The 55,633-nt window shown below is 44.7% G+C and carries 66 protein-coding genes (2 of these 66 only partly in view); 21 read left to right on the top strand and 45 right to left on the bottom strand.

The annotated features are described in order from the left end of the window. From ASG89_RS21060 to ASG89_RS21040, 5 genes are all read right to left on the bottom strand, one after another. A protein-coding gene (locus ASG89_RS21060) for an IMP dehydrogenase (protein WP_057313040.1) crosses the window boundary here: on the bottom strand, positions 1-762 show its 5' portion. It extends 741 nt beyond the left edge of the window; only the first 762 of its 1,503 coding nucleotides appear in the window; it begins with the start codon at positions 760-762; the stop codon falls past the left edge of the window. A 153-nt stretch (positions 763-915) separates the two neighbouring features. After that, positions 916-1,341: a pyridoxamine 5'-phosphate oxidase family protein gene (locus tag ASG89_RS21055; protein WP_057313039.1), complete on the bottom strand. Its 426-nt coding sequence runs from the start codon at positions 1,339-1,341 to the stop codon at positions 916-918. A gap of 120 nt (positions 1,342-1,461) precedes the next feature. Beyond that, complete coding sequence (locus tag ASG89_RS21050) at positions 1,462-3,225, bottom strand: B12-binding domain-containing radical SAM protein (RefSeq protein ID WP_057313038.1); 1,764 nt, start codon at positions 3,223-3,225, stop codon at positions 1,462-1,464. 127 nt (positions 3,226-3,352) lie between these two features. After that, positions 3,353-3,577 (bottom strand): hypothetical protein, encoded by a 225-nt coding sequence (locus ASG89_RS21045; protein WP_057313037.1) that lies wholly within the window; start codon positions 3,575-3,577, stop codon positions 3,353-3,355. Positions 3,578-3,863: 286 nt separating this feature from the next. Then, positions 3,864-5,207, bottom strand: a complete 1,344-nt coding sequence (locus ASG89_RS21040; protein ID WP_057313036.1) for an FAD-dependent oxidoreductase — start codon at positions 5,205-5,207, stop codon at positions 3,864-3,866. A 158-nt stretch (positions 5,208-5,365) separates the two neighbouring features. On the opposite strand from ASG89_RS21040, the gene ASG89_RS21035 reads away from it, so the two are divergent. The 3 genes from ASG89_RS21035 to ASG89_RS21025 all read left to right on the top strand — a co-directional run bounded on the left by ASG89_RS21035 (position 5,366) and on the right by ASG89_RS21025 (position 8,567). Continuing rightward, positions 5,366-6,397, top strand: a complete 1,032-nt coding sequence (locus ASG89_RS21035; protein WP_057313035.1) for a LacI family DNA-binding transcriptional regulator — start codon at positions 5,366-5,368, stop codon at positions 6,395-6,397. Between the two features lie 109 nt (positions 6,398-6,506). Next, positions 6,507-7,517: an RluA family pseudouridine synthase gene (locus ASG89_RS21030; protein ID WP_057313034.1), complete on the top strand. Its 1,011-nt coding sequence runs from the start codon at positions 6,507-6,509 to the stop codon at positions 7,515-7,517. Between the two features lie 93 nt (positions 7,518-7,610). Then, complete coding sequence (locus tag ASG89_RS21025; protein ID WP_057313033.1) at positions 7,611-8,567, top strand: D-2-hydroxyacid dehydrogenase; 957 nt, start codon at positions 7,611-7,613, stop codon at positions 8,565-8,567. A 180-nt stretch (positions 8,568-8,747) separates the two neighbouring features. Here ASG89_RS21025 and ASG89_RS21020 read toward each other — a convergent pair whose 3' ends face one another. Together ASG89_RS21020 and ASG89_RS21015 are read right to left on the bottom strand one after the other, a co-directional pair. Continuing rightward, the gene (locus ASG89_RS21020) at positions 8,748-9,587 is read right to left on the bottom strand and encodes a 1,4-dihydroxy-6-naphthoate synthase (protein ID WP_057313032.1); all 840 of its coding nucleotides are present in this window, start codon (positions 9,585-9,587) and stop codon (positions 8,748-8,750) included. A 3-nt stretch (positions 9,588-9,590) separates the two neighbouring features. Further along, entirely contained in the window at positions 9,591-10,229 is a 639-nt protein-coding gene (locus ASG89_RS21015) for a futalosine hydrolase (protein ID WP_057313031.1), read from the bottom strand. Between the two features lie 148 nt (positions 10,230-10,377). On the opposite strand from ASG89_RS21015, the gene ASG89_RS21010 reads away from it, so the two are divergent. Next, on the top strand, positions 10,378-10,983 hold the full coding sequence (locus tag ASG89_RS21010) for a metalloregulator ArsR/SmtB family transcription factor (RefSeq protein ID WP_057313030.1): 606 nt from the start codon (positions 10,378-10,380) through the stop codon (positions 10,981-10,983). On the opposite strand, the gene ASG89_RS21005 is transcribed toward ASG89_RS21010, so the two are convergent. Further along, the gene (locus tag ASG89_RS21005) at positions 10,975-11,769 is read right to left on the bottom strand and encodes a helix-turn-helix domain-containing protein (RefSeq protein ID WP_057313029.1); all 795 of its coding nucleotides are present in this window, start codon (positions 11,767-11,769) and stop codon (positions 10,975-10,977) included. The genes ASG89_RS21010 and ASG89_RS21005 overlap by 9 nt on opposite strands. A 429-nt stretch (positions 11,770-12,198) precedes the next feature. Here ASG89_RS21005 and ASG89_RS21000 point away from each other — a divergent pair, with 429 nt between their 5' ends. From ASG89_RS21000 to ASG89_RS20970, 7 genes are all read left to right on the top strand, one after another. Continuing rightward, positions 12,199-13,209 carry a glycosyltransferase family 2 protein gene (locus tag ASG89_RS21000; protein WP_082593482.1) on the top strand — a complete coding sequence of 337 codons (1,011 nt, stop codon included), beginning with the start codon at positions 12,199-12,201 and terminating at the stop codon, positions 13,207-13,209. Positions 13,210-13,213: 4 nt separating this feature from the next. Next, on the top strand, positions 13,214-13,666 hold the full coding sequence (locus ASG89_RS20995) for a GtrA family protein (RefSeq protein WP_057313027.1): 453 nt from the start codon (positions 13,214-13,216) through the stop codon (positions 13,664-13,666). Between the two features lie 20 nt (positions 13,667-13,686). Then, entirely contained in the window at positions 13,687-13,980 is a 294-nt protein-coding gene (locus ASG89_RS20990; RefSeq protein WP_057313026.1) for an alpha/beta-type small acid-soluble spore protein, read from the top strand. A 109-nt stretch (positions 13,981-14,089) separates the two neighbouring features. Next, positions 14,090-14,533 carry an Hsp20/alpha crystallin family protein gene (locus tag ASG89_RS20985; RefSeq protein WP_057313025.1) on the top strand — a complete coding sequence of 148 codons (444 nt, stop codon included), beginning with the start codon at positions 14,090-14,092 and terminating at the stop codon, positions 14,531-14,533. A 141-nt stretch (positions 14,534-14,674) separates the two neighbouring features. Further along, positions 14,675-14,899, top strand: coding sequence for a hypothetical protein (locus tag ASG89_RS20980; protein ID WP_235549858.1), 225 nt, complete (start codon positions 14,675-14,677; stop codon positions 14,897-14,899). 92 nt (positions 14,900-14,991) lie between these two features. Further along, positions 14,992-15,393, top strand: a complete 402-nt coding sequence (locus ASG89_RS20975) for a hypothetical protein (RefSeq protein ID WP_057313023.1) — start codon at positions 14,992-14,994, stop codon at positions 15,391-15,393. A gap of 36 nt (positions 15,394-15,429) precedes the next feature. Then, positions 15,430-15,777: a hypothetical protein gene (locus tag ASG89_RS20970; RefSeq protein ID WP_157276746.1), complete on the top strand. Its 348-nt coding sequence runs from the start codon at positions 15,430-15,432 to the stop codon at positions 15,775-15,777. A 24-nt stretch (positions 15,778-15,801) separates the two neighbouring features. Here ASG89_RS20970 and ASG89_RS20965 read toward each other — a convergent pair whose 3' ends face one another. The 4 genes from ASG89_RS20965 to ASG89_RS20950 all read right to left on the bottom strand — a co-directional run bounded on the left by ASG89_RS20965 (position 15,802) and on the right by ASG89_RS20950 (position 18,509). Further along, on the bottom strand, positions 15,802-16,062 hold the full coding sequence (locus tag ASG89_RS20965) for a hypothetical protein (RefSeq protein WP_057313022.1): 261 nt from the start codon (positions 16,060-16,062) through the stop codon (positions 15,802-15,804). A 20-nt stretch (positions 16,063-16,082) separates the two neighbouring features. Beyond that, positions 16,083-16,325, bottom strand: coding sequence for a spore germination protein (locus ASG89_RS20960; RefSeq protein ID WP_057313021.1), 243 nt, complete (start codon positions 16,323-16,325; stop codon positions 16,083-16,085). Between the two features lie 181 nt (positions 16,326-16,506). Continuing rightward, positions 16,507-16,854 carry a hypothetical protein gene (locus tag ASG89_RS20955; protein ID WP_057313020.1) on the bottom strand — a complete coding sequence of 116 codons (348 nt, stop codon included), beginning with the start codon at positions 16,852-16,854 and terminating at the stop codon, positions 16,507-16,509. A gap of 104 nt (positions 16,855-16,958) precedes the next feature. Then, positions 16,959-18,509: an FAD-dependent oxidoreductase gene (locus ASG89_RS20950; RefSeq protein WP_057313019.1), complete on the bottom strand. Its 1,551-nt coding sequence runs from the start codon at positions 18,507-18,509 to the stop codon at positions 16,959-16,961. A gap of 163 nt (positions 18,510-18,672) precedes the next feature. On the opposite strand from ASG89_RS20950, the gene ASG89_RS20945 reads away from it, so the two are divergent. Both ASG89_RS20945 and ASG89_RS20940 read left to right on the top strand, forming a co-directional pair. Continuing rightward, complete coding sequence (locus tag ASG89_RS20945; RefSeq protein WP_057313018.1) at positions 18,673-19,200, top strand: GNAT family N-acetyltransferase; 528 nt, start codon at positions 18,673-18,675, stop codon at positions 19,198-19,200. Between the two features lie 13 nt (positions 19,201-19,213). Continuing rightward, positions 19,214-19,537 carry a hypothetical protein gene (locus tag ASG89_RS20940; RefSeq protein ID WP_057313017.1) on the top strand — a complete coding sequence of 108 codons (324 nt, stop codon included), beginning with the start codon at positions 19,214-19,216 and terminating at the stop codon, positions 19,535-19,537. A 210-nt stretch (positions 19,538-19,747) separates the two neighbouring features. Here ASG89_RS20940 and ASG89_RS20935 read toward each other — a convergent pair whose 3' ends face one another. The 4 genes from ASG89_RS20935 to ASG89_RS20920 all read right to left on the bottom strand — a co-directional run bounded on the left by ASG89_RS20935 (position 19,748) and on the right by ASG89_RS20920 (position 22,974). Beyond that, positions 19,748-19,972, bottom strand: a complete 225-nt coding sequence (locus ASG89_RS20935) for a DUF1128 domain-containing protein (protein WP_057313052.1) — start codon at positions 19,970-19,972, stop codon at positions 19,748-19,750. 124 nt (positions 19,973-20,096) lie between these two features. Next, positions 20,097-20,753 carry a TetR/AcrR family transcriptional regulator gene (locus ASG89_RS20930; protein ID WP_057313016.1) on the bottom strand — a complete coding sequence of 219 codons (657 nt, stop codon included), beginning with the start codon at positions 20,751-20,753 and terminating at the stop codon, positions 20,097-20,099. A 58-nt stretch (positions 20,754-20,811) separates the two neighbouring features. After that, positions 20,812-21,453, bottom strand: coding sequence for a YigZ family protein (locus tag ASG89_RS20925; RefSeq protein WP_057313015.1), 642 nt, complete (start codon positions 21,451-21,453; stop codon positions 20,812-20,814). Between the two features lie 165 nt (positions 21,454-21,618). Further along, positions 21,619-22,974: a glucose-6-phosphate isomerase gene (locus tag ASG89_RS20920; protein ID WP_057313014.1), complete on the bottom strand. Its 1,356-nt coding sequence runs from the start codon at positions 22,972-22,974 to the stop codon at positions 21,619-21,621. Positions 22,975-23,098: 124 nt separating this feature from the next. On the opposite strand from ASG89_RS20920, the gene ASG89_RS20915 reads away from it, so the two are divergent. After that, entirely contained in the window at positions 23,099-24,382 is a 1,284-nt protein-coding gene (locus tag ASG89_RS20915) for an NAD(P)-binding domain-containing protein (RefSeq protein WP_057313013.1), read from the top strand. Between the two features lie 78 nt (positions 24,383-24,460). Here the strand turns inward: ASG89_RS20915 and ASG89_RS20910 are convergent, their stop codons facing one another. The 3 genes from ASG89_RS20910 to ASG89_RS20900 form a co-directional block, all read right to left on the bottom strand. Then, positions 24,461-24,592 (bottom strand): hypothetical protein, encoded by a 132-nt coding sequence (locus ASG89_RS20910; RefSeq protein ID WP_057313012.1) that lies wholly within the window; start codon positions 24,590-24,592, stop codon positions 24,461-24,463. Next, the gene (locus ASG89_RS20905) at positions 24,589-24,987 is read right to left on the bottom strand and encodes a holin family protein (protein ID WP_057313011.1); all 399 of its coding nucleotides are present in this window, start codon (positions 24,985-24,987) and stop codon (positions 24,589-24,591) included. The genes ASG89_RS20910 and ASG89_RS20905 overlap by 4 nt, the downstream gene beginning before the upstream one ends. A gap of 198 nt (positions 24,988-25,185) precedes the next feature. Then, entirely contained in the window at positions 25,186-25,611 is a 426-nt protein-coding gene (locus ASG89_RS20900) for an ArpU family phage packaging/lysis transcriptional regulator (RefSeq protein ID WP_057313010.1), read from the bottom strand. Between the two features lie 166 nt (positions 25,612-25,777). On the opposite strand from ASG89_RS20900, the gene ASG89_RS20895 reads away from it, so the two are divergent. From ASG89_RS20895 to ASG89_RS20885, 3 genes are all read left to right on the top strand, one after another. Next, positions 25,778-26,182: a helix-turn-helix domain-containing protein gene (locus tag ASG89_RS20895; RefSeq protein ID WP_057313009.1), complete on the top strand. Its 405-nt coding sequence runs from the start codon at positions 25,778-25,780 to the stop codon at positions 26,180-26,182. A gap of 186 nt (positions 26,183-26,368) precedes the next feature. Next, positions 26,369-26,911: an ImmA/IrrE family metallo-endopeptidase gene (locus ASG89_RS20890; protein WP_157276743.1), complete on the top strand. Its 543-nt coding sequence runs from the start codon at positions 26,369-26,371 to the stop codon at positions 26,909-26,911. 31 nt (positions 26,912-26,942) lie between these two features. Continuing rightward, on the top strand, positions 26,943-27,260 hold the full coding sequence (locus ASG89_RS20885; RefSeq protein ID WP_057313007.1) for a hypothetical protein: 318 nt from the start codon (positions 26,943-26,945) through the stop codon (positions 27,258-27,260). A 666-nt stretch (positions 27,261-27,926) separates the two neighbouring features. Here the strand turns inward: ASG89_RS20885 and ASG89_RS20880 are convergent. The 4 genes from ASG89_RS20880 to ASG89_RS20865 form a co-directional block, all read right to left on the bottom strand. Continuing rightward, positions 27,927-28,244, bottom strand: coding sequence for a pyrimidine/purine nucleoside phosphorylase (locus ASG89_RS20880; protein WP_056609015.1), 318 nt, complete (start codon positions 28,242-28,244; stop codon positions 27,927-27,929). Between the two features lie 78 nt (positions 28,245-28,322). After that, positions 28,323-30,344 (bottom strand): transketolase, encoded by a 2,022-nt coding sequence (tkt, locus tag ASG89_RS20875; RefSeq protein WP_057313006.1) that lies wholly within the window; start codon positions 30,342-30,344, stop codon positions 28,323-28,325. Between the two features lie 187 nt (positions 30,345-30,531). Then, on the bottom strand, positions 30,532-31,431 hold the full coding sequence (gene purU / locus ASG89_RS20870; RefSeq protein ID WP_057313005.1) for a formyltetrahydrofolate deformylase: 900 nt from the start codon (positions 31,429-31,431) through the stop codon (positions 30,532-30,534). Positions 31,432-31,466: 35 nt separating this feature from the next. Continuing rightward, the gene (locus ASG89_RS20865; RefSeq protein WP_057313004.1) at positions 31,467-32,594 is read right to left on the bottom strand and encodes a deoxyribonuclease IV; all 1,128 of its coding nucleotides are present in this window, start codon (positions 32,592-32,594) and stop codon (positions 31,467-31,469) included. Between the two features lie 123 nt (positions 32,595-32,717). On the opposite strand from ASG89_RS20865, the gene ASG89_RS20860 reads away from it, so the two are divergent. Then, a complete protein-coding gene (locus tag ASG89_RS20860) occupies positions 32,718-33,146 on the top strand; it encodes a DUF2621 domain-containing protein (RefSeq protein WP_057313003.1) in 429 nt (142 codons plus the stop codon). 107 nt (positions 33,147-33,253) lie between these two features. Here the strand turns inward: ASG89_RS20860 and ASG89_RS20855 are convergent, their stop codons facing one another. The 15 genes from ASG89_RS20855 to ASG89_RS20790 form a co-directional block, all read right to left on the bottom strand. Beyond that, the gene (locus ASG89_RS20855; protein ID WP_057313002.1) at positions 33,254-34,660 is read right to left on the bottom strand and encodes a UDP-glucose dehydrogenase family protein; all 1,407 of its coding nucleotides are present in this window, start codon (positions 34,658-34,660) and stop codon (positions 33,254-33,256) included. A gap of 36 nt (positions 34,661-34,696) precedes the next feature. After that, the gene (locus ASG89_RS20850; protein WP_057313001.1) at positions 34,697-35,656 is read right to left on the bottom strand and encodes a UDP-glucuronic acid decarboxylase family protein; all 960 of its coding nucleotides are present in this window, start codon (positions 35,654-35,656) and stop codon (positions 34,697-34,699) included. 52 nt (positions 35,657-35,708) lie between these two features. Further along, a complete protein-coding gene (locus tag ASG89_RS20845) occupies positions 35,709-36,479 on the bottom strand; it encodes a WecB/TagA/CpsF family glycosyltransferase (protein WP_057313000.1) in 771 nt (256 codons plus the stop codon). A 40-nt stretch (positions 36,480-36,519) separates the two neighbouring features. Further along, positions 36,520-37,173 (bottom strand): sugar transferase, encoded by a 654-nt coding sequence (locus ASG89_RS20840; RefSeq protein WP_057312999.1) that lies wholly within the window; start codon positions 37,171-37,173, stop codon positions 36,520-36,522. Positions 37,174-37,213: 40 nt separating this feature from the next. After that, positions 37,214-38,305 (bottom strand): glycosyltransferase family 4 protein, encoded by a 1,092-nt coding sequence (locus ASG89_RS20835; protein ID WP_057312998.1) that lies wholly within the window; start codon positions 38,303-38,305, stop codon positions 37,214-37,216. A gap of 7 nt (positions 38,306-38,312) precedes the next feature. Further along, on the bottom strand, positions 38,313-39,245 hold the full coding sequence (locus ASG89_RS20830; protein WP_162259721.1) for a glycosyltransferase family 2 protein: 933 nt from the start codon (positions 39,243-39,245) through the stop codon (positions 38,313-38,315). Next, positions 39,235-40,530, bottom strand: coding sequence for an O-antigen ligase family protein (locus ASG89_RS20825; protein ID WP_057312997.1), 1,296 nt, complete (start codon positions 40,528-40,530; stop codon positions 39,235-39,237). The genes ASG89_RS20830 and ASG89_RS20825 overlap by 11 nt, the downstream gene beginning before the upstream one ends. Further along, on the bottom strand, positions 40,512-41,816 hold the full coding sequence (locus ASG89_RS20820) for a flippase (protein ID WP_057312996.1): 1,305 nt from the start codon (positions 41,814-41,816) through the stop codon (positions 40,512-40,514). Before ASG89_RS20820 ends, ASG89_RS20825 begins: the two co-directional genes overlap by 19 nt. A 38-nt stretch (positions 41,817-41,854) precedes the next feature. Next, positions 41,855-42,745: a UTP--glucose-1-phosphate uridylyltransferase GalU gene (galU, locus tag ASG89_RS20815; RefSeq protein ID WP_057312995.1), complete on the bottom strand. Its 891-nt coding sequence runs from the start codon at positions 42,743-42,745 to the stop codon at positions 41,855-41,857. A gap of 216 nt (positions 42,746-42,961) precedes the next feature. Further along, positions 42,962-43,651: a CpsD/CapB family tyrosine-protein kinase gene (locus ASG89_RS20810; RefSeq protein ID WP_057312994.1), complete on the bottom strand. Its 690-nt coding sequence runs from the start codon at positions 43,649-43,651 to the stop codon at positions 42,962-42,964. Continuing rightward, the gene (locus tag ASG89_RS20805; protein ID WP_057312993.1) at positions 43,632-44,387 is read right to left on the bottom strand and encodes a YveK family protein; all 756 of its coding nucleotides are present in this window, start codon (positions 44,385-44,387) and stop codon (positions 43,632-43,634) included. Before ASG89_RS20805 ends, ASG89_RS20810 begins: the two co-directional genes overlap by 20 nt. A 15-nt stretch (positions 44,388-44,402) precedes the next feature. Then, entirely contained in the window at positions 44,403-45,170 is a 768-nt protein-coding gene (locus tag ASG89_RS20800; protein ID WP_057312992.1) for a tyrosine-protein phosphatase, read from the bottom strand. Continuing rightward, entirely contained in the window at positions 45,164-45,604 is a 441-nt protein-coding gene (locus ASG89_RS20795) for a hypothetical protein (protein ID WP_057312991.1), read from the bottom strand. The genes ASG89_RS20800 and ASG89_RS20795 overlap by 7 nt, the downstream gene beginning before the upstream one ends. A gap of 132 nt (positions 45,605-45,736) precedes the next feature. Next, complete coding sequence (locus ASG89_RS36535) at positions 45,737-45,889, bottom strand: hypothetical protein (RefSeq protein WP_157276742.1); 153 nt, start codon at positions 45,887-45,889, stop codon at positions 45,737-45,739. A 362-nt stretch (positions 45,890-46,251) separates the two neighbouring features. Further along, entirely contained in the window at positions 46,252-47,250 is a 999-nt protein-coding gene (locus tag ASG89_RS20790; RefSeq protein ID WP_057312990.1) for an LCP family protein, read from the bottom strand. 712 nt (positions 47,251-47,962) lie between these two features. Between ASG89_RS20790 and ASG89_RS35755 the strand changes: the two genes are divergently transcribed. Then, positions 47,963-48,331: a helix-turn-helix domain-containing protein gene (locus ASG89_RS35755; protein ID WP_082593479.1), complete on the top strand. Its 369-nt coding sequence runs from the start codon at positions 47,963-47,965 to the stop codon at positions 48,329-48,331. Between the two features lie 31 nt (positions 48,332-48,362). Here ASG89_RS35755 and ASG89_RS20780 read toward each other — a convergent pair whose 3' ends face one another. Next, complete coding sequence (locus ASG89_RS20780) at positions 48,363-48,869, bottom strand: tyrosine-type recombinase/integrase (RefSeq protein ID WP_057312988.1); 507 nt, start codon at positions 48,867-48,869, stop codon at positions 48,363-48,365. Positions 48,870-49,119: 250 nt separating this feature from the next. Between ASG89_RS20780 and ASG89_RS20775 the strand changes: the two genes are divergently transcribed. After that, positions 49,120-49,551 carry a hypothetical protein gene (locus tag ASG89_RS20775; RefSeq protein WP_057312987.1) on the top strand — a complete coding sequence of 144 codons (432 nt, stop codon included), beginning with the start codon at positions 49,120-49,122 and terminating at the stop codon, positions 49,549-49,551. Between the two features lie 45 nt (positions 49,552-49,596). Here the strand turns inward: ASG89_RS20775 and ASG89_RS20770 are convergent, their stop codons facing one another. Beyond that, complete coding sequence (locus ASG89_RS20770) at positions 49,597-50,463, bottom strand: metallophosphoesterase (RefSeq protein ID WP_057312986.1); 867 nt, start codon at positions 50,461-50,463, stop codon at positions 49,597-49,599. A gap of 195 nt (positions 50,464-50,658) precedes the next feature. Between ASG89_RS20770 and ASG89_RS20765 the strand changes: the two genes are divergently transcribed. Further along, complete coding sequence (locus ASG89_RS20765) at positions 50,659-50,832, top strand: anti-repressor SinI family protein (protein ID WP_235549857.1); 174 nt, start codon at positions 50,659-50,661, stop codon at positions 50,830-50,832. 20 nt (positions 50,833-50,852) lie between these two features. Here the strand turns inward: ASG89_RS20765 and ASG89_RS20760 are convergent, their stop codons facing one another. The 5 genes from ASG89_RS20760 to ASG89_RS20740 form a co-directional block, all read right to left on the bottom strand. Beyond that, positions 50,853-51,194: a helix-turn-helix domain-containing protein gene (locus tag ASG89_RS20760; RefSeq protein WP_057312984.1), complete on the bottom strand. Its 342-nt coding sequence runs from the start codon at positions 51,192-51,194 to the stop codon at positions 50,853-50,855. A gap of 153 nt (positions 51,195-51,347) precedes the next feature. Next, the gene (locus ASG89_RS20755; RefSeq protein ID WP_057312983.1) at positions 51,348-51,695 is read right to left on the bottom strand and encodes a helix-turn-helix domain-containing protein; all 348 of its coding nucleotides are present in this window, start codon (positions 51,693-51,695) and stop codon (positions 51,348-51,350) included. Positions 51,696-51,703: 8 nt separating this feature from the next. Further along, on the bottom strand, positions 51,704-53,509 hold the full coding sequence (gene glmS / locus ASG89_RS20750) for a glutamine--fructose-6-phosphate transaminase (isomerizing) (RefSeq protein WP_057312982.1): 1,806 nt from the start codon (positions 53,507-53,509) through the stop codon (positions 51,704-51,706). Between the two features lie 283 nt (positions 53,510-53,792). Further along, positions 53,793-54,962: a DegT/DnrJ/EryC1/StrS family aminotransferase gene (locus ASG89_RS20745; RefSeq protein ID WP_082593478.1), complete on the bottom strand. Its 1,170-nt coding sequence runs from the start codon at positions 54,960-54,962 to the stop codon at positions 53,793-53,795. A gap of 57 nt (positions 54,963-55,019) precedes the next feature. Further along, a protein-coding gene (locus ASG89_RS20740; protein ID WP_057313049.1) for an acetyltransferase crosses the window boundary here: on the bottom strand, positions 55,020-55,633 show its 3' portion. 25 nt of this gene lie beyond the right edge of the window; 614 of the gene's 639 nt are visible here — the last part of the coding sequence; its start codon lies off the right edge, out of view; the stop codon is at positions 55,020-55,022.

Genomic DNA, 55,633 nt, shown 5'->3' with positions numbered 1-55,633 from the left:
GCCAGCTTCAACAAGCGCAGGTACTCTCTCCGTATAATCCTTCGTGTTGATACCAGCGCCAACAATATAGCTCTTATTCTTATCTAGAAGCTCCATCGGGTTCTCTTTGTGCTCATCATAATCCTTGCGGAAAACAAGCGTGTCCAGTTTCCCGTTATCATCTACAACTGGCAAGCAGTTCAACTTATGATCCCAGATAAGATTGTTCGCTTCAGACAAAGTGATCCCTGATTTACCGTAAATTAATTTCTCAAAGGGTGTCATGAACTCCGAAATCTTACGATCTTGCGAATCACGACTCTTGCGGTAATCACGACCTGTTACGATTCCCAGCAATTTTCCGTTCGCTGTGCCATCATCGGTGATTGCAACGGTTGAGTGCCCTGTCTCTTCTTTCAAAGCTAGCACATCACTAAGCGACTGATCAGGTTTCAAGTTGGAGCGGCTCACGACGAAACCAGCCTTGTACCCTTTTACCTTACGCACCATCTGTGCTTGCTCTTCAATCGACTGGGAGCCGAAAATAAACGAAATCCCGCCACTACGCGCCAATGCAATAGCCATTCCATCATCGGATACGGCTTGCATGACAGCAGAAGAAAACGGGATATTCAGTGAGATTGCAGGCTCCTCACCTTTATTAAACTTGACTAGCGGAGTCTTCAGCTTTACATTCGCCGGTGTACATGCCTTCGTCGTCAGGTTAGGAATCAACAAAAACTCACTAAACGTACGCGATGGTTCCATATAATACGTAGCCACTTTACAACTTCCTCCTAATATAGGGATCTTTGAGTGTAGCTCAAAGTCTCTCCTTTGATTGATCCATAGGTAAATTTTTATAATCTTATCACTGAACCTTGCCTGTGGTCAATGGATTTTTTAGGGAAATGTTCAGTAGGCCACGAATCGGCGTTATTTCGTCCAAATTTGGGGTTCAGAACCCTTACTCGAATATTCTATATACGACGGAGAAATGTCCATCACGACATAGTTAGGATCATGCGGTCCGTCAAACCATTGCTTCATATCATCGCTCCACAGCTTCTCGCGAAGGGCATTGTCCGAAGAGATCGTGGCTGTGGCTTGGATTTGCAAAATGTTCGGCGTAGACTTACCGTCATATCCCACAAGAATGTGTACATGGGGATTTTCTTGGAGTTCCTCTACTTTATCTGTTTTCTTACTCGTCGTTAAATAAATCTCCAAGCCATCGTGAAACAAAGCCATATAACGCACCTTCGGCTTATTGCCGTCAATCGTCGCAAAGGAGCACACCTGATTGGCGTTCAGTACCTGGATGATTTGTTCTTCAAGCTGTGAGTTTGTCGTTTCGATCATAGCTAGCTCTCCTCTCTCGTTTCAATCTGCTTTAACTACCCTAGATTACCCAGATTAGCGCGTGTTCAATCGTTCGAATGAAAAAATCCCCCTCACAGGTGGTGTGAGAGGGATTCAAGGTTAGATCGTTGCCAGCTGCTGCAGCGGCATCGTGTAGTAGGACGCCGGCTTCTGTGCGTCCGGCGGGAAGTGGACGACAAGCAGCTCCTTGCTGCTTTCGTCGAGGTGTCCGCTTTGCAGATATGTCTGCAAAGCGAACGGTAAGACCTCAAGCATGGCATGCTTGTGGAGGTCTTTTTCGCCTATGCGGAGACTCTGGAAGTCTCCGCTGACGAGCTCAGGCTGCTCAGCCAGCAGCTTGAGGTACGCATTCTGTTCGGACTTCTCCAAGGTGAAGTCCCACCAGATTTTGCGCGGCTTATATTTATGGCCGAGGAAGTAGTCGAGCTTCATCAAGCCTTCGATGATGTGCATGTTGAACGTTCCGCGATGCAGCAGGAACTCGCGCAAGCGAGTGAACAAATCCTCGAGCTGGTGCCCGATCTTCTGCCAACCGCGTTCTTCCCAGAAGTCGCCGAACTCTTGGAAGAAATCGAACGCCGACGCGAACTCGTTCGCGATTAGGTGCTTCACCGTGTGATCCATGCGATGAGCGTTCCAATATTTTTCGAGCACATCCTCTACGCGCTTAATGCGAATTAAATCCGTGAACGGCAGGATGTCGTTGCCGAGAATTTCATAAGGGGCGTGGTCCATATAAATATAGCCAAATTTATGAGCATCCTTACGCATCCCTGTGCCGCGCAGCATTTTGAGGAAGCCGAGTTGAAGTTCTTCCGGTCCTAACTCGAATACGTCGTTAAACGTCTTACGGAACGAGTTGTAATCCTCTTCTGGCAATCCAGCGATGAGATCCAGATGTTGATCGATTTTGAGACTATTTTTCACCTTAGACACGGTGCGGCTCAGCTTGAAGAAATTCTGTCTGCGCTGCACGAGGTCATTCGTCGTGTCGTTCGTCGATTGCACACCGATTTCGAAACGGAACGTGCCCGGAGGGGCATTTTCAGCTAGATAGTCTAGAACCTCTGGCCGCATAATATCCGCCGTAATCTCGAATTGGAACACGGTACCGCGGTGATTTCGGATGAGGAATTCGAAGATTTCCATCGCATAGTCACGCTTAATATTAAACGTACGATCCACGAATTTGATCAGCTTCGCACCAGAGTCAATGAGGTACAGCAGATCCGCCTTCGTTCGCTCCATGTCAAAATACCGCACACCTACCTCAATACTCGACAGGCAGAATTGACAAGAAAACGGACAGCCGCGGCTCGTCTCAAAGTAGACTACACGATTCGCAAGGCTTGGAAGATCTTCCTGGAAGCGATGCGGCGATGGGATATCATCCAGCTTGAGCTTCGGTCTGCCCGGCATAAGCACGACTTCCTGCTCTTTGCGGTAGGCAAGACCATATACGAAGTGGTATTTACGCGTTGTTGAAATCTCCGTCAGCAGCTGGTGAAACGTTTCTTCCCCTTCGCCCATGACGATGAAATCAACCTCAGGAATACGCTCCATCCAGTAGTCCGTATCATAAGAAACCTCGGGTCCACCAAGGACGATGAGAATTTCGGGTCTGATTTTTTTGATCATTTTGATAATGTGAATCGTCTCTTCGATGTTCCATATGTAACAGGAGAAGCCTAGCACGTCCGGCGCCTTCTGATAAATATCAGAGACAACATTCATGACAGGGTCTTTGATCGTATATTCGGATATTTCAACATCAAAATCCTTCTCGCAGAACGCTTTCAAATAGCGCAAAGCCAAGGAGGTATGAATGAATTTGGCATTCAGTGTGGATACAAGTACTTTCATATGAAAAAAACCTCGTTCTATTCTTGGGTTATCGTGCCTTCTAATTCTACACGAAAACGGAAGAAATACAAAGGTAAGCCATCCCAAACGGGACGACTTTAGCAGCGTTTATGCAAATAACAAACCGTTAAAGAACCATGTCATCGTCCAAATGGGGAACTTCATAGGGAAATTGCAGGTAGGAGGCTTCTTCAATCGCATTTTTCCAGCGTTCGGCGTGGGCATGGAGCTGCTGCTCAACTTCTTGGATTCTCTGACTGATTTCACCAGCCGATTCTGCCGGTTCACGTTGCAGCGCTTGCTGTAGGGTGGTGCGTTCTTCAAACCATTGCGTTAATTGGTATAAAAGCATAGGGAACCGCCTCTCACACGTAGGATATGTATCTGCTAGTGTTCCCTGATTTGCGGGGGTGTATTCCGGAGGCTCGTTCGCAAAGATAGCGTTATGAAACCATCTTATTTGCTCGTCTGGTAGCGAAATCGGAAGAATAGCGTTATGACAGACCCTTATTTGGAATTGGATGTGACCGCATTTTGGTAGGAGGAGACAACCGACAGTCTCGAACTGGGAGGCTAGGCTGCTACGGAAGTTGGAAAAACCCCAGCGTCACCTAAGACGCTGGGGTTCTCGGACATATCTACTTCAACAAAGCCCCGTCCTTCTCAAGGACGGCTTGCAGCTCGGCGACATTAATCTCCGCTGGAAGCACGCTGTGTTTGACAGCGAGACCTGCTGCGGAGCCTGCGGCTTGGCCCGTAGCCATGCAGCTTGGCGTGAGGCGCGTGGTCGCCAAAGCTTCATGCGTGGTTGAGATGCAGCGGCCTGCGGTGAGCAGGTTTTCAATTTTTTGCGGCAGCAGGCAGCGATAAGGGATATCATAGGCGCCATCACCTTTCACCCATGCTGCGGTTACGCCTTTACCGGACGGATCGTGAATGTCGATCGGATACCCACTGCGTGCGATAACGTCATCAAAATGACGACCCTGCACGACATCCTCCACTTGCAGCGCATACTGACCATCGATCCGGCGTGTTTCACGGATACCAATTTGTGCGCCGACGTTGGAGATAGAGGCTTTTTCGAAGCCTGGCAGGTTATTTCGCATAAACTCAGCTACCATCAGCACTTGCTTGCGGCCAAGCTCCTCGGCCTCTGTCAAATCCTCCACATCGGTGCCATCCAGTCCTTGTACACGCGTAGTATTGACCAGCACTTCGTCGTCTTCCGGACCTGTGAAGAACAGAACTTGATCTCGATTGATTGGAAGATTGGCTTCCTTCCAGTGTTTGAAATAGCCTAGCACTCCAGACAGAGGGAGATCAGCGAGCTCGGAGAAAGGCGTCTTTTTATAAAACTCATCTGGATGGTCAATCATGTATTGTTTCACGGCAGGAAGATTCACACCGCGCATTCTGAATTTCATCGTCATTGGCTGTGTTGCTTTATCCCCATCACGCCCTTTTAAGCACGGCGCACCAGACAGATACGCAAGATCAGCGTCACCAGTTGTATCAATAAACACTTTGCCACTTACATCAATTCTGCCGGATTTGGACGTCAACTGTACAGATTGAATGCGATTGTCCACTGTCTCCACATGATCGACAAAGCTATGGAAAAGCAGCTTAACGCCGGCTTCTTTGAGCATATCGACGGCAAGAACTTTATATATTTCAGGGTGGTAAGGTGTGATCGTATTCACGAAACCAACCGTATCCCGAAGATGTCCCGGGGATGCATTCATCGCCTTGAGGCGGTCAATAATTTCTTGCGCGAGCCCAGCAATGACTTGTTTGCCATCCGTTGTATGAAACGTCATCCAAGGATACACCAACGCAGCCGTCGACATGCCGCCAATAAAGCCGTATTTCTCTATCAAAACGGTTTTGGCCCCGCTTCTCCCTGCTGCAATCGCCGCATTGACACCAGCGGGTCCTCCCCCTACTACAACCACATCTGCTTCTATTTGTTTGATCATCTGACTTCGCTCCCTTAGGTTCATTGTTGTTATGTCACTTACATCAGTTCCGTGCTGCTCTCTTCCTTAGTGTAGTTTAAAAATAACCTTCTTTTTAGTTTAAATTTAGTTTAAAATTAGAGATACAGAAGGTAGCAGAAAAGGAGCATCTCAGACGTATGCGCAAACGAATTACGCTCCACGATTTGGCCGCACAACTCGGCCTAACGATTCAAACGGTATCCAAAGCGCTGCGCGGACTGCCTGGTATGTCAGAGCAGACACGAAGTGAAGTTTTCAAGCTCGCGCGCGAGCTTGGCTATATGACCAAAGATCAAAAGCAAAACCTACAGCAGGATCTCATTTCGCCATATCCGGTAGTGCAGCGAAGGTTCATGCTTGTTCAGAACAAGCAGTCTTTAAATTTCAATCGATTGCTGCTGCAAGGTTTGCATGAACGCTTCATGGAGTTTGGTCATACGGTTCAGCCAGTAATGATCCCATCGAAACTGAAGCCGTCACAATTTGACGACTGGGCGGAGAATCAAGGGCTGTTGTATGCCGAGGGTGTGTTTATTGCGCCACGGATGAATTTCGATTTATTAGAACAAAAATTATTGGAGCTGCAGCTCCCGCGCATTCTGCTGAATTTTCCGCCGCCGGAGTCCAAGGTCGATAGTGTCATTTGGGATGTGTACGAAGCAGTTTATCAAGCGGTTCGGAGACTCGTGCGCCTCGGACATCGGAACATCCTGTATGTGGGCGATACCAAAGATCAGCGTGGTTTCGTTATCCGATGGCAGGCTTTTGCAGAAGCGATGAAGGAGGCTGGCGTGGCGGTCGATCCTAGTGAGCACGCGATCGAGCGAGATGGCTCGGAGGGGTGGCTGCAGGATTTTGAGAGAAAGTATCAGCTGCGACAACCGACGGCTGTGATCTGCGGCATTGATGAGGAGGCTCCGCCTGTGTATCACACACTCCGCCGATTAGGGGTGAATGTGCCGCAGCAATGCTCGCTGGTGGCGCTGCTCAATGAGCAAATCGACACACTGCCGCTCTGTTCTCGGCCGCAGCTGCCGATTCGAGAGGCCGGTTATCGCGCAGCAGATCGCATGCTATGGCGGATTGCGAATCCGCATTTACCTTATGAGCATGTGCGGCTGCAAGGGGATTTTTTTACAGGGAGTACGATTCAGAAGTTGCAGGTATAAATGTTAACGGTCTATCATTTCATTTGCTTTTATGAACGTGGTATATTGGAGTTCGAATGTTCTGACCGGAAGGTAAGCCATCGTAATCGTTATAGGAGGTATTCCATGTATGCAAAAAAAACAAGGTTCACGTCCAAAATCCAATTCTAGCCATAGACCCAAAATGGGTACGCATAAAGCACACACCCAGTCACTACAAGCAGGTGCAGTTAAAAGTGGTCAAGAGTCGAGCACTCGCCAGTATACAGTGAAGGAATCTGTAGAGCTTCTGCCTTTTTTGTTAGAAAAGCTATCAAGCCTAGGCCGGAATGCAGTCAAAGCTATCCTCGCTCGTGGGCAAGTCGCAGTGAATGGCAAAGCGGTAACGGCTTATAACTACCCCTTGCAACCTGAAATGACGGTTACGATCAACAAGGATAAAGTCGTGGAGGATATCCCCCTAGCAGGCATGACGATTATGCACGAAGATAACGATGTTATTGTCATTCAAAAGGATGCTGGCCTTCTATCCATTGCAACGGATACGCAGGAAAATCAAATTACGGCCTATCGCCAGCTTACGGCGCATGTGCGGAATCATGATCCGAAGGCGCGGATTTTTGTCGTTCATCGCTTGGATCGAGACACATCCGGTGTGATGATGTTTGCTAAGAACGAGCAAGCCCAGCAGCACCTGCAAAACACATGGCAGGAAAGCGTCAAAGAGCGGACGTACGTAGCGCTAGTGGAAGGCATGGTACGCAAGCCGGAGGGAACGATTACTTCCTGGCTCAAGGAACACGCGAAATCGCTCAAAATGTTCTCCACACCGTACCCGAACGACGGACAGCATGCGGTCACGCATTACAAAACGCTGCAAGCGAACAAGAGTTTTTCCCTGCTTGAGGTGAATTTGGAGACCGGACGTAAAAACCAGATTCGTGTTCATATGCAGGATATCGGACACCCCGTTGCTGGGGATAAAAAGTATGGCTCCAAATCGAAGGAGATCAATCGATTGGGTCTGCATGCACGTGTGCTTGCCTTTGTGCACCCGACGACAGGTAAGTTAATGCGCTTCGAGACGCATATTCCGAAGGTGTTTTTGAACCCTTTTAAAGAGCCTGGTGTGAAGAAGTAAACGTGTGAAAGATTGGAAGTAACGAGATAGAGCGAGTAAACGGTAGGGGTTCGTATGCCCTGCTGGGAGTAAAGTGACAGAAGGAGTAAACAAATGAAAATTGTTGTGCTTGATGGATACACGCTAAATCCCGGTGATTTGGATTGGAGCGGCTTCGAGGCTTTGGGTGAGCTCATTGTCCATGAACGGACGACTGAGCGTGAAATCGCCCAACGTGCAGCAGATGCTGACATGGTGTTGACGAACAAAACGCCGCTCTCCGCACAAACGCTGGAGCAGTTGCCTAAGCTGAGATATATAGGTGTTTTGGCGACTGGCTACAATATTGTGGATATCCAAGCGGCGAAGGCTAAGGGAATTATTGTTACGAATGTGCCGGCGTATAGCACGTTTTCGGTGGCTCAGTTGGTTTTTGCATTGGTATTGGAATTCTGCCATAGCGTGCAACGCCATAGTGACAGTGTGCTTCAAGGTGATTGGGCTGGGTCGGTCGATTTCAGCTATAGCAGATCCCCCCTTGTGGAGTTAAGCGGCCAAACCATGGGCCTGATCGGGCTTGGCCAGATCGGCAAACAAACGGCGCTCATTGCACTAGCGATGGGAATGAAGGTCATTGCCACTAACAGCGGACGAAGCGTGCCACAGCCCGTGGATGGCATTGAATGGGTATCTCTTGAGGAACTGCTGCAACGAGCAGATGTGGTTAGTCTGCACTGTCCGCTGACCCCAGCTACGAATGAGCTGATCAATGCCGAGCGGATCGCTATGATGAAACCCTCAGCTATTCTAATTAATTCAGCTCGAGGCGGATTGCTTAACGAAGCGGATGTGGCTCAGGCACTGAATGAAGGCCGCCTCGCTGGTGCGGGGCTTGATGTACTGACGGTTGAACCGCCAAAGCCAGATAATCCCTTGTTGCATGCAAAGAATGTGATTATTACACCGCATATCGCTTGGGCAACGAAGGAAGCAAGAGCTAGGTTGATGGGTATTGCGAGCACTAATGCGCGGAGTTTTGTAGAAGGTCATCCGGTGAATGTGATCGGGTAGAGCCAACTCGAGAATTGGTGAATTCTATAGCGTTCAAATCTCTTTCCCAAGCCGCTGTAGTGATGGTTATCATCACAATGGCAGGGAAGCTTGGGTATGATAAATAAAAAGATCACAAAAAAAGGCTGTCTTTCCAAGTAGGTTTCACTACGGGAAAGACAGCCTTTGTGTATTTCAATGCTATTTCAATAAAGCCGCATAATCCATCTGCGGCACAAGACCTGTCTCGGCTGCGCGTTGGAGCAAGGTCAACACAGCGCCATATCCGCTCTCACCAAGATCAGCGGTGAACTCGTTGACGTACAGGTCGATGTGCTGCTGCGCTACCTGCGGGTCCATCTCCTGCGCATGCTCCATGACGTAGTCACGCGAAGCTTCCGGATGCGCCCACGCGTATTCCACGGAGGCCCGAGCCCAGCCCGCGAGCGCCTCCACATCCATGGTGCGCCGAGCAATGATGGCGCCCAGTGGGATTGGCAGCCCGGTGTCAGACTCCCACCAGCTGCCCAAATCTGTTAGAAGCGCTAACCCGTACGACTGGTAGGTGAACCGCGCTTCATGAATGACAAGGCCGGCATCGATGAGGCCGTCCCGCACGGCGGGCATGATCTCGTGAAACGGCATGACCACGATTTCGCCAACGCCGCCAGGCACGTTCTGTTCTGCCCATAGGCGGAACAGTAAGTACGCCGTCGAGCGCTCGCTTGGCACGGCTACTCGGCGGCCGCTGAGGGCAGCCGGGTCAGCCGCTCCTTCGCTTGGCTGCATCAGCACAAGCGGGCCGCAGCCCCTGCCCAAGGCGCCGCCGCAGGGCAGCAGGGCGTAATCCTGCAGCACCCACGGGAGTGCTGCGTAGGAGATCTTGAGCACGTCGGGGCCAGTGCCTTCGGCGGCCAGACGGTTCGTTATATCGATGTCCGCGTAGAGGACATCGAGCTCTGGTGCGCCTGGGATTAAGCCATGCGCCCAGGCATGGAAAACAAAGGTATCGTTTGGACATGGTGAGAACGCTATTTTCATTGTTTAAAGCACCTCCGCTAAGACTGAACCTGCTGCTTCTAAAGCCTTCAAGGCATCACCGATCCGCCAAGCGTCTCGGTTTCGCGGCCCGACCGCGTTGGAGATCGCGCGGATCTCCAACACAGGCACCCCGCGCTGCTGCGCAGCTGTCGCAATGCCGAAGCCTTCCATGGCTTCGGCGGCAGCGCCAGGCACACGCGCTGCCAGCGCAGCGGCGGTTGCCGCTGTTCCGGTGGCTGTCGCCACCGTCAGCACCGGCGCCGCTTGCGCCTGCAGGCCGGCGGCTAGCAGCGCCGCCGTCACGCGCTGGGCCAGTTCGGCATTTGCGCTGATGCGCGTTGAGCCGAAGCCCAGCTCATCCAAGCTGCTGAAGCCATCCAGCAGCTCAACCCCAAGATCAGCGGCGATGATTTCGCTCGCAACAACAAGCGAGCCAATGTCCGCTTGACCCACGAAGCCGCCTGCAATACCGGCGATAATCAGAAGGTCGTAATCAGTCTTGGCAAGCTCAAGGGCACCGTTCACTGCCGCTGCAGCAAGCCCCACACCAGCTAACGCATATTCAAATCTGCTATCCTGACCAAGACCGCGCGCAATGGCATCTCGTTCAGGAGCGACTGCTGACATAACAAGTATTCGCATCGTTTTTCCCCTTTAAGCTTTGACTTCTATACTTGTATTTTACATGACCCCTGTCCAGAAGGAAACTTTCACACTTGACACCTTAATCTAATTTAATTATCATCTAATTAGATTGATATCTAATTAGATTCTTAGGAGTTGTTCTTGTATGCAATTGGATAAAATCCTCACCTATCACAAAGCAATGTCGGATGCTACGCGTATTCGTATGCTTATTTTGTTAGCGGACGGCGAATCTAATGGGCAAACTCTCGCTGAGAAACTGAGCCTAGCTCCCGCGACCGTTACCCACCATGCTTCAAAACTTCGCGAAGCCAACTTGATTCATGAGCGTCGTGACAAAAATACGATTTATTTCACCTTAAACGACGCCTTCATTCGCAGCTACGGTCAGGCGACGGCTGACCTGATTTTCAAAAATAAAAAGGAGGCTCCCTCATCCATGGAAACGGACGACAAAAATTCAAATCTACAGAAGTCTGTTTTACGGAACTTCTTCACGCTCGATGGTAAGCTCAAACATATTCCAGCCCAGCTCAAGAAAAAACTGATTGTCCTCGAGCATCTAGTTACTGAACTTGAAAAAGGCCGCTCCTACACCGAAAAAGAGCTTAACCTCTACCTCAAAAACTATCATCCTGATTTCGCTACCTTACGCCGAGAGTTGATTATGCATCAGTTTATGTTTCGGGAAAGTGACGTTTACGAGATGAACCCAAGGGAAATGTGGGCGAAGTGGGAAACTTTATCGTAATTCGTGGCACCTAGCAAGCCCCAACAACCATTTCTTATACTCCGTTGGTGTAACTCCGAGACATCTCTTAAATTCCTTGGAAAAGTGCGCATAATCATGAAAGCCGAACTGGCTCATACAGCTCGGGATATCCATCGTCGGATTGAAGAATATCTGGAGCCGAGCTAGGTTGAAACGGGACACGGCATTTAATCGCTTGGGAGTCATCCCTGCGAGCTCTGAACAAATCCGTTCAAAATGCCTTTGCGAGTATCCACTCTCGGCAACGCTGATGGGAACATCCTGCTCCATCGGTGTTCGATATAGTTTGGACAAGATATTAATCATCGCGTCATGCTTGGTCTCTGGTTGAAAGTGGCGATAGAGATAAGCCGTCAGCAAAGCGATACCCTCGTCCAAATCTGCCTCTTCCAGCTGCGGAACTAGTTCAGCAAGTTCATGTTCGGGGAATACTTCCCCGAGCGGAAGAAATTTATCGATCAAGTCACGATGATCCATCTCTTTGAAGGCGCGCAATCCCCATGGCAGCAATCGCACACCGAATAATCGAATGGGACCCTCTGCGGTAAGTGGCTGGTAGCGTGAAAGCGCACCGATAAAAAACGCCCTAGGCATCACTTGCCTGCCAGCTGTAAAATCAGCTCCATAATGAAAGACCAGCTCCTGGCAGCCATCTGGCCACAGGGTTTCCCACTCTTCCGCCGCGCTATAATCCCGCTCCAAATACCAGTAACATTTAATATATCGCTGCAACGTTTCATCCGGCTGACGTTCCTCGTAACGCATGCGTCTCTTTGCCTCCTTTCTCCAACATCACTTTCATATTTGCCAAACCCCTCTGCGCTCTGCAACTTTGGGTACTCTCCCCCTACCAGTCCCACAAAATGGACACGTTGCCCAATTATTTATTCCGCATTCGGGTCATTCATCCATACACCCTCTAGTCAGATGACATATAGTAATTTTGTGAAGGGAGGGATTGACATGAGTTGTGGTTGCGGTACAGGATCTAGCACTGCTGTAGTCCTCGTTCTATACGTCCTCTTGGTTATCGTTCTTAGTACTTTCGGGTTTGGCTGGTAATATATAGCATCATCAGCGGCTGGGACGGTGGTTTCCGTTCCGGCCGCTTACTTTTTCTGAACCTTTTAGCTATAATTAAAATGAAAAGCTATGAATTACATCTATTCCTTTTCAGGACGGAGACGAGGTATTGTGTCTAAACCGATTTTGACCATTGTGGTCCCTTGTTATAACGAAGAAGCAGTCCTCCCCGAAACTGTTTTTCAGCTCAGTGAGGTGTTAGATTCTCTCATTACAGATCAATTGGTTGCCCAGGGTAGTACGGTATTGTTTGTAGATGATGGCAGTAAAGATGCGACCTGGTCGCTCATTGAGCGTTTCCACCTCTCCAATCCATTCATTACGGGGCTTAAACTGGCCAAAAACGCCGGGCATCAAAGCGCCTTACTCGCAGGGCTTCTGAAAGCGAAAGCGTATTCCGACTGTGTCGTTTCTATCGATGCGGATCTTCAGGACGATACATCTGTTATTCGTGAATTTCTCGTTAAATTCCATGAAGGCTACGATATTGTCTATGGCATTCGTCAAGATCGCTCCGCTGACACTTTGTTCAAGCGAGCTACAGCGCAAGGTTTTTATAAACTTATGACATCGTTAGGTGTGAAAATTCATTACAATCATGCGGATTTCCGCTTAATGAGCAAGCGTACGCTCGATAATTTGGAGAAATTTCAAGAGGTTAACTTATTCCTCCGCGGCTTAGTCCCTCTGCTAGGATTTCCCTCTACACAGGTGTATTATGACCGGAAAGAACGATTTGCCGGTGAATCCAAGTATCCCCTGCGCAAAATGCTCGCTTTTGCCTTCGATGGCATTACCTCATTCAGCGTAACCCCCATTCGTTTCGTCACCGTGATGGGCTTTCTGCTCTTCGCGCTTAGTGTAGTTGCTGCTATTTATGCGATTGCAGGCAAATTTCTAGGCGCGAATGTAACGGGATGGACCTCTCTTATTCTCTCCGTGTGGTTCATTGGCGGTGTGCAGCTCCTTGCGATTGGTTTGATCGGGGAATACATAGGTAAAATTTATAAAGAAGTGAAGCAGCGCCCGCTTTTTGTTATTGAAAAGGAATTAACGGTGCATGCTCAGGATCAGAAAACCATCACTTCGCAGGTGAACCAACCTGCCTCTGCAAGGCGGTAATGGAATGACCACCACTTCACTCAAAACCTTGTTAACAGGCAGCTTTGCGCGTTTCTTACTCGTTGGTGTGTTAAATACACTGGTGGGCTTATCCGCTAGTTTTGCTCTTTATAACCTATTCGATCTGAATTATTGGATATCGACCTTTGGCGGAAATACGATCGGCGCGGTGGTCAGTTATCTGCTTAACCGTACGTTTACTTTTCGCTCGAATGCCAGTATCGGCAGCAGTTGGTGGAAATTCGGTCTAGTCATTCTAGTCTGCTACGGTTTATCCTATGGAATCAGCTGGCTGCTTGCCGAAGCGATTAGTTCCTATCTGCCAAATGCCCGTACAAGCTGGCTGCATAACGGTGCCATACTGGTAGGGAATGGCTTGTACACGATTGGCAATTATGTCGGGCATAAATATTTCACCTTCCGTACTCATGATTCGAAAAGAGGCAGGGCATCCTAACACCTAAGAGGTGATAGACGATGTCACGAAGAAGAAGAAACCGGGCTATGGTGCCCGGATCCGAACATGGCTTAGGGCTTCTCAAAGCCCAAGTTATGCAAAATCAAGGGTATGCTGTTAATCCACAGCGTCCTGATCTTGTCAAATACGAGGTTGCTCGTACACTCGGTGTCCCCTTGCAGCAAGGTTATAATGGGCACCTCAGCTCTGAAGATGCCGGCAGAGTCGGCGGTCCAATCGGCGGCGCAATGGTGCGAGAGCTCGTACGCATGGCACAGCAGCAGATGGCGAATCAGCAGCCTCCAGGGAAGTAAGCATATCCTGCATTTAGATGTCAGCCATAATCCGGCGAAACTGCACATAAACTAGTAGCAAGCTGCTTGCAGCTCTACTTTTAATGGTGAAGTCAGGTGATGATGGCAGATGAATCCTCCAGGCAATCGTTCGTCAAAACCCGATTGGAAGGGACTGTCGGCGCAAGCTGGCGATGTGCTAGGCCCTGAATTCTGGCAGGACATTGCCAGTATTATTCCACTAACCGGACCCCGAGTTGATATGTATGAAACGCCGCAGGAGCTCGTCGTGGTCGCTGAAGTGCCAGGGCTTGCGTCCCCTGAGAACATCCAGCTCTCCTTCCGCGACCAATCTCTCTTAATCCGAGGGATGCTCGTTCGTCCTTATCAGGTCAGTGATGAGCAAATGCGGCTGTCTGAGCGCTATTTCGGCACGTTTGAGCGAGCCATCCGCTTGCCTGGCAGGGCTTTGACCGATGGGATGCGTGCGCAGTATCATAATGGTTTGCTTATCATTCGGATTCCGCTAGCTCCACCCGATGGCGAGAAGGTTATCCCCATACAGTTTACTTGAGACAACGGTTGCAGAAAGATTGCCGACTTCCTGACAGGAAGGAGCCACGGTGATCTTTTTTGTTTTGCAAAAAAAGAAATGATTCTGCGTTTGTCCCCATATACATGGGAAGGAGACGCTAAAATTGAAGATTTGGAGGGAATGACGATGGTTCGGATCCAATTTCAGTCCATTCATATCGATGACATAACTGAAAATTCCAGCGTGAACAAAGGCAGTAATCGGATCAGCGGCAGAAGAAATTCTATCAAGACGAATCAAGGGCTCGGGGCAATTACTGGTGAGCGTAATGCGGTGTTGGGCGGAAAACATACGGTCTTGGATAATGATACGTTTGATGTTAAACCGAATACACGAAAGAGTTGACCTAACCTATGTGGTTTCATAAAAAAAAAGCGCCGCAGCCTCCAACTAGGCCCTCTACCGCCACTCCCAAACCTTCGATGAGAAACGAGGCTATGCCGTCATCCGTACACGCGCAAACCGTCCATTTATTGGAACAGCGGCTGCGAAGACTAGAGGAACAGTTAGCCGACCTCTCTGCCAAGCATCCGCGCATTCATATCGATAACCTTCACGTTCATCAGCCTGTTCTCGAAAACTTAACATTTCGACTCGATCAGCTCGATATTAAGGAGCTTAGCGGTTCGTTGAATTTGGGCAACAATTTCGGCGCTAAGCCGAATGGTAAAACGCAGGATGAGGTCGTGGATAAGGCTTTCCAGCGCTCACAGGTAACCAAAGAACCGCGACAGGAGCAAGCATCAGACGGTCTCTCAAATTCGTCGCCAAAGCAAGATGGTTCCCATCCTGAGCGAACCTCAACCGGCTACCGCTATACGCCGCCACAATCGTCATAAGCATAAAAGATGAGGTGATTAACTGTGTCATCGTTCATGTCTCCAACCTTTATCATCGGTTCGATCCGGATTGGATCCGTGGAAAGTGCATCCTGCATCAATATGGGAAATAATTGGCCAACTGATTTTCAAAGCAATCAAAAAACGGTTCAAGGCTTTGGCGCCGTTGAAGGCGATCATAACCAATTGGTCGGTACCCGTTCGATGCTGAACGATTCCGATTTCCTCGACATGCTCAATGTCGGCGATAACGATACGCCAGAGTGGCTGCAAGAGATGATAACCGTGCAAGCGCAAGCGTCTGGCTTGTCTGGTTTCACCACCACAACTGCCTCTCCGCCCCCAACAGATACAACGACGAAAGCTCCGCAAACGGCCGAGTAAGGCTGCCCACGGAGCTTTATTATTTCAAACACGGCCAATGATCAAATCTCCCTTGGTATACGGCGCATCAATGATATCATTATCGTACACGGTGTTTATATTGTTCCACACCACATTATGTTCACCACTCACTTCACCAAGGCCACTATTGCTTTTACCGCTCGTTGACCAATTCACCTGTGCATTCGTACCAATGAATATGCCAGAAGCATCGGCAATCGAATTGACATGAATCGCATCAAATTGTATCAATGGTGGGTCTAACGGTCCGGGTAGATTCAGCATTGCTTACAACCACCCTTCATTTAAACTTGATTCGTTAAGGCTGGTTTAAAGTCCTGATCATTAATTGGGGCATCAATAAAGTCATTATCAAAGATGGTATTGACGAAGTTGCAGGCGATCGAATTCCCGATGAATTCACCGGTACCATAATTGTTTTTGCTATGGGAATCCCAGCTGGATTGTGCATTCTCACCAATCCCGATCGTTGCATTCGTATTCTGGTTATTAATATTGATCATGTTAAACACGATGGAACTCGGCATGCTGCTCACTCCCTGTCCGCGATTGGTTCTAGGGCTACTCCCTCCTATAAGGGAACCTTCCTGCCGTAAACCTGTATCTTAGCCTATTCAGTGAGCAGTGAAATGGTGCGATCTTTCGTTATATGGTTTTCCAAATGAGAAAAGACTCCCCCCTTAAGGAAAGAGTCTTCGAGCACGATGATCAGAACCAGAGTCCTGGACCACCGAAGCCACCACCAAAGCCACCGCCAAAGCCACCGCCAAAGCCACCACCGAAGCCACCGCCAAAGCCAGGGCCAAAGCCAGGACCAAAGCCACCGCCATAACCACCAAATGCATAAGGTGCTGTGCCAATCGCTAAAAGGTCAAATAAAACCAATGGAATAATCGCTTTTATTTGCACTTTTTTTCCATTTTGTGGAGCAACCATCAACGTGTTACCGCTGATTCTCACCAATTTGCCAGTTACATGTGTACCATCTTTCTTAACAGCCACAATTTCTTTCCCGATCAGTTTACGCACTTCTTCTTTACGAATTCTGGATGCCACGAACGTCCACCTCCTTCACGTGAGCAGAGATACATTGCTCTACAGTGTATGGCTTATGGGGTAACATCGCATGGATAACTGTCCACTTTTGAACAAAAATACGCTCATGTCTCTACACTAAGCTTGGTCAATGCCTTTTTCGCAGGCCCTTCAATGACATCACCTCGAAAAGAATATCTGGAACCGTGACATGGACAGTCCCATGTACGCTCCGCATCATTCCAATCAACTTCACACCCCAAATGGGTACAAGTCGTATCAACGATATGCAGTTCTCCATTCGGTTCTCTATACGCACCAGCTCGCTTCCCCTTCACGCTAACGACAGAACCTTCATCCGGCGATAGCTCATCGGGTTGCTTATGCAGCAACTCAAACTTGCCCGCAACAAACTCTTTCGCGACATTGGCATTCTGCATGATAAATGTTTTGATGCTAGGATCGGCATGGAAACGATGCGGTGTGAATACTTCTTCGTAGGGGCTCTTCTCCCCTAGAATGATCTTCGTATTCAGCAGCGCTGCTACCATGCTGGTCGTCATTCCCCATTTGCGAAAGCCAGTCGCCATGAGGAGGTGAGGAGCATCGGCAAATTGCTGTCCGATATAGGGCATTTTATCTAGTGTGAATATATCTTGAGCCGACCAACGATACAAAATCTCCTGAAGTCCGAATATGTCCTCGCCGAACTTCTGAAGATTTTCATAATACTGATGCGTACATAAGCCTTGCCCAGTCTTATGACCCTCGCCGCCGATAAGAACCGCAGGTTCCCCATTGATGGTGACAGCACGTAGAGAGCGACTTGGTTGCTCCACGTTGATGTACATCCCTCCTGGATAAGCTTTCTCCGTGCGCGCTGCAATGACATACGACTTCTCCGCATGTAGACGAGTGAAATAAGCGCCTTTGATATCGTTGAACGGGTAGTGAGAAGCTGTGACCACATGATTACAAGTGATGAGATGCCCTTGCTTTGTTGTAACAATCGATGGCTGCTCATGGGTCGCACCGACGACGGTTGTTCCTTCATAAATTTGACCTCCTAGCTGGATGATCTCCTGGAGGAGTCTGACCAGATAAGGCACAGGATTGAACCTAGCTTGCCCTTTTAGTCGGATGGCTCCTTTCGTCGCGAAAGGCAGAGGCGTTGATTCCAGATAATCGCCACCAATTTGCATCTGCCCATAGGCCATGTATTCGTCCTGTAGTTGGTTTAAATAAGCATCATCACTCGTGTATAGATATGCGTCTTCTTCCGTAAGCTGACATTCGATGCCTAGCTCAGTAATCGTCTGCTTGATGAGCAACAGCGCTTCTTGATTGGCTTCATAATAAAGCCGGGTCTTCTCCTCTCCAAAATGGGAAAGAAACTCATGATAAATAAGTCCATGCTGTGTTGTAATTTTGGCTGTCGTGTGTCCTGTCGTTCCTTCTAGGATTGGACCCGCATTCAGAACAATAACCTTAACCCCTTGCTTAGCCAGTAAATACGCTGTCGTGATCCCAGTAATACCTGCGCCAATGACGACCACATCGGTCTTCAAGTCGGCAGTCAGCGGGGGAAACTGTGGGCGCTTGTCTACAGAATCGAGCCAGAATGACCGGGGGAATTGCGGTAAAGCGGCAGTGGAAGCCTCTCCATGTTGCGTCAATATTAAGCTCTCCTTATGTTCCAATTTCTACCTATTTTGTCCTCGGAGGGGCGATTGTATGTATGAGAGGGAGATTGCATTGCAATAGAACGTACGTTCCACTATGATAAAGGTATTAACGGTATCGAATTGCGAGATTACTACGTAAGTTAGGAGTGAGAAAATGTCAGAGAAAGTTAGTGGGTCACAGGTTAGCATCGTTCCTTGGTCTGAATTGAATCTTGAGCTTCTGCGGCTTATCAATACTCCTGAGATGATGGAACATCTGGGGGGCCCGGAAACAGAGGAGCAGCTGGCAACTCGACACAAACGGTATCTGGACATCAGCGGAAAAGGTAAGGGACACATGTTTAGCATATTACTGCTGCCTAATCGTGAAGTCGTCGGTAGTATTGGATACTGGGACAGCTATTGGCAAGGGGAAAATGTTTACGAAGTCGGTTGGAGTGTGCTGCCAGACTTTCAAGGGCGAGGTCTAGCTAGTAGGGCCTTACAGGCAACTATTTCCCATGCAAGCTCCGAGGCCAAATTTCGATGGATGCATGCATTCCCCTCAATTCACAATCCAGCATCGAATGCTGTGTGCCGCAAGCTTAACTTTATGCAGATGAGCGAGTGTGAATTCGAGTACCCTCCAGGACATTTCATGCAATGTAACGATTGGCGGCTGGAGCTTGATCGCGTTCAATAAGGGGGTATTTCCTTTGAGATGGACCATGTCCTATGTTGGCGTTTGTGCTTCATTAGGCAGTCTTCTGCTCTGTTGTTGGTTCCTTTTTGGGAATCCATATTCAGAAACAGCGGCTAGTAGGGATACTGTGCTAATTCTTCTCGTCATGCTAGCTGCACCTGCTGTGCTAGGTTTAATTGGATCCTTTACAAGTCGTAGAAAGCTGATGTATGCTGCCTTTGTTTGGTCACTCCCCTACGGACTCTATGTTTCGGTCGCTTCTATTCCTAGTATTTGGAATTTATTTGGCTTGATGCTTATTTTCTATCTAATCTCAGCCTTACAAATGAGAAAATGAGAGAACTACACTAATACTGAACAGCTTCAACCGGAACTCTTTTGGGACGGGCAAAAGAGGATGCACGAAAGGTATCGAAGTACGAGTTGGGTGATAGTTGATGGTAGTTGCATACTTGCTAGCGTCGACTCCACGCTGAACGCAGCAAATAAGCCGCCATTCCAACTTGTGGTCAGAACAGCGGCTTTCTTATCGGTGCTTATTCGTTCACTAGGCTTTGCGAATTTTCCCAAGTTCGGTTGTAATCGCATCAATTTCGCTAATGCTGAAACGATCCTTGCTCGAGACCATATCATACAGATCCTTCAAATCCTCGTACATTTCTTCTTTCACGTTGGAGGCTTTAATAGATCCTCCTGTTGCCATGCGCAGCTTTCTTGTTATACCTTCAAACATAAATTCAACATTCGCTTCCGACCATATACTCAAATCCATCATAATCATCCTTCCATCGCTGTCTTTTCATCATTTTAAAGCACATACAGGGTAATGTAAAATACAGTTTGTCTCATTATGCAAAAAAGAAGCAAAGACTGATCGTCTCGCTTCCTTATTTCTTCTATATCACGATTGATTTAAGTGCATTAGGCCCAACCATTTTGACTAGCGGACGTTGCAATTCAGCTGAATCGACATCCAGACTAACACAGATAAGGCGAATATGCTCGTCAGCCAATTTACGTGCATCCTCGTAAGATAGCTTAAACTGAATACAATAGGAGATAAAGCCATGCAAAGACATAAACAAATTCCAAGGAAGTGTAAACTTCCGACTCTCAGCACCTGGCTGATCTACCATAACTTCACGAATCACAATGGCAAACATGTCCAAGCACTGCGCCTGTTCGGTGCGTGAGTACTGCTGTAGTTCTGGCTCGCTAATCATAAACATCATTTCGTAGTGATTCGGATTACTTAAACCAAACCAGACGAATTCCATCATTAACTTTTGAAGCAAATTCACGCTAAAACCGTGCTCACGAAGAATCATTTCCCGCTGACGCTGCAGCAGTAAGGCAAAATCGTCTTTAATTAGTGCATAAAATAATTCAGCTTTCTCATTAAAATGGTAATATAACGCACCATGACTGTACCCCATTGCTTTAGCAATGCTTCGCATCGTTAAAGCGCGATAGCCGAAAGTAGCGAATAATTCCCGCGCCTCTGTAAGAATTCGTTCTCTGCTAAGCTCTTGCGCGACTGCTTTCCTAGCCATTCCTATCCCTCCGCATCCTCAGCTCATATGAAATTTGTTGGGTCTTCTGGGAGCCTGCCTATTCGGGCAAGCTCTCGTGAACGATGTATTCGTTCTCACCCGCGACGATCAAGCTTTGACCTTGTGTAACATCAGTTGCCCAATTCATGAATGCTTCCGCTTCAGCCGCCAAAGGATAACAAGGAACGGTTACCTTGTCCGTAAACACTATATCCCCTAGCAACATCCGTTGATTTCTCAGTTCGTTTTCCAGTTTGCCATACCATGTATAATCGACTTCAATCAGCACGAGCTGATGATTTACTTTATAAATCGGTTTTCCTGCTTCTATGCCTGCCACAGCCCCATCCGTATAAGCGCGAATAAGACCTCCAGCACCTAACATGATGCCACCAAAATAACGAGTAACTACGACAACGGTATTCTTGAGCCCTTGATGCTTCATCACTTCCAGAATCGGCTTCCCCGCTGTACCGCTGGGTTCTCCATCATCGGATTGCTTCTGGATTTGATCCCGCTCACCAATGATATACGCACTGCAATTATGCGTCGCCGCTCTGTGTTCTTTCTTGATCGCTTCAATAAACTGGATTGCTTCTTCTTCTGACTCCACGGGTTTAGCATGACCGATAAAACGTGACTTCTTGATGATAATCTCAGACGAACCATAGGAATGGATTGTGCGATAATGTGCTAGCATAGCCAACCTTTCTCGGTAGAAGGAAACAACTGTTTCACTATATTCTACACACAACGTAGTACTTCGACAATATAGAAAGAAAATTTACCACATAAATAATGGAAAAAAAGGTGCAAAAAAACGACCTATCCGATAGGATTGATCGTTTTTCGTTTTCAAGATCAATTATTGCTGCAAACGAGCTTCAAGTTCCGCCTTTTCTTTCTCATAGCCAGGCTTGCCTAAGAGGGCAAACATGTTCTTTTTGTACGCTTCAACACCTGGTTGATCGAACGGATTCACACCCATCAAGTAACCGCTGATGCCGCAAGCTTTTTCAAAGAAGTAGACCATGTATCCGAAAGTGTAAGGCGTCATATCCGGCAACGTTACGATCAGGTTCGGCACTTGACCGTCTGTGTGAGCAAGCATCGTACCTTCGAAAGCTTTCTTGTTCACGAAGTCCATCGTTTTGCCGCTAAGGAAATTCAGACCATCCAGATCATCTGCATCTGTACCGATCGTGATATGATCAGCCACTTGGTCAACTTGGATAACCGTTTCGAACAATATGCGATTACCATCTTGAACGAACTGCCCCATGGAGTGAAGATCTGTTGAGAAGTCAACGGAAGCAGGATAAATCCCTTTGTAGTCCTTCCCTTCGCTCTCCCCGAACAATTGCTTCCACCACTCCGAAACGAAGTGCAAGGATGGCTCGTAGTTTACAAGGATTTCGATTGTTTTCCCTTTGCGATAAAGGGAGTTACGAACAGCTGCATATTGGTAGGCTTGGTTTTCGCTAAGTTTCGGATTAGAGAACTCTTGCTGTGCATCCCCCGCACCTTTCATGATCGCTTCAACGTCAATGCCAGCTGTTGCAATTGGAAGCAAACCAACCGCTGTCAGCACGGAGTAACGTCCGCCAACATCATCCGGAATAACGAAAGTTTCGTAGCCTTCTGCTGTTGCTAACGTTTTGAGCGCGCCTTTCTCTTGATCCGTTGTTGCGTAGATACGTTTGCGTGCCGCTTCTTTACCGTATTTCTTCTCCAACAATTCACGGAAAATACGGAAAGCAATCGCTGGCTCCGTTGTCGTACCGGATTTGGAAATCACGTTCACAGAGAAATCCTTGCCTTCAAGCAATTGAAGCAAGTGTGTGACATATGTCGAAGAGATGTTATTTCCTACGAAATAAATCTCAGGTGTTTTACGTTTATCTTTTGGCAAAATATTATAAAAAGAATGAGACAACATTTCTAGTGCAGCACGTGCGCCTAGATAGGAGCCACCAATACCGATCACGACAAGCACGTCGGAATCCGATTGAATCTGCTTCGCTGATGCTTGAATGCGGGCAAACTCTTCACGATTGTAGTTCTCAGGAAGGTCCACCCACCCTAGATAATCAGAGCCTGCACCTGTTTTGTTATGAAGCTGGTCATGAGCTAGCTCCACTTGAGCAGACAAATAATCAACCTCATGCTGGGATAAAAAGGATAATGCCTTACTGTAATCAAATTGCAATTTTTTACTCAATAGGTTCGCCTCCATCTCTATTTTTTACCTTTTCCTAGCATACTTATTTGCTTGTCTAAAAGCAAGCGAGAAAGGAATTCACAGGTATTAATTCCCATGCTAAAATGAAGTCAGAGGTGAGGACATGAAACGTATCGGCTTTATTGGACTTGGCACAATGGGTAAGCCCATGGCTGCTAACCTTATTCAAAAAGGTTTTATAGTAACTGTGTATAATCGCACTGCTGGAAAAGCGGACGAGCTTGAGCAATTGGGGGCTGAGGTTGGCCTCACACCTGCGGAAGTCGCTCGCAGCTCAGATGTCTTATTTACGATGCTCAGCAATGATGCTGCACTGCTCGAAACATTTTACAGTGAACAAGGTATTCTAAGCGGCATTCACCCCGCACTCACGATTATTGACACCAGCACCGTATCTCCCCAAACAAGTCAAAAGCTCGCGGAAGAGCTCGCAGCGCATTTCGTCGACTTCCTCGACGCACCTGTTACAGGTACGAAACCCGCTGCTGAAGCAGGAACGCTTACGTTCATGGTTGGCGGCAGCCGAGAAGTATTCGAGGAGCAGCTAGAATTGTTCCACGTACTTGGCAGCAAAGCACTTTACCTAGGGCCGAGCGGTTCTGGTTCCTATGCGAAGCTCGCTCATAACACAATGGTCGGCATTAACCTTGCAGGGCTTGCCGAAGGCTTATCGATTGCAACGAAAGCAGGCATCCACCCTAGCCAATTCTTAGAAATCGTCCGCTCAGGCGGAGCCAATAGCAAGCAAGTTGAGCTCAAAAGCGAGAAGATCCTCGATCGCGATTTCAGTAATCAATTCTCATTGAAGCTGATGTTGAAGGATTTGCTGCTTGCCCAAGAGATTACAAGTAAGTTTCAATTACCGACGCCAATGCTGCAATCCGCTACCAATCTGTTCCAAATCGGCCTAAGCAAAGGCTTAGGTGAAGAAGATCTTAGCGCTGTCATTAAGTGCTACGAGGAATGGATGGGGCAAGAGGTTGTTAAACCTAGCGCACCTGTTGTGGAAGTGTCGAAACCGGCTTCACCTCTGTCTGGTCGCGAGCGTCGTAAGAATACACGTGTGCAGCTGGATATTAACTTGAAGCTCTCCATTTATCAATGGGAACAAGAAGGCTCATTCTCCGGGCAAAATATTGACGGAACCCTCTTCGATTTATCCGAAAGCGGACTGCAGATCACAACCAATGTGCTGCTTGCGCCGGATATGTTCGTCGTCATCCACTTCCCTCAGGAAGCTGGATTACCTCCGATCACGGGTCGCGTCATTCGCATCGTAACTGAAGGACGCAGCTTCCGCTATGGTTGTATGCTGTCTGGCTTGCCGCCGTATGTACGGATCAAGTTGGAGCAGTATATCGAGGATCATATTGCGAGTACGGTGTAAATTGCTAATAAAGAACACCACCCTTTCCTTAAATGGAAGTGGCGGTGTTCTTATTAAATTGTACGGCAATCAGGCGTTTCACATTTGGCCTGACACTTTACGGAGCTCATTGGCTAGCCTGTGGAACTCCTCCCTAGCTTCAACATCCTTCGTGCTTGTCCAAGCTGCAGATAAAAAACGAATGATTTTATTGGCATCATCTGGACTCATAACCCTTCCCCCTTGCTTCGCAAAATTTGAATCAATTGCTTTACAATAAGCGGAAGCGGCAGACCCAAACGTCCGTAATTTTCAGTGATAGATATCAACTCATTCGCCAAGTAAAAATAAATTGCCCCTGTCATCATCAGGTCAATGTCCATCAGGATATCCATGCGATGCGCTAGCATAATGACAAGCAGCATCAGTCCTTTGCGCTCAAGTCTCCATAAGCCAACTTGACTGATAAGCTTCTTTTGCTCTTTCATTGAGACAGCAATACCCGTGACGTAATCGACGAGTATTACCATAAAGAAGAGACTTGTAAGCTCGCACCACCCGCCGAAAGTGTAGCTCACAATGGCTCCGAACGTGTCTGAAATCAGGTTAAATCCGATTTGGTTCATATGTTGCTCCTTTCTGCTTTCATTTTGTTTTGAAATTCAAAACATTTTTTTCTTTTCAAACATCCATTCACTCCTTACACCTCCGCCGGAACGGTTTCTTGTGCATCCCCTAAGCAACATCACCTCCCTTGCTTGGCTACACAACGATCTTACCATGCCCCCTTTGAAGCGAACTGCCAACAAGCGGCCAACTTTCGGTCAGCTTTCCTGTTTCTTCACTTCCAGCCGCAGCATGTAGGCAAGCTTTTCAATCGCTCGCGCTTTCATCCGACGATAGGTACGCTCACTCAAATTAAGCTCATGAAACAGCAGAAAATCAAACGTCTTGTCCCTTTTTAAATAACGTTCCCGGATAATGCCTTGCTCTTGCTCGTCCAGACGCAACATGGCCTGCTCCACTTCATCACATATACTACGCATGTGTTCATCTGATCCCCCTTCGTAAAGGGCAGCTTCCTCCGCGACTTTGAACAATTCATTCGTACTCGAAATGGCTCGATTATCTCTCCGCAAGCCCCCCATCGCTCGATACAAGCGCACGGCTTCAAGCATACTTTCTACCCTTTTGCGTGTTGCCCGGCGATCAATCTGTTCTTGCTCTATATTTAAAATATGTTTTACCATCCTTTAGACCATCTCCTAAAATTTGTCGTTTTGAAATTCTAAACAAATCATACGCCCTCGCGTTTAAAATTTCAACACAAAAAGTTTTGAAATTCAAAACTTTTTGGTGATCTCCTCTTGTTTTTTGCACCGCTCCGCATTTACAATAGAACCAGGTGATCAAACGATGAAAGATATGGTGCAATTCGGCATCCGAATCCGGGATCTGCGAAAGATGAACAATTATTCTCTCAGAGAGCTTGGTGAACGGTCCGGTGTTAGTTATTCATTTATTAACTCCATAGAAAATAACCGTTTCAACCCCTCACGGGAAACGGTTATCGCCTTAGCGGATGCGCTTCGCATAGCTGAGAAGGACGAGCTTCTACTGCTCGCCGGATTTGCTCCAACGGAAGAGGAGTCACTCGATGGCTTGTCTGGAGACGGTCTTGACGAAGTCGATGACCCTGATGTGAGCTTATTTTTTAAAGACTTCAAGAATGCCCCCAAAGAGCGCCGCGACGAGATGCTTCGTTTCTGGAACTTCATCAAGGAGCAGCAGCAGAACCGAACACCTGACAGCCAGCAGTAATCTAGGTAGTTTTTTAATAATGTAGAGCCAAGCCCTAACGGGCTTTTCTTTACCACAAACAACCGAACATACATTCTTAAAGCGAGGTGTATTCACCTGTTCACTCATTACCAACCGACCTCTCTTGAACAGTGGGTAGAGTCTTTATATAGTCAACTTGGCATCGTATCCCCCGCTCAACTCAGCGTGACGAACTTGGCTGCTAAGCTGCATATTTGGGTTTATACGATGGATATGAACAGTATGGCCATCGAAAAAGATGGACTATTTAGCATCAATGTTGACCGCCGCCTATCCGTCAAAGAACAATGGGAGGACTTCCTGCATGAGCTTTGTCATGTGCTTCGCCATTCCGGCAATCAAATGGTGATGCCTGATCGCTATGTCGATTGGCAAGAGCAGGATGCGTCAGCATTTCAGCTCTACGCGGCTATTCCTATGTCCATGCTGAAGAAACTGTCGCTGCCAGAACAGAAGAACGAAATGGTCGCTTTTCTTTCTGAAGAGTTTCAGGTTACCTATCGGCTTGCCAATGAACGGATCGAACAAATCCAGCGACGCGTCCTGCAAGGGATTCTGGATCATGAATACCAACAATTCTCACAGAGCCAAGTGAGGACGTACGATTCAGCCAACTGGTCTGACGCAACCCGCGCCATCATGAACAAGCTCGAGCAGTTACAGCGGAAAGGGGGAATGCCCAATCGTCAAACTAGCCGTCTTTTATGACTTTCATGAAGAACGCATTCAGCCATTCCTCATGTCGTTGCGTTTCCGTCCTAACGAGCTAGACTTTAGTAAGTCCACCCTTTACATCCCGATACATGCTCCTTTTCAGCAGCTTCATTTCGAAGAAATCCTCGATTTAGAAGCTGGAATCAGCGTACTTCTGGAGGACCTCATCGTCAATCCTTCACGTCCTGCAGCTTTTGGAATCAGCCTCTCTCGTATCAAGCAACGGCATACGCTCCTACTCGATGAGCACCCTTCGATCCAGCAATTATGGATTCGCATGACGGACATCGAAGAGGTGCTGCAGATGGAGATCCGCTCCTACTACAGTTGGTCTTCCAAATGAGAAAGGACCTGAGGCTCTCCCTCAGGTCCTTTCTGTTTCGCATACTGTGCGCTTGCGCCCGTCGGACGACGGAGGTACCTCCCTTGCGCACATTATTTGTGCGCTAGCACCCGTCGGACGACGGAGGTACCTCCCTTGCGCACATTATTTGTGCGCTTGCGCCCGTCGGACGACGGAGGTACCTCCCTTGCGCACATTATTTGTGCGCTAGCGCCGWCGGACGACGGAGGTACCTCYCTTGCGCACATTATTTGTGCGCTAGCGCCCGTCGGACGACGGAGGTACCTCCCTTGCGCACATTATTTGTGCGCTAGCACCCGTCGGACGACGGAGATACCTCCCTTGCGCACATTATTTGTGCGCTAGCACCCGTCGGACGACGGAGGTACCTCCCTTGCGCACATTATTTGTGCGCTAGCACCCGTCGGACGACGGAGGTACCTCCCTTGCGCACATTATTTGTGCGCTTGCGCCCGTCGGACGACGGAGGTACCTCCCTTGCGCACATTATTTGTGCGCTAGCACCCGTCGGACGACGGAGGTACCTTAGGTTTTATCACCAATATAATACTTGCTAATATATTGAAAAAAACCATACATCCATTGAACAATTTGTTCAATGAAGATGTATGGTTTTTGGCTTGAAAGCATTCGATTCTACGCTAATTACTCAGCGATATACGAACAAATATAGTCGCTCACTGTTTTCACTTCGAGCTTGAATTTCGCATTAGCAGGCACGGTGAACTCACCTTGACCACTGATTGTAATCCACTCTGTGCTGCCTGGAAGCAATACGTTCAGCTCACCAGCTTGGATTTCCATGATTTCTTTCACATCTGTTCCGAATTCATATTCACCTGGAAGCAGGATGCCTAGTGTTTTCTTCGTGCCGTCTGCGAATTGCACAGTGCGGCTTGTTACTTTTCCATCGAAATAAACATTAGCTTTCGTAAGTACGGTTACATTTTCAAAGCTGGACATGGTTAATAGTTCCCCCTCTAAAAGAGCTATGAATAAGTACAAGCCGAGGCTCAGACGAGCTGAGCCCCTGCCATTATATTAACCTAACAATGCTTTCACGCGTGCTGCAACGTTCTCTGGTGAGAAGCCGTATTCTCTAAGAACGGTATCCCCTGGAGCGGATGCTCCAAAAGTGGAGATGCCAAGGATTGAACCCTCGTCGCCTGTGTAACGCTCCCAGCCAAGTGGGTATGCCATCTCAACAGCAAGACGCTTCTTCACGCCTGGTAAGATAACGGAATCTTTGTATTCTTTGGATTGCTTCTCGAATAGTTCCAAGCTCGGCAGACTGACAACGCGAACGTTGATGCCTTCGGCTTGCAGCAATTTTTGAGCCGCAACAGCTAGTTGTACTTCGGATCCTGTTGCTAGGATTTGAGCATCCGGTTGACCATTCGCAGCATCGGATACCACGTATCCGCCTTTGCTTAGGTTCGCTTTCGCTCCTTCAACCGTACCTGGAAGGATCGGCAAGTTTTGACGAGTCAAGACAAGCGCAACTGGACCTTTCGCTTCAGAGATCGCATAGCGCCAAGCTTCGGACGTTTCGTTACCATCAGCAGGACGAATGACTGTGATGCCTGGAATCACGCGAAGTGCCGGCAATTGTTCGATCGGCTCATGCGTCGGTCCATCTTCACCAACAGCGATACTGTCATGTGTTAGAACATAAATAACAGGAAGCTGCATAAGTGCTGCAAGACGGATGGAAGCACGCAAGTAGTCGGAGAATACGAAGAATGTTGCTCCGTATACTTTAACACCGCCATGAAGCGCCATACCGTTCATCGCTGTACCCATACCGAACTCACGAACACCGAACCATACGTTGCGTCCAGCATAATTGCTAGCGCTATAGTTGGATTCGCCTTTGATCATCGTGTTGTTCGAGCTCGCTAGATCCGCGGAACCCCCGATTAATTGCGGCAATTTGCCTGCAATGGCATTGATCGCATTACCAGAAGAAACACGCGTAGCCATAGGCTTGTCTTCTGTCGTGTATGTAGGAAGATCAGCATCCCAACCAGCTGGAAGCTCACCATTCACAGCAGCGCTGAATTGGTTGCCAAGCTCTGGGTACGCTTTGATGTAATCGTTCAACAGGTTGCTCCAAGCTTCTTCAGCGGCAGCACCTTCTTGCCCAATTTCAGCATAATGTGCGCGAACTTCATCTGGAACTAAGAAGTCCGGCTCTTCTGGCCAGCCGTACGCTTGCTTCGTCAATTTCACTTCGTCGCCGCCAAGTGGTGAACCGTGAGGTCCAACGTGACCACCTTTACCACCTTTGTTCGGGGAACCGAAGCCGATTGTCGTTTTCACTTCAATCAATGTAGGACGAGTTGTATCAGCTTTCGCTTCAGCAATCGCTTTGGAAATTGCAGCAAGGTCGTTTTGCTCTTCAACGCGCAATACTTGCCAGCCGTATGCTTCGAAACGTGCTTGCACGTTTTCAGAGAAAGCCATATTCAATTCGCCATCAAGCGAGATATCGTTGGAATCGTACATCATGATCAATTTGCCCAATTTCAAATGAGCTGCAAGGGATACCGCTTCGGAGGAAACGCCTTCCATCATATCGCCATCGCCGCAAATTGCGTACGTGTAGTGGTCGATAACTGGGAAGTTTTCTTTGTTGTATGTCTCTCTCAAGTGAGCTTCTGCCATCGCCATACCGACAGCCATACCAACGCCTTGTCCAAGAGGACCTGTCGTTGCATCAACACCTGCTGTGTGACCGTACTCTGGGTGACCAGGGGTTTTGCTTCCCCATTGGCGGAAGTTCTTGATCTCTTCCATTGGCAGATCATAGCCACATAGGTGAAGCAAGCTGTATAGAAGCATGGATCCGTGTCCTGCAGATAGAACGAAACGGTCACGGTTTACCCATTTAGGATTCGATGGATTGTGTTTCATATGTTGCTTCCAGAGGACGTAAGCCATTGGTGCAGCTCCCATTACCATACCTGGGTGGCCTGATTTAGCTTTCTCAACCGCGTCGATACCGAGTGTACGGATCGTGTCTACGGCTAATTGTTCAATTGTTTTGTTTGATGCAGTCATTCGAAATTTCCCTCCATGATTTCTGTATTTTCAAAAGCTAATTAACTTGTACATACAAGTGACTTTACTCGCTTGAATTATTGTACCATTTGCTTTAAGGCTTTGCCACAATAACCCGCTAAAACGTTATACTTCTGTCCTATATATAAATAGGTTGTACCCATAATTGGGCACAACCTGCTCTATACTAGTTAAACACAACCGTTTTATTATTGTGGACAATAATTCGATCCTCAACATGCCAAGCTACTGCACGTGCAAGAACGATTCGTTCGATGTGACGACCAATTCTTTTCAAATCCTCAACATTATCCCGGTGACTCACACGCTGAACGTCCTGCTCAATAATCGGTCCGGCGTCTAGCTCGTCCGTCACATAATGCGCTGTCGCACCAATAATCTTGACTCCGCGGTTATGCGCTTGTGCATAAGGCTTACCGCCTACAAAAGCAGGTAAGAAGGAGTGGTGAATATTGATGATGCGATTTGCGTAATTTTGGATAAACGATGGTGAAACAATCTGCATGTAGCGAGCAAGAACGATCGCATCTACACTGTCGCCAATAAGCTCAAGCTGGCGCTGTTCAGACTCTGCTTTGGTTGCCGCGGTAACTGGAATGTGATGAAATGGAATCCCGAAAGGCTCCACCAGCGAACACATATCATTGTGGTTAGAGATCACCATCGCAATATCCGCGTTGAGATCCCCTGCACGCCAATGCCATAACAGCTCAAGCAACGCATGGTCTTCTTTGGATACGAAAATGGCAATCCGTTTCTTCTGACTAGCCAAAGAAAGACTCCAATCCATAGAGAATTTCTCAGCTACGGCAGAGAAATCTGTTCTTAACTTATCCACGCGACTCGCCAATTCCGTTAAATCAAACTCAATTCGAATGAAGAACATGCCGCCCTCTGGATCCATCGTATACTGATCCGATTGCACAATATTCGCACCATATTCAAATAGAAATTGCGATACGGCTGCTACAATACCCGGCTGATCCGGGCAAGAAATTAGCATTCTTGCTCTATTCATCAATTCGCTTCCCCGGCGAATTGAGCTGTTCGTGGTTCCCGCTTCCATCTGTATCCCCCTAGCAATTTCTGTCTATAGTGAAGTTAAGCCTTCTTCAAGATGTCATTTCCAGCAAGCCAAACAATCAAACGTTGATTGATTTGTTCTTCGCTAAGATCTGCGAAAAGGCGTTCCTCATGAAGAATATCATATAAACGCTCCAGCGGCTCACGTCCATCCGCTTTCTTCGCTTTTGCATCATTCTTAAGCAATTCCCATGTTTTAAGAACAAAGTCACGATAGTGAATATCTTTTTTGTTCATCAGAAAGTCAATTCGCTCCACTTGATCCAGGAACTCGCCGCCAAAACGACTGCTTAAGTTGCCGGAAAGCAACGCAATTTCCGCTTCATACATCGGGCGTTGTGTTTTGTCTTCTTTTCCAATCCAAGGCGTCTCTAGAATCATCGGCAAATGCTGCAACTTCTCATGGTTAGCAATATTATTCATCGCTTGGAAGCCAATCCAGCCCGAACCCAGTGGTGCATGGCGATCCTTGCTCGCGCCGCGCGGATTCTTACTGTCATTCAAATGAATGACACCAAGTTTCTCAAGACCAATCGTACGATCAAAATGGTGCAGCACGCCGTCCAAATCATTCACGATATCATACCCTGCATCGTGAATATGACAAGTATCCATACAGACAGTCAACTTATTGTTGAACTCCACGCGCTCCATGATTTCCGCGATTTCTTCAAAGCTGCGGCCGATTTCGGTACCTTTGCCAGCCATCGTTTCCAGCGCAATGTTAACGTTCGTATCTTTGACCCCAGAGAGAACTTCATTCAAGCCATCCGCAATTCTGGCAATCCCATAATCTGCATCCTTGTCCGTGTAAGCACCAGGATGAAGCACGATATTGCGAACGCCGATGTAATCGGTCCGACGGATTTCTTCTTGAAGAAAACGTACCGCAAGCTCGAAGGTATCTTCCTTATAAGAGCCCAAATTGATGATGTATGGGGCATGAACAACGATTTCATTCATCGCATGCTTGTCCATCACAGCTTTGCCTTCTTTGATGTACTGCTCTTCAATCGGTTTACGGCGCGTATTCTGAGGTGCGCCAGTGTATATCATAAACGTGGATGATCCGTAGGAAACGGCTTCTTCTGCTGCATTTAGTAAGCCTTTATCTGAGAACGAAACGTGCGATCCAATTTTTGGCATAGTCCATAACTCCTTTATTAGTAGCTGCTACCCTCCTATTTTACTCGTATTGTCGCAAGAAATCTAGAAATAAGGTATAATTCTTACTAGCTTATTGAAGACAATTAGTGAGGTGACAAATAAATGGCGAATGATTATTTCATGTGGTTTATCATTTTCTGGGTATGCGTGTTGCTTTTATTCATGTCCATAGGCGGGTACTTCATGTTCCGTAAGTTTATTAAAGTACTCCCCAAAGAAGACGGCAAGTCCAAACTCGATTGGCAAAATCATTACGTGGACACTTCTCGGCATCTTTGGACAACGGATTCCAAAGCATTTCTCGACCAATTAGTTTCACCTGTACCGACAGCGTTCCGTGATATTGCCAAGCATTCCATCGCCGCGCGTATCGGACAAGTAGCCCTAGAGGCCAATGCCAATGAGGTCACACGAGAACACTGTATTGAAGGTTACATACTTGCAACGCCTAAGCGTGATTATCGGAGTTTGACGAGCTTTCTGGAAAAGCAACAGATAGATTACAGTGCGTTCAAGCATCTATTGAACTAACTTGGCCCTGCCCCGAGTAGTGGGAGATGTTGCAAATGAATCAACACAAAAAAGGCTTCCACAGTCTGAGTAGCAGACCTTGGAAGCCTTTTTGCATGAATGATCACTCACGATCTGACAAACTCCTGAGTAGTTTTTTTGGTAGAATGAATCCCCAAACCTTCGTAATCAAAGCCCAATTGATGTAAGTGACCTTGCTTTAATACATTTCTAGTATCGAGCAAATAAGGACTTCGCATGTTATTTTTTACGAAGGACCAATCCATATGTAGATACTCTGCCCAATGTGTTAATAGCACAACAGCATCTACATTATAGGTAACATCTATGGCATTAGAAACGTATTGCACATCTAATGCGGGATTCAATTGTTGAAACATCGCCATCCCGTGCGGGTCATGCGCCTTGATTCTAGCACCTGCATCGATCAATTCTTTAATAATGACTGAGGCTTGTGTTTTACGCGCATCATCCGTATTCGGCTTGAATGTAAGACCCAGTATTCCTATATTCTTGCCATTCAAAGTCTTCAATTTCCGCTTAATTTTATCAACAACATAGTCATGCATTTGTTGATTCGAGTCAACCGCCGCCTGAACAACGGTTAATTCACAACTATACTTCTGACTTGTTGCTAATAATTCGGCTGTATCTTTCGGAAAGCAGCTCCCGCTCCACCCACTAGACACCTGAAGGAATTTATTACCTATTCTAGAATCCATCCCCATGCCCGTTGCAACTTCAGTAATATTGGCTCCTAATGTTTCACAAAGTCGGGCAATCTCATTAATATAACTTATTTTCACAGCCAAGAAAGCATTCGATGCATACTTAATCATCTCAGCGCTTTTAATGTCGGTTTCGTAATAGATAGGTAATGCTGCGTTCGGATTGTGAGAGAATTGAAAATCAATTGATTTCCCTTCATATTCTACTCTATTTATCACATTAAAATATAACTCTTTCATTACTTTCTTCGCATGAATATTCTCCGCACCGACCACAATTCGCTCTGGAAAAAATACATCTTCTAGCGCATAGCCTTCACGTAGAAACTCTGGATTGCTAGCCATTGCAAAATGTGTATCCACTTTTAAATTAGATGATTCTTCAATGATCGAAGCCACAAGATCCGCTGTCCCAACAGGAACCGTAGATTTGTTTATAATAACCACAAACTTATCGGGATTTACATATTGTCCAATACTTTGTGCGGCAAGTCGAATGTAGGTCAAATCGGCAGTTCCATCTGCCTTTGAGGGAGTTCCTACACCAATAAATACAACATCTGCATGATAAATAACGCCGTAGTCCGTTGTTGCAAACAAAGATCTTCCGATATAGCTATTGATTAAATGATCAAGTCCAGGCTCGTAAATGGGACTTTTGCCAGCATTCATCTGATCAACTTTGTTCTGGTCAATATCCAACACCGTAGTATGATGTCCTAGCACGGCAAATGCTGCCCCTGTCACACTTCCAACATAACCTGAACCGATACAAACGACATTCATATATGTTTCCTCCTAGTCCCTCTATCCCCAATTTAACTAGATAAGCGCTAGCTTCTCTTGATAGGTATGAATCGTTCTTTTCAAGCCTTCTTCAAGTGAAATTTCAGGGTTCCACCCTAGGATATCAGTGGCTCTATCGATAACAGGTCTTCTTACTTTAGGATCATCTTCCGGGAGTTTATGGAATGTAATCCTACTTGTCGTATTCGTCAGCTGCTTAACTAGTAAGGCTACATCTAAGATGGAATGTTCCGTCGGATTGCCAATATTAATAATTTGCCCTGTAGCAGCATCTAACTCCATCATCCGTATAAGGGCTCTAATCGTATCATCAACATAGCAGAATGAACGTGTCTGGCTGCCATCCCCATACACCGTAATATCCTCACCCATCAAAGCCTGCGTCACGAAATTAGAAATGACCCTCCCGTCATCATTACGTAAACCAGCTGAGTAGGTGTTGAACAATCGTACTACTTTCGTCTGAATCTGAAACAATCGATGGTACTCATAACAGAATACTTCCCCTAATCTCTTGGCCTCATCATAGCAAGCCCGCGGCCCCCAGGTATTCACGTTCCCCCGATAATCTTCAGGCTGCGGATGTACCTCAGGATCACCATAAGCTTCACTAGTACTTGCATATAGAAACTTCGAATTACTTTTACGGGCTATCTCTAACATATTCTGTGTCCCAATCGTATTTACATAAATGGTTTCGAAGGGAGCATCTTGATATAGCTTCGGGGATGCAGGAGAAGCTAAATGATAAATTTCATCGCTATCCTGGAGCAGATCCATTTCAACGATGGTTTGATCTGAAACATTAAAATCGATAAAGTGAAAATGTGGATTACTAAAGATATCTTCTATATTTTGAATTCTACCTGTAGATAAATTGTCAATCCCAATGACTTGATGTCCTTGAGCCAGTAATTTTCTCGTGAGATGCGAACCTAGAAAACCAGCTGAACCGGTAATGATAATTTTTTTCATTTATCAAACCCTCCTCAATGATAAGCATCATTAAAAGATGTTTCACATCTAATTAATCCACTTTTGCTCCCTTGTTCTTTCTCAACAACTCAGCAATAAATAACATGAATAGGGTCCAAGGTTCTATGAGATATCTTTTCCATAATCTTCTGGGCTCGCACCATAAACGAAACAACCACTCAAGTCCAACAGCTCCAAGTAGACGAGGTGCTGTTGGAACAATGTCAGCAACATAGTCCATGCATGCTCCTGATGTTAAAATGACATTTGTATGGATCTGTTCATAATTATCAAGAATCCAACTCTCCTGTCTCGGCATTCCCATCCCTACCAATAAAATGTGAGGTTTAAACTCATTAATCCTTCTTATGATTTCTTTATTTCCATCACAATTTGTATCTGCATTAAAGTAACCATCCTGGGTTCCAATTTGCAAATTGGGAAGCTCTTTTCGTAATATGGAAGCTGCCTGTGAGGCTACCCCAGGTTTGGAGCCTAGGTAGAAAACTCTTAACCTGTTATCGTAGGCAACCTTAAGTAATGGGCGTATCCAATCCACATATGTCGTCCTATGCTCACGTTTCACGGGATACCCAAGTAGCTTACCAATTAGTACAATCGCCATCCCATCAATATGAATAAACTGGGCCATATTATAGAATTCTCTAAGACGGCTATTCCGATTGCATAGATACATACTATGGAGATTATGGTTTGGGATTATTATTTTTTGATTATTTCGAGCAGCATTGACAACTGTTTCGTTTAAATCCTTCATTGTAAGCAAATGGATGGATATTCCCATAAATGAATATTTATTCATGAAAATGCCTCATTCCTTCCGAGAGAATATACATCCTTTACTAATGTGTATTACTATTTAGTAAGATTCTAAAAGTCCCCCATATGATCTTCAAATCTAACTTCAACGATACTTCACTAATATATTTCAAATCATATTGCAGATTGTTATGGATAGGGTGGATACGTTCTGAACTAATTTGCCATAAACCCGTGATACCAGGAACCGCCAGGAATCTTTGACGTTCCCATTCCGAGTATTCGGTCTCAACAATCGATTTCTGTTCAGGTCGAGGTCCAATAAAGCTCATCTCACCTTTTAAAATATTCATTAATTGTGGTAATTCATCTATGCTTGTTCTCCTAAGTAAACGGCCTATTTTAGTTATTCTAGGATCAGCTCCAGAAGTAGGAGATCTGCCTTCATTTGGTGTATCGACATACATCGTACGAAATTTATATATATTAAAAATTCGTCCTTTTTCACCATATCTCAGCTGTTTAAATAGGATGGGGCCTTTGGAATCCAACTTTATTAACAACGGTATACATATAAAAATTGGACTTGCCATCACGATTAGACATATGCTGAAAATAATATCAAGGATGGGCTTTATTATCTTGGAATACAGACCTCTCCGACTTCTAATATTCATTGAAAATGGTACAGACAATTCCGAAGAGTTAGCTCTTCTTTCGACCATCGTAGATTCCATATTCCCCACTCCATCTCACTGATATTGTAAGTTTCTTATTTCAAATGGAATAGCACTTCTGGTAGGCGTCCGCCATGTTGTCCACACTATAGCGCTTAGCCCTTTGCTTCGCTATTGCTGCTTGCCCATCAGCAAGTTCCTTATTATTCAATAGCATTCTTGTAGCATCAGCAAAACCTTTGACATCCCCAGATCCAACTAGAATTCCGGCACTATCTATGAATTCGCATCCTAATACCTCTCGGGTAGCTGGTAAATCCGTTGCTACAATGGGAAGTCCCGCGTTCATTGCTTCAACGAGTGCAAGGCCCATTGCTTCAAACAAAGAAGGAAAAACAAATACATCTGCTAGTTTCAAATAGTTGACGACTTCTTGCGGTTTGATTTCTCCAAGAAAGTGTATCCGATCGCTGTATTCTCTTTTCTTAGCTTCTTTTACAAGCTTGCTTCTAAGCTCACCGTCTCCAACGATTAACAAGTGAACGTCAGATAAATACGCCAACATCTCAATCAGCAATAGTTGATTTTTTTGTTGCGATAATCGGCCAACATTAATGATCACTTGTGAATTCTCGTGAATGCCCAACTTTTCTTTCATAGATAAGACATTGCCTGAGCTTTCCCCTACGAAAACACCATTATTAATCTGTTGAGTTTTTTGTAGATATTTATTGGGGTAATTTTTCAATGATGATAATACCGATTCAGAAACAACTACATTCGTTGTATAACAACCAATCGTCCCAAGAACGACGTCCAGTCCTCTTGCAAGTAAGGGATACGACTCAACAGGATTATGCTGCACTGCGATTCGATTAGCCACTCCCAATAGCCAGGCAATAGGCTGAACAATAACATTCGAGTAATGTGTGTGTGAAATAATGACTTTAGGTTTTTCAGCTACTAGCTTTTTGAATAACAACATAATGATTTTATAATAATCAAATACATGTTTAGGTTGATACGGTAAAATAACTTGGATATTAGGTTGATCCATATAAGTGGATCTTTTCACATAGAGAAACCACAGTTCACTTTGCTCACCACGTTTTTCTAACTCATCTTGAAGAACAATTCCTACGCGTTGTGCACCTCCGCCTTCCATTTGAGTCACAATTTGGACTGTTTTCATAGAAGGCTCACCTACTCCCCATCCACAAGTTTCTAAGCTGATGCCTGAAGTTTTGTGGCGTTGCCCAGATCCCAAGAAATAGTATTTTTTCAAGTACACTTGGTTTCCCATTCCTATTCGCTTCTTGCCATAATTGACGAAAAGCCTTCTTATCGTTCTCTTTCTTAGCAATACTGCTGACCACCGTCATAAGAAAGGCAGCATATGCTCTTGGTGCTACAAGATCTTTCATGGATTGTATCCAGTGTAAAGAATACACCCAGTTACCTTGTGTACTAACTCCTTGTCTATTTTCTTCGATATACCATACAGCTAATATTTCATTGCATAACTCGAATCCAACCCCATTCATTTGTGCAGCGCGAAAAGCCCAGTCCCATTCTTGATGTCTCTTAAGCTCATTTCTAAACGGGACAGCTACTAACAACTCCTTGGGCACAAAGAGCATCGTAGTTTGAATCAATCCTTCCCCCTGAAACAAACTATTTCTTGATAAAATGTAGTCTGATATGTGTTCGCCAACTCGCGGTTCTCTTCTCGGCCACACAAGGTCTTTGGCAGGCGTTCTTCCAAATATTTTACAGTAAATAACTGGATACCTATGCGTCGAGCCTTGTGCAAGACTTAGCTGGCGTTCTAATTTTGTACATAAAAACTCATCATCATCATCTAGAAAAGCGATCCAATCTGCTGAAGCATTATGAACACCTATATTTCTTGATTCTGCGCCACCTACCGATACCATATTCACAATTTTCTTCACTCTATGATCGTTAATTTGATCAATTACCTCTTCAGTTAAAGGATCATAACCATCGACGACTATAATAATTTCAATATTAACTAATGTCTGATTTCTAGCACTTTCAATTGCTCGAACTAACAGCCGAGGCCGACCCTTTGTTGGAATAACCACACTCACTGAAGGCTTATTTAACAATATAGTTACCCCCTACTAGGAATCTCACTTCATTTACCGCAGATTTCATTGGCTCTTTCACCTGCCGGTTGCTAAGGTATAAGGTTGTCGTAATAAATAATGCCCAGAACAAATTGCCATGTCTTAAAAAGTTACTTTCAGTAAAATTAATAAATAATTGAAAGAACAAATAAATGGCAGGCCATAGTTCAAAGTTAAACTCTTTCTCTTTGAGCACACGTAATGACCTTACTACTGTCTGGATAAATAATGCAGTGAACAACGTTAGCCCAATGATTCCGATGTCTAACATTAATTCTAAAAATCCATTATGTGCATGTGGGGCCATCCAACCAGCTTGTAACCACACACTTGCACTCTCTCCATCCCATCCCGTCCAGAATCCGCCATACCCATAACCAAAGAAAGGTCGTTCAGATATCTTTTCAATGATTGCGGACCATAATACCGTTCTCCCTGTTAACGTAACGTCTTTACCTATGGAATCAAATATGAAATCTGAATAATTCATCATCAAATATCCAAATGATATCGTTAATGCTGACAAAAGGATAACGATCGGAACAACTTCCCAAGTATTTCTTTGATATATTTTCAGCAAAAAATACGTGACAATGATAATGAGGAATGTCAAAAGTGCTGTCAGCGAGCTTGAAAGCAGCACCAAGACAAAAGATAAACAAAACATTAGCCAAAAAAACAAACGATACCTACCTTTTCTAATAGCAAATATAAACTGTAAGATACAGCTTAAGACCATGAATCTACCTAAAAAATTTTTATGCACGTAGATCCCTTTCCAGGAACCCATATGATACGTATTGTCTAATGCTAATTCTGGAAGAAATAAGCCTGCGAATAGACTTAGAATTGCGCCTAAGCCAAACGAAACTGCAAGTAATTTCAAAAAACGTGTTATGTCAAATCTGCTTGCAATATACATGCCAAAACATGTCGACCCTACTAATCCAAATAGTCGCTTTACTGTATTCCCCTCTGAAGCTGACCACAATAAAGATAAACACACGAATAGCAGCAGGACAATTAACAGTTTGTTGCTAACAAGTGCATGAAATACACGTTTAGCATTCACTATAACTAAACCTATCGCAATCACGTAAAGGACTAGATAGACCTTCTGAGTAATTGGATCACCTGCAGAATATGTCCCTAAATCAAGATTGCTTTCAAACAACGGAATTAGACCACCACTGAATAGTAATAAACCGATGACAACAAAGAACTGCTCTATTCTTCTAAAAAAATTTATGGGTACTGACTCCACGCATTCACCTTCTCTAATCTTTCTCGCTTGGCTAAATATAGGATTACAACGTACGCACTTACTGATAAGAAAGCATTCGTTATGATGGAGGAGTAAGCTGCTCCATTCCATGAATAGCGGACAATTAGAAAGTAATTTAAGATGACATTTAGAATCATGGCGATACATTGCAGGAACGTTCTTAGCTTCTGATGATCTGTACAAGTGAGTACATTGGTTAGGAAGTAATTTAGCGTCTTGAGAATAGGGATTATCGCTAACCATTTAACTGCATCTTCTGCTTTTGAGAACTCACTGCCCAAAATCATGGGCAAAATCGGAGCACATAGGAACATGGCAATACCTGCAATGGCAGCATACGCAAGAGAAACGGGGATTAATTTTTTGGCATACTGCATGACATGATTGATGCCATGTTCTCCCTTTTGGAAAAAGTCTGAATAGGAAGCTTTCACCAATGAAAAAATAGGAACATTTACAACGTCCACTAATCGACATGCGGTAGCATAAATACCCGTGGCTTGGAGTGAAGCTAAATTACTTAACATCGTTTTATCCAACTCACTGTTTGACGACTCCGCTAATGAACCAAATGAAAACATTGCCCCCTCTTTCAGATCTCTTCTGATTTGTCTAAAGCTTACTTGTGGATAGCCATAGTAATATGTAACAGCCGTAACACCTATTGTTGCACTTAGAAAACTACTAATGAAATAAAATAGCCCCCATTGCTGAGGACTAGGATTTATATAATAGTAACCTAATAATAAGGCTGCAGCCAATCGAATAAGACTCAGATTTACATTCAACTGTGCAGTCCAACCCATTTTTTTATCACCTTGAAATACTTGGCTACTTAATTCGAGCACACTAGAAAATAATAAATCAGATACGACAATGTAAATAATGAGTGTAAGAGGTATTGTTTCTGGGAAAATGGTGTGGGCAAGCCCTATAATTATTCCACCTAGCAGCGTACCCATTATGAGGTTAACGACTAAAGCATTTCCCCAGCTGGTAGATAGTGCCTGCTTATCCCTGGCTATATGTTTGATTAGCAGATTACCACTTCCTAAACTTGCAATAGGTGATAGCACTGCTACTAAAGAAACTATACCCACGAAAGCACCATACCCTTGAACACCAAGTAATCTTGCTATAATAATAAAGTATGCTGCTTTAATTATGATCCTCAAACCAAGACCAAGAATAGTCCAAATCGTATTTTTAAGAAGGTTACTTGGATCAGATTTTTTAAATTTCCGTGCGATTTGTTTAAGATTCATATCGTTCTCTCCACGTGAGGACCATAATAAATGACGAGTTAGATAATTATTTTATTCATCAAATCGTTCCCTACCCAATCATGCAGATAGTCATTTAATTCTTCACTAATTTCTGGATTTTTTAGGGCTAGCTCAATTGTAGCTTGCAAATATCCAAATTTGCTACCAACATCATACAATTTCCCCTCAAAATTAAGGCTATACATAGCTTGCTTTTGAGCTAACTCTTGAAGAGCATCTGTCAGTTGTATTTCCCCACCGACGCCTGGTTGCGTACGCTCTAATAGATCCATGATTTCAGGATTTAGAATGTACCTTCCCATAATGGCTAGATTGGATGGTGGATTACTCTGAGGCTTCTCTACCAGACTTGTTATTAAGTGAAGATTTTCTCTAACCTTTACTCCCTCAATAACCCCATATTTGCTTACTTCTTTCCAATCAACTGCGTTCACAGCAATTATGTTCCCCTCATTTTCTTCATATGCGTCAATCATTTGTTTTAAACAAGGTACTTGGCTGTCAATAATCATATCTCCCAATAAAACCGCGAAGGGTTCATCCCCGATAAATTTACGAGCACACCAAATGGCATGGCCTAGACCTAGTGCTTCTTTCTGTCTTACATAATGAATATCAACTAGGTTAGTAATATCTTGTACGATTTTCAATAACTGATCTTTATTTTTATATTCCAAATTAATTTCTAATTCATAGTTTTTATCAAAATGATCTTCTATAGCCTTTTTACTTCTTCCCGTTACGATAATAATGTCTTCAATTCCTGATGCAATTGCTTCTTCCACGATGTATTGAATGGTAGGTTTATCTACGATGGGCAACATCTCTTTGGGCATAGCTTTTGTAGCCGGTAAGAATCTGGTACCCAAACCTGCTGCAGGAATAATTGCTTTTCGAATTTTTGTCATTGTATTCTCTCCTAATCCAATTTCTTTCTCTCTCTTAGGCAATATGTCCCGCATGATTCTGGATACATTTCATACACAACTATAGGGCATCAAACCCCACCTCACTCCACACCACCGACGATAACGTCTAAGGCTATTAGCCCACAGCATGAACGAGTGTCTACCCTGATAAGGGTGTAGTAGACATAACCCACAACTTCGTGATCTACAAGCTAGTTATTCTGTATGTCCATAATAGTAGTAATAAGCAGCGTCACTTTTCTTTTGGCGTTTGTTGTTGAGGACGACACCTAGAATCTTCGCCTGAACTCTTTCTAAGTTGTGGATAGCCTTCCTAGCCATATCTCGTTTAACTTTCCCATCACTAATGACCATGACAACACCATCACATTTTGTTGCGAGAATTTGTGCATCTGCCACAGCTAACGTGGGCGGTGAATCAATAATAATGACATCAAATCTGGCTGCCATTTCCTCTAAGAAAGCGGTCATTTTCTGTGACATTAACAATTCAGATGGGTTCGGTGGAATCGGACCTGAGGTAATCAGGGATAAATTCTCGATCGACGTTTCACTAATAAACTCATCGAATTGGGTTCGGTTCACAAGTGCGCTGGTCAACCCATAACGATTCGACTTGCCAAAATAATGATGAATCGTTGGCTTTCGTAAATCAGCATCAACAATCAGTACTTTCTTCCCCTCTTGTGCGTAGGCAACGGATAAGTTAGCAGCTGTTGTTGATTTCCCTTCACCGGGCTGCGCCGATGTAATTAGAATCGTCTTCATGATGCGATCAATGGATGAAAACTGAATGTTCGTTCTTAAGGTTCGATAGGCTTCGGACACTTGAGACTTAGGGTGAGTCTCCGTAATAAGCTGATGTTTATTGATTAGCGTTCGCATAAACCGTATCGCCTACCTTTCTATGCGATTTAGAAGGTGACTTGCTTCGCATATCTTCTGGTTTTACTTTAGAAATGGCAGCAAGTGTAGGTAAGCCAAGGTAGTGTTCAATGTCGACTTCCGACTGGATGGAATCATCCAAATAATCTAAGAGAAAAACAAAGCCAATAGCACACAGCAAGGAGACAACGAATGCGATCGCCACATTCATGATCATATGGGGAGAAACAGGAGCTTGATTATCCTCGGGCTTTGCTTCATTCAAAATGACAACATTATCTACCTTCATTATCGAAGGAATCGTATTCTTGAATACTTCTGAGACGGCATTCACGGTCTTAGCTGCGTCCTCTGCCGATGAACTTCGAATCGAAATGGTCATCACTTGCGTATCCACCGTTGAGCTAACAAGGATCATGTCCATGAGCTTAGCACTTGTCAATCCAAGCTCAGGATACTTCGCAACCACGTTATCGAGGATGGCAGGGGTTGAAATAATTTCCTTATAGGTCTTAATCAACAACGCATTCGTCCGAATGGAATCGTAATTGAGATTATCCCTGCCTTGAATGTCCGTTGATTTATTGACGATAATCTTAGAGCTGGCTTCATACATAGGTGCAATCAGATAATAGCTCACAAGACCAGTAACTACACTTGCCAGTAGCACAATGCTTGCAATCAGCCCCATCTTTTTTTGAACAATGGTCAAATATTGTCTGAGTTCAGTTTCCATTGTGACCTCCAATCGTTAATGTAATGTTAAACACCACACCCTGCGTTTATACGGATAGGTCTTCGTCACGATCGTTTCATTTCGTATGACAGATGCCGCGTTAATCGAAAAGCGCTCCAGAGCTTTACGACCCTGAACCTTTTCCAAATAGGAGTATGCTTCTGCTAAATTGCTCCTTCTACTAGCCAAATTATGTGCATCCGAGGCGATCAAATGAGCTAAGTGTGACTTGTAAACATACATGGCGAACTTTTGAATTTTGCGGCCAAATAGTCCCATTAAGGACTGCGATGTAATTTGGCACAAGCATCCTTTCTCCACGTAACTATGCAGCAGGCGAGGATTGACAATAAAATCAAGCTGCCTTTCCGGATGTGCAAGGATAACCGTTAAACCTTCAACATGTAATTCATATATGATCTCGTCAAAATACCTAGGAATACCTGTTGGAGGTAGCTCTAGCAAGACATACTGGCTATGATTCAGTGTTCGAACCCGTCCCGCATCCAAGTCAAGAAGAAGTCCCTCTGAGACTCTAACTTCTTGACCTGGAAGGATTTGAACAGGAATACGGCGCTTCTCAAGCTCATTGTTCAACTCTTGTACAGCAAGCTCAACTTTATCCGCAGCATTCTCATGTCTCCCATCAGCATGGTGAGGCGTAGCCACGATGGTATGAATGCCTTCGCTTGAAGCATGTTGAGCCATTTCGATTGCTTCATCCAACGTCCTAGCGCCATCGTCCATACCGGGCAAGATATGGCAATGTGTATCAATCAGCATGAAATATCCATTGTTGTCGTATTCACTAACTCCATGGCATTGACATAGCCGCGAACAGCTTTCATAAATTCATTCTTGCATTGATGCTCCCAGAAACGAATGGTTTGTAGGACGATGGCGCCTGTCGATGTTTCTTCCTCCAACCATTCCACGGTATAGACATACCCTTTCTCTATCTGGATTCTTTCACGAAGCACGCCGCATAACGATATGTCTTGGTTATGAAACTTAAATTGGAAACACCAAATCACATTTTCATTTATGGGTAGACTTAAATAAGAAGTGAAGCCCATCTGCGAAGGACGAACATCGATCACTTTGAATGGCGTATACTTGGAATCCAACATGCGTTGGTCAATCCTTTTGATATTCATCAATCCATAACAAGGATATTTCAAAACCATTTCTGATCCTTCAGCAAAAGATGTAGTCATCTATTCTCCTCCTTAATGTTACGATGTGTATCATAATGAGCCTGACTACAACAGGTGCTGACTTCCATGTGCGATAAATGCGGCGTAAGTAATGAGTATTTAGGGGATGTTTTGAACGCGATGCGACGTAGGTTATCGCTCGTGTGTGAGGGGAGCATTGTTTAAATTGACTTGGAGGGATTTCTTCGACTGGCCTTCTTGCCACAGCAGAAACTGCTGCAAATCCAGTCCTAAATGTCTTAAAACATCTTTAATCTCAAGTGAAACTGGCTTATCTTTTTCCATAAAAGAACACCACTCCTGATCATGTTATGTTTTATGACATTTCGCCTTGTTTCTGTCTTCAATTTATGATACAACTCGTATCTTGTCAAGCTGATTTTACAAAATGGAAAATCCGATAGATCCTCAAAGACTTGTATAGCACGTGTGAAAATTACATCATCTGTTTTCAAAGTTATGCCCGTAAACCCTCGGTTATGATTAGAATCCTGCATGGATTCCAGCAAGAAATCTTGTAAGCGCACCCAAGTCTGATAGAATCAGCGGCTCTCGTCATATGACATTTCCAAAAAAATTAATTGCACTCAACCAGATACAAAATGTATCAACAACGCGAAAGTTGGTTCTTTTTTGACTGCAAAGCTTTAATCTTTAAATAACGTAGAGCTCATTTCTTTCACCTTCGCCATATCCGGAATCCAATAATATAACCTTGAATGTACTAACGGATCCATCTCATAGCCGCTATGACCTGGAACTTGCTTGGTTGTAAAATCATCTGCTGTCATTCCTTTGAATAGCCAGGCTAGGCTGATGATATCGTTGTCTTGGAAATTGGTATCCACGATATCTTTTTTGACCTTAGTTAGCAAACCTGCGATTTCCCCAATATGTTCTGGTCTCAACATTTCTTGTGCAACCGTTTTTAGTAGCTGAGTTTGCTCCCGTTGCCTATCGAAATCTCCATTCGCAAAAGCGTATCGTTCTCTTACCAGACTCAACGCCAATTTGCCATCAATATGCTGCTTGCCTTGAGCTAGCGTCCCCCCAGAATGAAGTAAATAAATATCATTTTCAACTTCTACCTGGACGCCGCCAATGGTATCGATGAAATCCTCAAAACCTTTAAAATTCGTCTTCAAATAATAATTGATGGGCACATCTAGAAAATTGGAGACCGTTTGAATAGCTTCTCTCGTTCCCTCCTCGTTACCTCCCCGCATCTCGCCTAGCATATGTGCATGGTTTATTTTGGTGTATCCCACACCATCTATGTAGACGCGACTATCTCTGGGGATCGAAATCATATTGATTTTACGAGTGCTGGGAATGATGTGTAGAACGATAACAACATCCGATCTTGAATTCTCGTTACCTCTAGCGTCCGTCCCAAGAATAAGTACATTAAATGACTTCATCGGTTTAGCGGGTACTTGCTGCGTGACTTGAGGCGTTGGCTCTGTAATAGCTTGAGGCTGAGTGACTTTCACTCCTTCCTCGATAGGAACCGAGGCCCTGCTTAATACTGGCACATCTACTTGCTCAAAATGATGAACGGGCTCATATTTCCAATAGACGCCTAATCCCCCCCCAATGAATCCAACAAAGAGACAGCCTGCAGTGTACACTACCCAACGACGCATGTAGTCACTCCTTTAACTTATCCATTTATTAGATACGTATTGTAGCATCGAGGTTATGGAAAAACAAGTGAGAAAAACTTCTATCGAAGTCATTCGAGGATGAGTGACCGCGTTATAAAGGTTGTTTGTATCGCCAATTAGAAAGATGTATTCAAGAATCGAAAATTATACTTTCTAATGTGGAGAGGAAATAAACAATAAGCCACGTCTCTTATACTACCTAAGAGAACGTGGCTCATTTGTGATGACAAGTCCATTTCAAGTCTCTCAAGTTGATCCCGCCTTATCTGTTCAAATCCAACTTGCTACCGTCATTCCTTCATCAAAGTTGGGAAAGTAAATTGTTTGCACCGTATCGCATTTGATGCAATGAGCCAAAGGAATCGTTGTATGGTAGTAGCCTGTCTTAAAAATCTTTTTGGCATCACACTTATCCAAGATTGCATTGCATTCGACACAAAATACCTTTTCAAAAATTATCATTTATTACACCCCTTAATGTATGACTAAATGTCGTAACCTGTTACAATATGTATATAATATTCATTATATGATACATTTCGTAACTTATCAAGGGATTATTAATTATTTCAAATACATTTTGTATCTAGTCAAATGAATCTCTGCTTTGTTATAATTATCTTCTGGTATATTTCGTTAAAGATAGTGGATATAATAATTGAATGATTATGAACAGTGAGGACTGATCAAGCTGAAATACGGAGATCGCATTGCACTCTTACGTGAAAAAAGAGGATTAACCCAAGAAGACTTATCCGTCAAAATAGGTATTTCTAGAGCATCCCTGTCTCATTATGAGACCAATCGACGCGAACCTGATTACGAAACTATTAATAAGATTGCAAACTTTTTCAATGTTTCTATTGATTATTTACTAGGCCGTACGAACCATCAGCAAACTGTCTTGGAAGAAGATGTGCGAGACTTTGTCGAAAATCTTGATTTAACAGACGAGGGTATCTTACAGAAGTTTTCTTTAACCGTGGATGGGAAGCGCTTATCAGCTGAGGAAGCAAGAAGATTTATTGCTTTTGTTAGGGCTGAGCGTTCATTAGAGTAATGATTAACTGCTCTCAACGCTCAGCCTTCCATTAATTGTTGACACCAATATACTTTAAAGTCACGGATGGTGCTGACTGATTAAATAGATCTCTAAGTACAGCGACATTTCTCGTTTTGAGGTAGTAATGATAGCCATAGGTCTTACGAAGGGTATGCGTGCCTATATCCGTTAGGCCTACCTGCTTTGCAGCCTGATTCAGAATTCGATACACTCGTATTCGTTTAATTGGGTGACCCGTACGCTGGGAAGGAAATAAGTAATTGTCTTCATCCATATATTGGACATATTCCTTAATATAAGCCTTCAGCTGCGAAGAAAGCTGGAATGTCTTTACTTTCCCCGTTTTTTCCTCTCTTACACTCACAATATTTCGATCCGTTACATCTTTTACTTTTAAATAGAGAATATCACTAAGATGGAGTCCTGAATTAATTCCAATTGTGAAAAGCAGCCAGTCACGAACTGATTGTTCTTTCAACACTTCCTGAATTTGCTCAATCTTCTCTTGTTCTCTAATTGGTTGAACAACTTGCATGAGTAGCACCTCACATGACCTTAATTAGTTTCATAGGATATGTTACGTTATGTATCTATCGATGGGTAAAGATATTATTTTATGGGCACACCACTCCCTTTACATCCATTATGTTACATATTGTATCACAAATTTAAGAAATGATCTATGCCTTTCGCTGTTCTCAAATCCCAAAATTTAATGTATAATTCTTAATAAAGAACAGTAATGTAGTACTACTATACTATCCAGAAAGGAGGTTGCGTCAACTATGTTCAAAAAAATGCTACGAATACCGCTTATTATAATTCTCCTGACTACCATTCTATTTCCTGCATCAGCCTTTGCTTCAGGCTATGATAATGGAAATTCACAGAAGAATAGTCTACTATCACAATTTATGAATAATCTAAGTAAAATTTTTAATTCGAATACATATGGCAGCGCTAACAACAGTTACAACAATAATCAAAATAACAATCAAAATAACAATCAAAACAATAATCAAAACAACAACGACAAAGATAAAGATAAAGATAAAGACAAGGACAAAGACAAAAATAAAGACAAAGACAAGTACAACAATCACAACAATAACGACTGGAACGACTATGATTGGGAAGATTGCTGGGACGATTTTGATTTCGAAGATATTGAATGCGAAGATTCCTATGATATCTGGAAAAAATGGTTCTGTTATTAATAGAGAACTCCGCTGCATCCATGATGCCGCGGAGTTTTTTTGCGTTTATATGGAATTCGACTCGAGGACGAATACAGTGATCTCAGGCCGGCAATTAAATCGAATCGGTAATAAAGTAGTACCTATACCGCGATTGGTGTACACGTGGAACTCACTATCATCAAAGTTGTACAGCCCCATTGAATACTTCTGACCTAGATCTGGTGTGAATACACTTCCATACCAAGGAATACGTATTTGCCCACCATGGCTGTGGCCGGACAGTTGTAAATCGATTGGGTACTTCGAAGCCAAGTCAGCAAAATCAGGCTCATGTGCGAGCAGGAGCACGAATTCCTCTCGGTCTATCCCTTGGAGCGCGAGTGGTAGGTTAGGGTTACCGTGGAACATCTCGTCCACACCGACGATACGAATACTTTCATCTCCTCGGCTGATTCTTTGGCTTTCATTGACTAGTACTTTAAAACCAGATTTCTCTAATACCTCCGTTATTCGTTCCGCATCCATACGCAAATCATGATTGCCTAGGACAGCAAACTTCCCATACGCCGCTTGAAGCTGAGACAGAACTGGAATCACGTCATCCGATATTTGGCCTTGTCTGGAATCAAATAAATCGCCAGTAAAAACAAGGATGTCAGGCTCTTGTTGCTGCAGCAGCTTAACCAATCTAGTTAAATGAGATATGCCATAATACTTGCTAATATGCGTATCACTGAATTGCACGATTCGCATTCCCGTGAACGAAGCTGGGTATCGCTTGTATGATAGTTTGACTGTGGTTGTCTGGATCCAATTCGGCTCACCAAAAATACCATATGCACCACTCACCCCCGCTAATATCCCTAAAGAACCAACCGCCAATAGACTATGCTTGAGGAATGACCTGCGACTTAAGGGGGTATCGTTCATGCTGCGTCCGCCTCCTAACTAGGTCTAAAGACTTGTATCCCTTACAAAATAATATAGAGTCCCCTTCTTCATACATGATACAGTTTGTATAATTTTAATGTTAACGGGATTGATTTCGGAGAAAAAACATGCGATAATACATGTAACGATACAAAGCGTATCTTACAGAAAGTTTTGGAGGGGTCGATTGTGAACATGTTAAAGCAAATGGAAATCGAAGAGTATGATGCAGAATGGATCAACCTTATTATGAGCGCTCGTAAGATGGGACTTACTATGGAAGATATCCGCGCATTCTTAAGAAGCCCCTTCCAACCCAAGAAACTAATACAAAACACAAATGAAAATGACCCTTGTCTGTCCCCATAAAGTTCACATAGCAACGCTAGCTATTCATCGTTAGGCCGTTTCATTCTCCATTTATTGAAATCCAAAAACTCCCGAAATTGCTGCTTATCTACGCCAGAGGTCATAGCTTCTTTAATGATTTCATACCATTCCTCATCTAACTCTCGCTCACCTACAACAATCTCTTCTTGATCATCAATAAGTCGATCGACAGGCACCTTCAATACTGCTGCAATCTTCTCTAGAAACTGGATAGAAGGATTCTTTTGGATGTCTCGCTCAAGGCTGCTAATATATGATTTGGCCACACCTGCCCGTTCAGCCAACTCTGTGAGGGACAAACCCTTCTCTTTCCTTAATTGTTGTACACGTTTACCAATCATAGTAGGATCTTCCCTTTAAAATGTAGTAGTTGCTCCTATTAGTATAACAGAATTCCTATTAAAGAACAAATATTGTTCCTAATAAAGAACAACACTAGCCCCCTTAGGGGCTAGTGTTTACTTCCCTATCATGATTAAGTTCAGCAGATCTCATCATACACTAGTTATTTTGTCATCATGCCATTTCATAAACTCTATCAATATTTTCAACTCATGAATCCGTTCCTTCTTTATTCCTGATTTTTTTAAGTCTGTGATAAAATCCATCCATTCCTGATCCAGCTGCTGGTTGGTTTCCACTTCTACAGCAATTTTCAAAAGGATTTTCAGATCAACTTTAAGAACCACAGCAATTTTCTCGATGACATGAATGGATGGATTCTGTTTCAAATTCCGCTCAATGTTGCTTAGATACGACTTGGAAATACCTGTCCGTTCCGAAAGCTCGGACAATGTATACCCCCTTTGCTTACGAATGCTCGATATATTGTGACCAATCATCGTTATCATCACTCCACAGTGACACTTTTGGCAAGATTTCTGGGCTTATCAATATCACAGCCCCGATATTTAGCTGCATAATAGGAGATTAATTGTAATGGAATCACTGACACCAAAGGAGTTAGCAGCTCATGGACGGCAGGCAGTACAATCTGATCGCCACTTTCCTCGGATCCTTCCATGGTAATCATGCATACATTGGCACCACGCGCCATGATTTCTTGCACATTGCTTCGAACGTTCGCTCGAATATGTGGCTGTGTAATGAGAGCAATCGCTGGAGTCTCCTCCTCAACTAAGGCAATTGTGCCATGCTTGAGTTCTCCACCGGCGAACCCTTCTGCTTGGATGTAGGAAATCTCCTTCAGTTTTAAGGCACCTTCTAAGGCAACATAGTAATCAACCCCTCTGCCGATAAAAAAGCAATTTCTTGAGGACGTGAGATATTGCCAGACGACCTCTTCCATCATCTCTTTCTTATTAATAAGAATTTCCATGGCGTTCGCGGCAATACTCAACTCATGAAAAGGATTCATGCCCTGCTGATTCCCATTTTTCTCTCTTACACTATCGAAGGCAAGCAAGGCTAAGACAGCAATTTGTGCCGTGTAGGCTTTCGTTGAAGCTACGGCAATCTCTGGTCCTGCATGCGTCAGTAATGTATAATCTGCTTCGCGGGATAACGTCGAGCCTGGTACGTTCGTTATCGTGACGGTAGGATAACCCAACTGTTTAATCGCAACCAATACGCCTCGGCTATCAGCCGTCTCACCGCTTTGCGAAATAAAGATAAACAGTGGATTCGCAGATAGAATAGGCCTGTTATACAGAAATTCGCTCGCGATATGTGCTTCAACTGGGATGTTCGCGATCTTCTCGATCAGTTGCTTACCCACTAATCCCGCGTGATAGCTGGTTCCACAGGCAATGATATAGAGACGATCCGCCATTAATACGCTTTCACGTAACTGCGGATCAATCCCGATCCCCCCTTGGCCATCCTGATATTTGGATATCACTTTGCGAATAACCAAGGGTTGTTCGTCAATTTCCTTAAGCATATAGTGTGGGTATAACCCTTTCTCGATATCTCTGGCATCCAGCTTTACTTGAAATGGCCTTCTTTGAATCACATCACCATTCAAATTTTTAATAGTCTTGGCATGCTGGTGAAGAATAACCATCTCTTCATCCATCAATTCGACGAATTGATTCGTCAGCTGCAGCATGGCCATCGCATCACTTGTAATAACATGAAAATCGGGTCCAAGCCCGATGAGTAAAGGACTCTTATTTTTACCGACATAGATCGTTTCCGTGTCCTGACTATCTAATACGGCAACGGCGTATGAGCCCTTGATTTCTAGAAGTAACTGCCGAAAAGCCTCCTCGACAGATAATCCGCTCTCCACGAGCTGCTCCATCTTTTGTACAATCACTTCAGTGTCCGTATCACTAGAGAATGGAATATGCCCCAGTGATTTATCCTTCAACTCTTGATAATTCTCAATCACACCATTATGTACAACTGTGAATCTACCGTTGTGACTTTGATGAGGATGTGCATTGCGCTTACTTGGTTTGCCATGCGTCGCCCACCTCGTGTGACCAATTCCCATCCACGCCCCTTGCTCCCCATCAATCACTTCGCGAAGCGCTGCAATTCGACCTTTTTCTTTATAGAGATGTATCCCACTGTCATTTAAAATAGCGATACCAGAAGAATCATATCCTCGATATTCTAGCTTTTCTAAACCTTTAACCAATATTTCCTTCGCATCCTGACTGCCGATATATCCCACAATTCCACACATTCGTATTACCTCCAAATTTTATTCTTAATAAAGAACAACAAGGCAGTATTTAGGAATAACTGAATAGATTTGTCTATTTATTCATACGTTTGTACAGAAGGGAGGAATTCATGCCATGACTTCACTTTGGATAAGCGTATGGAGAAAGCTGATACGGATTTACCATAAATTCATGCATGACTACACCTATATCCTCTACCACGACTGTCTAGACACCCAAATGAAAATAACTTTATTCCAGAGAATGAATCATCATCGTATGAAAATGGACGAAAATTCCTAGTTAAGCACTGATACTCTTGGCTTTAAGTATGGTTTTCTGAATACATGTAATAACACGATCTTGCTCTTCTTCCGTCATACTTGAGCCCGAAGGCAGGCATAAGCCGGATTGGAATAATCGTTCTGACACATTGTCGTTGTCACTATGCGGATAATAGGCAACACCTTCAAATAGCGGCTGCATATGCAGCGGCTTCCAAACTAGACGAGCCTCGATATTCTCTTCCGCGAGAAGCTCTATTAATCTTTCCACAGATACGCCAGCTTCTTTCATATCAACTGTCAATGCTGTCAACCACCGATTCGATCGCGTATTCGGTAGCTCCGGCATGAATTGAATGCCTGGCAAATGGGCTAATTCGTGATAATAGCGTTCAAATATAACCCGTCTAGCGATCACTCTTTCTTCCAAAACAGCAAGCTGAGCGAGGCCAACTCCTGCCAATATATTACTCATTCGATAGTTGTAACCCATCTGACTATGCTGATAATGCAGCGCATAATCTCGCGCTTGTGTAGCTAGAAAGCGTGCTTTATTCAGCCCATCAACATCATTCGACACCAACATGCCGCCGCCTGATGTGGAAATGATCTTATTCCCATTGAAGGAATAGACGCCAAACTTGCCAAATGAACCACTTGCTCTTCCTTTATAAGTCGATCCAAGAGATTCAGCCGCGTCCTCAATAATCGGAACATGAAATAATTTACATAATTCCACGATTTCGTCCATTTTGGCACTTTGACCATATAGATTAACGACAATGATCGCTTTAGGCAATTTCCCATTACGCGCTGCCTCATACAATGCACGTTCTAATGCTTGTGGGGACATGTTCCACGTTTCTGGCTCTGAATCAATAAATACAGGTGTTGCTCCCAAATAAACAATTGGATTCGCACTAGCAACAAACGTTAGACTTGAACAGAAGACGGTATCCCCCTCAGCAACATCCAATAATCGTAATGCTAAGTGTATGGCCGCTGTTCCCGAGCTAACTGCTGCCGCATCAACTAGGCCAACATGGCTTGCAATCTCTTTCTCGAAGGCATCGACATGCGGCCCCAGCGGAGCGATCCAATTTGTATCAAAAGCGTCCTGGATATACGCCATTTCGTTACCACTCATATGCGGGGGAGAAAGATAGATTCTTTTTTTGTTAGTAAACATTAGTAAAGGCACACCCTTTTCAAAGTTAGTGAAAACAAAAAAGCGCTCTTGACGCTATTAAGCAAACAACCGTTGAGTAATAATCCTTGCAGGAGTTCCTACTGCCGTACTATTTGATGGAATATCACTGATCACCGTGGCACCCGCTCCTATAATTGCCCATTCGTCAATGTTCTTCCCTGGAATTACCGTAGCTCCCGCACCTATCATTGCTCCTTCTTTAACAACTACAGAGCCAGTTAGAGTTGCTTTTGGTGCAACGTGGACAAAATCCCCTAGTTTACTATCGTGCTCAATAATGGCTCCCGTATTAATTATGGCGTGATTTCCAACATAGGCATCTGCATTAATGATCGTGTTGGCCATGATAACAGTGCCTTGACCTATAGTAGCACTAGGGCTAATAATTGCGGTTTCATGTTTGAGTGTAATATAACTCTCTTTGGTTATGCCCAATTTAGATACAATTGACTTTCTAATTTCGTTGTTCCCTATAGCCACAATAAATTTAACATCATCCATTTGGTCTAATAAATTTTGTACTGAAGTGATCGGCCCCATATAAACGTCATTGTTCAGAATCAACTCATCGTACTTGTCATCTAAAATGGCTATTATTCTACAATGCTTCATTGAATGTAAAATATCCCTTATAACTTTACTATGGCCAC

Source organism: Paenibacillus sp. Soil766 (assembly GCF_001428105.1).
GTDB lineage: Bacteria > Bacillota > Bacilli > Paenibacillales > NBRC-103111 > Paenibacillus_E.
This window is presented reverse-complemented; position numbering and strand designations above follow the sequence as displayed.

What these genes read in the sequence shown, in the direction of transcription:
- ASG89_RS20905 (WP_057313011.1), bottom strand. Translation starts at nt 24,987, where the DNA reads ATGAACCAAATCGGATTTAACCTGATTTCAGACACGTTCGGAGCCATT.
- ASG89_RS21010 (WP_057313030.1), top strand. Translation starts at nt 10,378, where the DNA reads ATGCAATTGGATAAAATCCTCACCTATCACAAAGCAATGTCGGATGCT.
- ASG89_RS20760 (WP_057312984.1), bottom strand. Translation starts at nt 51,194, where the DNA reads ATGATTGGTAAACGTGTACAACAATTAAGGAAAGAGAAGGGTTTGTCC.
- ASG89_RS21045 (WP_057313037.1), bottom strand. Translation starts at nt 3,577, where the DNA reads ATGCTTTTATACCAATTAACGCAATGGTTTGAAGAACGCACCACCCTA.
- ASG89_RS20775 (WP_057312987.1), top strand. Translation starts at nt 49,120, where the DNA reads ATGTTCAAAAAAATGCTACGAATACCGCTTATTATAATTCTCCTGACT.
- ASG89_RS21020 (WP_057313032.1), bottom strand. Translation starts at nt 9,587, where the DNA reads ATGAAAATAGCGTTCTCACCATGTCCAAACGATACCTTTGTTTTCCAT.
- ASG89_RS20850 (WP_057313001.1), bottom strand. Translation starts at nt 35,656, where the DNA reads ATGAAAAAAATTATCATTACCGGTTCAGCTGGTTTTCTAGGTTCGCAT.
- ASG89_RS20765 (WP_235549857.1), top strand. Translation starts at nt 50,659, where the DNA reads ATGTTAAAGCAAATGGAAATCGAAGAGTATGATGCAGAATGGATCAAC.
- ASG89_RS20770 (WP_057312986.1), bottom strand. Translation starts at nt 50,463, where the DNA reads ATGAACGATACCCCCTTAAGTCGCAGGTCATTCCTCAAGCATAGTCTA.
- tkt (WP_057313006.1), bottom strand. Translation starts at nt 30,344, where the DNA reads ATGACTGCATCAAACAAAACAATTGAACAATTAGCCGTAGACACGATC.
- ASG89_RS20895 (WP_057313009.1), top strand. Translation starts at nt 25,778, where the DNA reads ATGAAAGATATGGTGCAATTCGGCATCCGAATCCGGGATCTGCGAAAG.
- ASG89_RS20840 (WP_057312999.1), bottom strand. Translation starts at nt 37,173, where the DNA reads ATGGAATCTACGATGGTCGAAAGAAGAGCTAACTCTTCGGAATTGTCT.
- ASG89_RS20880 (WP_056609015.1), bottom strand. Translation starts at nt 28,244, where the DNA reads ATGTCCAGCTTTGAAAATGTAACCGTACTTACGAAAGCTAATGTTTAT.
- ASG89_RS20810 (WP_057312994.1), bottom strand. Translation starts at nt 43,651, where the DNA reads ATGCGAACGCTAATCAATAAACATCAGCTTATTACGGAGACTCACCCT.
- ASG89_RS20970 (WP_157276746.1), top strand. Translation starts at nt 15,430, where the DNA reads ATGTCTCCAACCTTTATCATCGGTTCGATCCGGATTGGATCCGTGGAA.
- ASG89_RS21005 (WP_057313029.1), bottom strand. Translation starts at nt 11,769, where the DNA reads ATGCGTTACGAGGAACGTCAGCCGGATGAAACGTTGCAGCGATATATT.
- ASG89_RS20935 (WP_057313052.1), bottom strand. Translation starts at nt 19,972, where the DNA reads ATGGATTTGAGTATATGGTCGGAAGCGAATGTTGAATTTATGTTTGAA.
- ASG89_RS20925 (WP_057313015.1), bottom strand. Translation starts at nt 21,453, where the DNA reads ATGCTAGCACATTATCGCACAATCCATTCCTATGGTTCGTCTGAGATT.
- ASG89_RS20985 (WP_057313025.1), top strand. Translation starts at nt 14,090, where the DNA reads ATGAATCCTCCAGGCAATCGTTCGTCAAAACCCGATTGGAAGGGACTG.
- ASG89_RS20945 (WP_057313018.1), top strand. Translation starts at nt 18,673, where the DNA reads ATGTCAGAGAAAGTTAGTGGGTCACAGGTTAGCATCGTTCCTTGGTCT.
- ASG89_RS20960 (WP_057313021.1), bottom strand. Translation starts at nt 16,325, where the DNA reads ATGCCGAGTTCCATCGTGTTTAACATGATCAATATTAATAACCAGAAT.
- ASG89_RS20900 (WP_057313010.1), bottom strand. Translation starts at nt 25,611, where the DNA reads ATGGTAAAACATATTTTAAATATAGAGCAAGAACAGATTGATCGCCGG.
- ASG89_RS20930 (WP_057313016.1), bottom strand. Translation starts at nt 20,753, where the DNA reads ATGGCTAGGAAAGCAGTCGCGCAAGAGCTTAGCAGAGAACGAATTCTT.
- ASG89_RS20780 (WP_057312988.1), bottom strand. Translation starts at nt 48,869, where the DNA reads ATGCAAGTTGTTCAACCAATTAGAGAACAAGAGAAGATTGAGCAAATT.
- ASG89_RS21035 (WP_057313035.1), top strand. Translation starts at nt 5,366, where the DNA reads ATGCGCAAACGAATTACGCTCCACGATTTGGCCGCACAACTCGGCCTA.
- ASG89_RS20860 (WP_057313003.1), top strand. Translation starts at nt 32,718, where the DNA reads ATGGCGAATGATTATTTCATGTGGTTTATCATTTTCTGGGTATGCGTG.
- ASG89_RS21040 (WP_057313036.1), bottom strand. Translation starts at nt 5,207, where the DNA reads ATGATCAAACAAATAGAAGCAGATGTGGTTGTAGTAGGGGGAGGACCC.
- ASG89_RS20745 (WP_082593478.1), bottom strand. Translation starts at nt 54,962, where the DNA reads ATGTTTACTAACAAAAAAAGAATCTATCTTTCTCCCCCGCATATGAGT.
- ASG89_RS20865 (WP_057313004.1), bottom strand. Translation starts at nt 32,594, where the DNA reads ATGCCAAAAATTGGATCGCACGTTTCGTTCTCAGATAAAGGCTTACTA.
- ASG89_RS20995 (WP_057313027.1), top strand. Translation starts at nt 13,214, where the DNA reads ATGACCACCACTTCACTCAAAACCTTGTTAACAGGCAGCTTTGCGCGT.
- ASG89_RS36535 (WP_157276742.1), bottom strand. Translation starts at nt 45,889, where the DNA reads ATGGAAAAAGATAAGCCAGTTTCACTTGAGATTAAAGATGTTTTAAGA.
- ASG89_RS20805 (WP_057312993.1), bottom strand. Translation starts at nt 44,387, where the DNA reads ATGGAAACTGAACTCAGACAATATTTGACCATTGTTCAAAAAAAGATG.
- ASG89_RS20845 (WP_057313000.1), bottom strand. Translation starts at nt 36,479, where the DNA reads ATGAATAAATATTCATTTATGGGAATATCCATCCATTTGCTTACAATG.
- ASG89_RS21050 (WP_057313038.1), bottom strand. Translation starts at nt 3,225, where the DNA reads ATGAAAGTACTTGTATCCACACTGAATGCCAAATTCATTCATACCTCC.
- ASG89_RS21015 (WP_057313031.1), bottom strand. Translation starts at nt 10,229, where the DNA reads ATGCGAATACTTGTTATGTCAGCAGTCGCTCCTGAACGAGATGCCATT.
- ASG89_RS20990 (WP_057313026.1), top strand. Translation starts at nt 13,687, where the DNA reads ATGTCACGAAGAAGAAGAAACCGGGCTATGGTGCCCGGATCCGAACAT.
- ASG89_RS20835 (WP_057312998.1), bottom strand. Translation starts at nt 38,305, where the DNA reads ATGAAAACAGTCCAAATTGTGACTCAAATGGAAGGCGGAGGTGCACAA.
- ASG89_RS20915 (WP_057313013.1), top strand. Translation starts at nt 23,099, where the DNA reads ATGAAACGTATCGGCTTTATTGGACTTGGCACAATGGGTAAGCCCATG.
- ASG89_RS20800 (WP_057312992.1), bottom strand. Translation starts at nt 45,170, where the DNA reads ATGCTGATTGATACACATTGCCATATCTTGCCCGGTATGGACGATGGC.
- ASG89_RS20885 (WP_057313007.1), top strand. Translation starts at nt 26,943, where the DNA reads ATGTCGTTGCGTTTCCGTCCTAACGAGCTAGACTTTAGTAAGTCCACC.
- ASG89_RS21030 (WP_057313034.1), top strand. Translation starts at nt 6,507, where the DNA reads ATGCAAAAAAAACAAGGTTCACGTCCAAAATCCAATTCTAGCCATAGA.
- ASG89_RS20820 (WP_057312996.1), bottom strand. Translation starts at nt 41,816, where the DNA reads ATGAATCTTAAACAAATCGCACGGAAATTTAAAAAATCTGATCCAAGT.
- glmS (WP_057312982.1), bottom strand. Translation starts at nt 53,509, where the DNA reads ATGTGTGGAATTGTGGGATATATCGGCAGTCAGGATGCGAAGGAAATA.
- ASG89_RS20790 (WP_057312990.1), bottom strand. Translation starts at nt 47,250, where the DNA reads ATGCGTCGTTGGGTAGTGTACACTGCAGGCTGTCTCTTTGTTGGATTC.
- ASG89_RS20980 (WP_235549858.1), top strand. Translation starts at nt 14,675, where the DNA reads ATGACGATGGTTCGGATCCAATTTCAGTCCATTCATATCGATGACATA.
- ASG89_RS21055 (WP_057313039.1), bottom strand. Translation starts at nt 1,341, where the DNA reads ATGATCGAAACGACAAACTCACAGCTTGAAGAACAAATCATCCAGGTA.
- ASG89_RS20855 (WP_057313002.1), bottom strand. Translation starts at nt 34,660, where the DNA reads ATGAATGTCGTTTGTATCGGTTCAGGTTATGTTGGAAGTGTGACAGGG.
- galU (WP_057312995.1), bottom strand. Translation starts at nt 42,745, where the DNA reads ATGACAAAAATTCGAAAAGCAATTATTCCTGCAGCAGGTTTGGGTACC.
- purU (WP_057313005.1), bottom strand. Translation starts at nt 31,431, where the DNA reads ATGGAAGCGGGAACCACGAACAGCTCAATTCGCCGGGGAAGCGAATTG.
- ASG89_RS20910 (WP_057313012.1), bottom strand. Translation starts at nt 24,592, where the DNA reads ATGAGTCCAGATGATGCCAATAAAATCATTCGTTTTTTATCTGCAGCT.
- ASG89_RS21025 (WP_057313033.1), top strand. Translation starts at nt 7,611, where the DNA reads ATGAAAATTGTTGTGCTTGATGGATACACGCTAAATCCCGGTGATTTG.
- ASG89_RS20975 (WP_057313023.1), top strand. Translation starts at nt 14,992, where the DNA reads ATGCCGTCATCCGTACACGCGCAAACCGTCCATTTATTGGAACAGCGG.
- ASG89_RS20965 (WP_057313022.1), bottom strand. Translation starts at nt 16,062, where the DNA reads ATGCTGAATCTACCCGGACCGTTAGACCCACCATTGATACAATTTGAT.
- ASG89_RS20755 (WP_057312983.1), bottom strand. Translation starts at nt 51,695, where the DNA reads ATGATTGGTCACAATATATCGAGCATTCGTAAGCAAAGGGGGTATACA.
- ASG89_RS20795 (WP_057312991.1), bottom strand. Translation starts at nt 45,604, where the DNA reads ATGACTACATCTTTTGCTGAAGGATCAGAAATGGTTTTGAAATATCCT.